At 52.0% G+C, this 57,671-nt stretch carries 57 protein-coding genes and 1 other RNA gene (2 of these 58 running past the window's edge); 45 read left to right on the top strand and 13 right to left on the bottom strand.

The window, feature by feature from the left end; all coding sequences use genetic code 11:
* Together QP938_02540 and QP938_02545 are read right to left on the bottom strand one after the other, a co-directional pair.
* On the bottom strand, positions 1-447 hold the 5' portion of the coding sequence (locus QP938_02540; protein WIO74803.1) for an AsmA family protein. The gene continues 1,653 nt to the left of window position 1, outside the view; the window shows 447 of its 2,100 coding nt (coding positions 1-447); it begins with the start codon at positions 445-447; its stop codon lies beyond the left edge, outside the window.
* 357 nt (positions 448-804) lie between these two features.
* Entirely contained in the window at positions 805-2,841 is a 2,037-nt protein-coding gene (locus tag QP938_02545; protein ID WIO74804.1) for a TonB-dependent receptor, read from the bottom strand.
* A gap of 380 nt (positions 2,842-3,221) precedes the next feature.
* Here QP938_02545 and QP938_02550 point away from each other — a divergent pair, with 380 nt between their 5' ends.
* Positions 3,222-3,440, top strand: a complete 219-nt coding sequence (locus QP938_02550) for a hypothetical protein (GenBank protein WIO74805.1) — start codon at positions 3,222-3,224, stop codon at positions 3,438-3,440.
* 65 nt (positions 3,441-3,505) lie between these two features.
* Here the strand turns inward: QP938_02550 and QP938_02555 are convergent, their stop codons facing one another.
* Genes QP938_02555 through QP938_02565 form a run of 3 tightly spaced genes read right to left on the bottom strand, consistent with a single transcriptional unit; the run spans position 3,506 to position 7,169 of the window.
* Positions 3,506-4,615, bottom strand: a complete 1,110-nt coding sequence (locus tag QP938_02555; protein ID WIO74806.1) for a GNAT family N-acetyltransferase/peptidase C39 family protein — start codon at positions 4,613-4,615, stop codon at positions 3,506-3,508.
* The gene (locus tag QP938_02560; protein WIO74807.1) at positions 4,605-5,711 is read right to left on the bottom strand and encodes a DUF2817 domain-containing protein; all 1,107 of its coding nucleotides are present in this window, start codon (positions 5,709-5,711) and stop codon (positions 4,605-4,607) included. Before QP938_02560 ends, QP938_02555 begins: the two co-directional genes overlap by 11 nt.
* Positions 5,712-7,169: a RimK family protein gene (locus QP938_02565; protein WIO74808.1), complete on the bottom strand. Its 1,458-nt coding sequence runs from the start codon at positions 7,167-7,169 to the stop codon at positions 5,712-5,714.
* Between the two features lie 308 nt (positions 7,170-7,477).
* Here QP938_02565 and hisB point away from each other — a divergent pair, with 308 nt between their 5' ends.
* From hisB to hisA, 3 genes are read left to right on the top strand one after another with little or no spacing between them, the layout of a single operon-like run.
* On the top strand, positions 7,478-8,071 hold the full coding sequence (hisB, locus tag QP938_02570) for an imidazoleglycerol-phosphate dehydratase HisB (GenBank protein WIO75603.1): 594 nt from the start codon (positions 7,478-7,480) through the stop codon (positions 8,069-8,071).
* The gene (hisH, locus tag QP938_02575; GenBank protein WIO74809.1) at positions 8,072-8,722 is read left to right on the top strand and encodes an imidazole glycerol phosphate synthase subunit HisH; all 651 of its coding nucleotides are present in this window, start codon (positions 8,072-8,074) and stop codon (positions 8,720-8,722) included.
* Between the two features lie 51 nt (positions 8,723-8,773).
* Positions 8,774-9,508, top strand: coding sequence for a 1-(5-phosphoribosyl)-5-[(5-phosphoribosylamino)methylideneamino]imidazole-4-carboxamide isomerase (gene hisA / locus QP938_02580; protein ID WIO74810.1), 735 nt, complete (start codon positions 8,774-8,776; stop codon positions 9,506-9,508).
* Between the two features lie 172 nt (positions 9,509-9,680).
* Here the strand turns inward: hisA and QP938_02585 are convergent, their stop codons facing one another.
* Positions 9,681-10,562, bottom strand: a complete 882-nt coding sequence (locus QP938_02585) for a hypothetical protein (protein WIO74811.1) — start codon at positions 10,560-10,562, stop codon at positions 9,681-9,683.
* Between the two features lie 81 nt (positions 10,563-10,643).
* Between QP938_02585 and QP938_02590 the strand changes: the two genes are divergently transcribed.
* The 26 genes from QP938_02590 to QP938_02715 all read left to right on the top strand — a co-directional run bounded on the left by QP938_02590 (position 10,644) and on the right by QP938_02715 (position 35,403).
* Positions 10,644-11,090, top strand: coding sequence for a GNAT family N-acetyltransferase (locus tag QP938_02590; protein WIO74812.1), 447 nt, complete (start codon positions 10,644-10,646; stop codon positions 11,088-11,090).
* Positions 11,087-11,674 (top strand): LON peptidase substrate-binding domain-containing protein, encoded by a 588-nt coding sequence (locus QP938_02595; GenBank protein WIO74813.1) that lies wholly within the window; start codon positions 11,087-11,089, stop codon positions 11,672-11,674. Before QP938_02590 ends, QP938_02595 begins: the two co-directional genes overlap by 4 nt.
* Positions 11,675-11,735: 61 nt before the next feature.
* Positions 11,736-12,995 carry a glutamate-5-semialdehyde dehydrogenase gene (locus QP938_02600; GenBank protein ID WIO74814.1) on the top strand — a complete coding sequence of 420 codons (1,260 nt, stop codon included), beginning with the start codon at positions 11,736-11,738 and terminating at the stop codon, positions 12,993-12,995.
* Complete coding sequence (gene nadD, locus QP938_02605) at positions 12,982-13,662, top strand: nicotinate-nucleotide adenylyltransferase (GenBank protein ID WIO74815.1); 681 nt, start codon at positions 12,982-12,984, stop codon at positions 13,660-13,662. The genes QP938_02600 and nadD overlap by 14 nt, the downstream gene beginning before the upstream one ends.
* A gap of 68 nt (positions 13,663-13,730) precedes the next feature.
* Positions 13,731-14,087, top strand: a complete 357-nt coding sequence (gene rsfS, locus QP938_02610) for a ribosome silencing factor (protein WIO74816.1) — start codon at positions 13,731-13,733, stop codon at positions 14,085-14,087.
* Between the two features lie 14 nt (positions 14,088-14,101).
* The gene (gene rlmH / locus QP938_02615; GenBank protein ID WIO74817.1) at positions 14,102-14,572 is read left to right on the top strand and encodes a 23S rRNA (pseudouridine(1915)-N(3))-methyltransferase RlmH; all 471 of its coding nucleotides are present in this window, start codon (positions 14,102-14,104) and stop codon (positions 14,570-14,572) included.
* A gap of 170 nt (positions 14,573-14,742) precedes the next feature.
* Complete coding sequence (gene mrdA / locus QP938_02620; GenBank protein WIO74818.1) at positions 14,743-16,614, top strand: penicillin-binding protein 2; 1,872 nt, start codon at positions 14,743-14,745, stop codon at positions 16,612-16,614.
* Positions 16,614-17,741: a rod shape-determining protein RodA gene (rodA, locus tag QP938_02625; protein WIO74819.1), complete on the top strand. Its 1,128-nt coding sequence runs from the start codon at positions 16,614-16,616 to the stop codon at positions 17,739-17,741. The genes mrdA and rodA overlap by 1 nt, the downstream gene beginning before the upstream one ends.
* A 72-nt stretch (positions 17,742-17,813) precedes the next feature.
* Entirely contained in the window at positions 17,814-18,812 is a 999-nt protein-coding gene (gene mltB, locus QP938_02630; GenBank protein ID WIO74820.1) for a lytic murein transglycosylase B, read from the top strand.
* Entirely contained in the window at positions 18,793-19,626 is an 834-nt protein-coding gene (locus QP938_02635; GenBank protein WIO74821.1) for a septal ring lytic transglycosylase RlpA family protein, read from the top strand. The genes mltB and QP938_02635 overlap by 20 nt, the downstream gene beginning before the upstream one ends.
* Positions 19,627-19,710: 84 nt before the next feature.
* Positions 19,711-20,865 carry a D-alanyl-D-alanine carboxypeptidase family protein gene (locus QP938_02640; GenBank protein ID WIO74822.1) on the top strand — a complete coding sequence of 385 codons (1,155 nt, stop codon included), beginning with the start codon at positions 19,711-19,713 and terminating at the stop codon, positions 20,863-20,865.
* A gap of 41 nt (positions 20,866-20,906) precedes the next feature.
* The gene (locus QP938_02645; protein WIO74823.1) at positions 20,907-21,176 is read left to right on the top strand and encodes a DUF493 domain-containing protein; all 270 of its coding nucleotides are present in this window, start codon (positions 20,907-20,909) and stop codon (positions 21,174-21,176) included.
* A 147-nt stretch (positions 21,177-21,323) separates the two neighbouring features.
* Positions 21,324-22,016: a lipoyl(octanoyl) transferase LipB gene (gene lipB, locus QP938_02650; protein WIO74824.1), complete on the top strand. Its 693-nt coding sequence runs from the start codon at positions 21,324-21,326 to the stop codon at positions 22,014-22,016.
* Between the two features lie 8 nt (positions 22,017-22,024).
* A complete protein-coding gene (gene lipA, locus QP938_02655) occupies positions 22,025-23,041 on the top strand; it encodes a lipoyl synthase (protein ID WIO74825.1) in 1,017 nt (338 codons plus the stop codon).
* 196 nt (positions 23,042-23,237) lie between these two features.
* Positions 23,238-23,933, top strand: a complete 696-nt coding sequence (locus QP938_02660; GenBank protein ID WIO74826.1) for a hypothetical protein — start codon at positions 23,238-23,240, stop codon at positions 23,931-23,933.
* Positions 23,934-23,966: 33 nt separating this feature from the next.
* Positions 23,967-25,379 (top strand): deoxyribodipyrimidine photo-lyase, encoded by a 1,413-nt coding sequence (gene phrB / locus QP938_02665; GenBank protein ID WIO74827.1) that lies wholly within the window; start codon positions 23,967-23,969, stop codon positions 25,377-25,379.
* Positions 25,380-25,527: 148 nt separating this feature from the next.
* Entirely contained in the window at positions 25,528-27,000 is a 1,473-nt protein-coding gene (locus QP938_02670; GenBank protein ID WIO74828.1) for a GGDEF domain-containing protein, read from the top strand.
* 194 nt (positions 27,001-27,194) lie between these two features.
* On the top strand, positions 27,195-28,103 hold the full coding sequence (locus QP938_02675) for a MerR family transcriptional regulator (protein WIO74829.1): 909 nt from the start codon (positions 27,195-27,197) through the stop codon (positions 28,101-28,103).
* 9 nt (positions 28,104-28,112) lie between these two features.
* A complete protein-coding gene (locus tag QP938_02680; GenBank protein ID WIO74830.1) occupies positions 28,113-29,162 on the top strand; it encodes a cyclopropane-fatty-acyl-phospholipid synthase family protein in 1,050 nt (349 codons plus the stop codon).
* A gap of 5 nt (positions 29,163-29,167) precedes the next feature.
* Positions 29,168-29,713 carry a DUF2878 domain-containing protein gene (locus tag QP938_02685; GenBank protein ID WIO74831.1) on the top strand — a complete coding sequence of 182 codons (546 nt, stop codon included), beginning with the start codon at positions 29,168-29,170 and terminating at the stop codon, positions 29,711-29,713.
* A gap of 8 nt (positions 29,714-29,721) precedes the next feature.
* Positions 29,722-30,477 carry a DUF1295 domain-containing protein gene (locus QP938_02690; protein WIO74832.1) on the top strand — a complete coding sequence of 252 codons (756 nt, stop codon included), beginning with the start codon at positions 29,722-29,724 and terminating at the stop codon, positions 30,475-30,477.
* A 38-nt stretch (positions 30,478-30,515) separates the two neighbouring features.
* Complete coding sequence (locus tag QP938_02695; GenBank protein WIO74833.1) at positions 30,516-31,475, top strand: acyl-CoA desaturase; 960 nt, start codon at positions 30,516-30,518, stop codon at positions 31,473-31,475.
* Positions 31,472-32,746 (top strand): FAD-dependent oxidoreductase, encoded by a 1,275-nt coding sequence (locus QP938_02700; GenBank protein WIO74834.1) that lies wholly within the window; start codon positions 31,472-31,474, stop codon positions 32,744-32,746. Before QP938_02695 ends, QP938_02700 begins: the two co-directional genes overlap by 4 nt.
* On the top strand, positions 32,715-33,506 hold the full coding sequence (locus tag QP938_02705) for a DUF1365 domain-containing protein (protein WIO74835.1): 792 nt from the start codon (positions 32,715-32,717) through the stop codon (positions 33,504-33,506). The genes QP938_02700 and QP938_02705 overlap by 32 nt, the downstream gene beginning before the upstream one ends.
* A complete protein-coding gene (locus QP938_02710; GenBank protein WIO74836.1) occupies positions 33,503-34,774 on the top strand; it encodes a cyclopropane-fatty-acyl-phospholipid synthase family protein in 1,272 nt (423 codons plus the stop codon). The genes QP938_02705 and QP938_02710 overlap by 4 nt, the downstream gene beginning before the upstream one ends.
* 437 nt (positions 34,775-35,211) lie before the next feature.
* Positions 35,212-35,403 carry a hypothetical protein gene (locus tag QP938_02715; GenBank protein WIO74837.1) on the top strand — a complete coding sequence of 64 codons (192 nt, stop codon included), beginning with the start codon at positions 35,212-35,214 and terminating at the stop codon, positions 35,401-35,403.
* A gap of 84 nt (positions 35,404-35,487) precedes the next feature.
* Here QP938_02715 and QP938_02720 read toward each other — a convergent pair whose 3' ends face one another.
* Positions 35,488-35,973, bottom strand: coding sequence for a flavin reductase family protein (locus QP938_02720; GenBank protein ID WIO74838.1), 486 nt, complete (start codon positions 35,971-35,973; stop codon positions 35,488-35,490).
* A gap of 90 nt (positions 35,974-36,063) precedes the next feature.
* Positions 36,064-36,561, bottom strand: a complete 498-nt coding sequence (locus QP938_02725; GenBank protein WIO74839.1) for an Lrp/AsnC ligand binding domain-containing protein — start codon at positions 36,559-36,561, stop codon at positions 36,064-36,066.
* A gap of 279 nt (positions 36,562-36,840) precedes the next feature.
* Here QP938_02725 and pepQ point away from each other — a divergent pair, with 279 nt between their 5' ends.
* Positions 36,841-38,163, top strand: a complete 1,323-nt coding sequence (gene pepQ, locus QP938_02730; protein WIO74840.1) for a Xaa-Pro dipeptidase — start codon at positions 36,841-36,843, stop codon at positions 38,161-38,163.
* A gap of 48 nt (positions 38,164-38,211) precedes the next feature.
* On the opposite strand, the gene QP938_02735 is transcribed toward pepQ, so the two are convergent.
* From QP938_02735 to QP938_02750, 4 genes are read right to left on the bottom strand one after another with little or no spacing between them, the layout of a single operon-like run.
* A complete protein-coding gene (locus QP938_02735) occupies positions 38,212-38,787 on the bottom strand; it encodes a BON domain-containing protein (GenBank protein ID WIO74841.1) in 576 nt (191 codons plus the stop codon).
* Positions 38,787-39,374 carry an SIS domain-containing protein gene (locus QP938_02740; protein WIO74842.1) on the bottom strand — a complete coding sequence of 196 codons (588 nt, stop codon included), beginning with the start codon at positions 39,372-39,374 and terminating at the stop codon, positions 38,787-38,789. The genes QP938_02735 and QP938_02740 overlap by 1 nt, the downstream gene beginning before the upstream one ends.
* A gap of 26 nt (positions 39,375-39,400) precedes the next feature.
* Positions 39,401-39,799 (bottom strand): YraN family protein, encoded by a 399-nt coding sequence (locus tag QP938_02745; GenBank protein ID WIO74843.1) that lies wholly within the window; start codon positions 39,797-39,799, stop codon positions 39,401-39,403.
* Between the two features lie 9 nt (positions 39,800-39,808).
* Positions 39,809-41,707, bottom strand: coding sequence for a penicillin-binding protein activator (locus tag QP938_02750; protein ID WIO74844.1), 1,899 nt, complete (start codon positions 41,705-41,707; stop codon positions 39,809-39,811).
* An 11-nt stretch (positions 41,708-41,718) separates the two neighbouring features.
* Here QP938_02750 and rsmI point away from each other — a divergent pair, with 11 nt between their 5' ends.
* Positions 41,719-42,555, top strand: a complete 837-nt coding sequence (gene rsmI, locus QP938_02755) for a 16S rRNA (cytidine(1402)-2'-O)-methyltransferase (GenBank protein ID WIO74845.1) — start codon at positions 41,719-41,721, stop codon at positions 42,553-42,555.
* Here the strand turns inward: rsmI and QP938_02760 are convergent.
* Entirely contained in the window at positions 42,552-43,661 is a 1,110-nt protein-coding gene (locus QP938_02760) for an ATP-NAD kinase family protein (GenBank protein WIO74846.1), read from the bottom strand. The two genes, rsmI and QP938_02760, sit on opposite strands and share 4 nt — an antisense overlap.
* Positions 43,662-44,152: 491 nt before the next feature.
* On the opposite strand from QP938_02760, the gene rnpB reads away from it, so the two are divergent.
* From rnpB to QP938_02825, 13 genes are all read left to right on the top strand, one after another.
* Positions 44,153-44,536: RNase P RNA component class A (gene rnpB / locus QP938_02765), an RNA gene on the top strand.
* A 327-nt stretch (positions 44,537-44,863) separates the two neighbouring features.
* Positions 44,864-45,319, top strand: coding sequence for a division/cell wall cluster transcriptional repressor MraZ (gene mraZ / locus QP938_02770; protein WIO74847.1), 456 nt, complete (start codon positions 44,864-44,866; stop codon positions 45,317-45,319).
* Between the two features lie 17 nt (positions 45,320-45,336).
* Entirely contained in the window at positions 45,337-46,272 is a 936-nt protein-coding gene (rsmH, locus tag QP938_02775) for a 16S rRNA (cytosine(1402)-N(4))-methyltransferase RsmH (GenBank protein WIO74848.1), read from the top strand.
* 10 nt (positions 46,273-46,282) lie between these two features.
* Positions 46,283-46,558, top strand: coding sequence for a cell division protein FtsL (gene ftsL, locus QP938_02780; protein WIO74849.1), 276 nt, complete (start codon positions 46,283-46,285; stop codon positions 46,556-46,558).
* Positions 46,555-48,321, top strand: coding sequence for a penicillin-binding transpeptidase domain-containing protein (locus QP938_02785; protein WIO74850.1), 1,767 nt, complete (start codon positions 46,555-46,557; stop codon positions 48,319-48,321). Before ftsL ends, QP938_02785 begins: the two co-directional genes overlap by 4 nt.
* Positions 48,318-49,880, top strand: a complete 1,563-nt coding sequence (locus tag QP938_02790) for a UDP-N-acetylmuramoyl-L-alanyl-D-glutamate--2,6-diaminopimelate ligase (protein WIO74851.1) — start codon at positions 48,318-48,320, stop codon at positions 49,878-49,880. Before QP938_02785 ends, QP938_02790 begins: the two co-directional genes overlap by 4 nt.
* Positions 49,873-51,249 carry a UDP-N-acetylmuramoyl-tripeptide--D-alanyl-D-alanine ligase gene (gene murF / locus QP938_02795; protein ID WIO74852.1) on the top strand — a complete coding sequence of 459 codons (1,377 nt, stop codon included), beginning with the start codon at positions 49,873-49,875 and terminating at the stop codon, positions 51,247-51,249. Before QP938_02790 ends, murF begins: the two co-directional genes overlap by 8 nt.
* Positions 51,250-51,252: 3 nt before the next feature.
* Entirely contained in the window at positions 51,253-52,347 is a 1,095-nt protein-coding gene (mraY, locus tag QP938_02800; protein ID WIO74853.1) for a phospho-N-acetylmuramoyl-pentapeptide-transferase, read from the top strand.
* An 18-nt stretch (positions 52,348-52,365) separates the two neighbouring features.
* Positions 52,366-53,715 (top strand): UDP-N-acetylmuramoyl-L-alanine--D-glutamate ligase, encoded by a 1,350-nt coding sequence (gene murD / locus QP938_02805; protein WIO74854.1) that lies wholly within the window; start codon positions 52,366-52,368, stop codon positions 53,713-53,715.
* The gene (ftsW, locus tag QP938_02810; protein WIO74855.1) at positions 53,712-54,896 is read left to right on the top strand and encodes a putative lipid II flippase FtsW; all 1,185 of its coding nucleotides are present in this window, start codon (positions 53,712-53,714) and stop codon (positions 54,894-54,896) included. The genes murD and ftsW overlap by 4 nt, the downstream gene beginning before the upstream one ends.
* A complete protein-coding gene (gene murG, locus QP938_02815; GenBank protein ID WIO74856.1) occupies positions 54,893-55,969 on the top strand; it encodes an undecaprenyldiphospho-muramoylpentapeptide beta-N-acetylglucosaminyltransferase in 1,077 nt (358 codons plus the stop codon). The genes ftsW and murG overlap by 4 nt, the downstream gene beginning before the upstream one ends.
* 32 nt (positions 55,970-56,001) lie before the next feature.
* Entirely contained in the window at positions 56,002-57,405 is a 1,404-nt protein-coding gene (murC, locus tag QP938_02820) for a UDP-N-acetylmuramate--L-alanine ligase (protein WIO75604.1), read from the top strand.
* Positions 57,406-57,610: 205 nt separating this feature from the next.
* On the top strand, positions 57,611-57,671 hold the 5' end (the start) of the coding sequence (locus QP938_02825; protein ID WIO74857.1) for a D-alanine--D-alanine ligase. 860 nt of this gene lie beyond the right edge of the window; 61 of the gene's 921 nt are visible here — the first part of the coding sequence; it begins with the start codon at positions 57,611-57,613; its stop codon lies off the right edge, out of view.

Consider the following 57,671-nt stretch of genomic DNA (forward strand, 5'->3'; position numbering starts at 1 on the left):
GGCGATCGCTCTATCACCGTTGTTTTGTTGTGATGCACCTCCGGCTGCAACAGGAGCTGCGGCAATAGCTGCCGCCTGTTCACCGGCATTGCTGTCGGTGAGTTCCAGTCGAATGTGGGGGCGCTGCAGTGAAATGGTTTGTACGGCAATATTTCCGTTAATCAGCTCGCGCAGCCCCAGTGCCAATTCGGTTTGTTGCACGCTGATGTCGGGCAGGCCTTCTCCGGAAACTTCTGTTTCGCCCACGGTGATGGCAATTGAGGGGAAAAATTTCCAGCCAAGATCACCGTTGATTTTGAGGTCGATATTTTGTTCGGCGGCAAGGGATTCGATTTCTGGTTTGTAGTTGTTAGGATCAACGACAAAAAGTAACAGTGCGATGCCGATGGCAATCAGCAGAACCAGCCCGGCGGCGGAGATGGCGATCCATTTCAGTAGTGATTTCACAGTGCGCTCCTGACAGTGTGTGGACGGGGCACAGTGTAGCGAAATGGGGTGTAGAAAAAACAGTTGCTGGTAGTTGTTTTTGAATTTGGTGCCTGGAAAGTGCAGCCATTCACTCTCGAAACACGCCGTAAATACATCCATGTAGGCTCGCGTGCGACTTCCCTGTCGCACACGGTTTCGAGAGTGAATGGCTGAACTTTCTTTGATATTTGGGTTGTGAATTCAGACTTTTGAGTAAGTGAGGTGCCCGCATTCAAAACCGTAGCCGGCATGGATGCCGGCTCCGAGCGTACAGGGATGTATTAACAGCGTGTTTTGAATGCGGGTACCTCGCTTACGGCGCAACGGAGTACCTGGCTAGAATTGAACCCGCACTCCAATCTCAATATTGCGGCCAGCTTGTGGAGCCACTTCCCTGAGGAATGAGGTAGCGTTGCGAATTTCTTCGTTAAGCAGATTGTCGCCGCGCAAAAATAATACGTAATCCGCTGCTTGAGTGCCGATATGGTAATTAAAACTGGCATCCAGCTTTGAGTAACCGGCTGTAGCTTCTTCGTTCTCGCCGGGACGATCCTGTTTCGAGGCATCTGTCCAGCGCAGTGATGCTGACCAGATGTCCATGTCATAGCTAATCTCGGCACCAATGCGCAGCGGTGGAATGCGTGGTACATCGCTGCCGTTTTTGAATTCGGCGCGAACGTAATCTCCAAACAGTTCGACGTTAATATTTTCATTGAGTGGAATCTGCCATTCGGCTTCCAAACCTTTGAATACAGCATCCTGTTGCTGATAGTAATAGACTGGCATTTCCTCCAGTTCTTCGCCGTTGGCCTGCTGGTAGATGTAATCCGCGATATCGTTGTAGTAGGCAAATACCTGCAGGCGGGTTTCGCCATGGAAGTGATAGCCCAGTTCGTAGTTATTGCTGCGCTCCACATCCAGATTGTCGTTGCCAATGATGTACTGACTGGTGGCGATATGAACGCCTTCGGCAAACAATTCTTCCGCTGACGGGGCGCGTTCGGCGCGTGTCAGGCTGAGGCTTAAATGCTGGTTTTCAGTAAATAGCCACTGCGCCGCTGCTGAGGCAGTAACTGTGGAGTGGGAAATGCTGCCGCTTTTTTGGAGGTCGCTCTCCTGACGTTCACCTCGCAATCCCAGTTCGACATGCCAGTTATTAACTTCAAGGTCTTCCAACCAGAAGAGGCCGGTATTGGTGGTTTTGTAAGGAGCAATAAATGCCTCTTCGCCAATTGCAGAAAAATCCACCTCACGGGCTTGAAGGCCTATCGCACCTTTCCAGTTACCCCAATTGGCATGTATGGCTTCAAGGCGGGCTTCCCAGCCATCACTTTCGTAGCGGGTGCCAATTTCATTACCTTCCAGTTCCCTGTGCTGGTAGTCGTTGTAGGCCACGCTGAGGTTGAGGGTCTCAATGCCTGCAAAAGGATTCAGGCGCTCTCCGCTCAGCTCATAGCGAGTCTGTTCCAGGTCGATTCGAACGCCGCCTTCCTCTTCTTCATGCTCTTCTTCGTGGAGCTCGTCATCATGGTGAATGTGAGCGCCAGCAGGAATGCCATAGAGATTTTGCAGCTGACTGATGCTGAGACCGAGGTGGCCTTGCTCGCTGATCCAGGATAAGCCCCCCGCAACACTGTGGGCTCGCGCTGAGGTGTTATCGATAAAGCCGAAGGTGGTTTCTTCTTCGTCGTGTTCCTCATGATCTTCTTCATGAAGGTGGCGCGCTGGGCCGGGAATTTCGATGTTGTTGCTACTGCGGTATAAGCCATCCAGGTGCCAGGCAAGCTGGTCACTGCTTCCGTTCAGTTTGAATACGGCATTGCTGCCCTGGTTTACACTGCTTTGGCGCAACTCCAGACCGCCACTGATTTGGTCGCTGAGTTCACTGGGTATGCGGTTATCGATCACGTTAACAACGCCACCGATGGCACCGTTGCCGTAGCGTAGTGTGGATGGCCCGCGCAGTACCTCGATGCGTTCGGCGAGCAATGCCTCGGCGCTGTTAGCGTGGTCCGGGCTGGTACTGGATGCATCAAGCGCATCGAGACTGTTTTGCATGACTTTAACGCGGTTGGCACTCTGGCCGCGAATTACTGGCAGGCCAACACCTGGGCCAAAAGAGGCAGAACTGATGCCGGGCTCTGCTGAGAGGGTTTCGCCCAATGTCGCGGCGCTTTTTTCACGCAGTTTGTCGCCACTTAGTACGGTTACCCCCTGGATCACTTTGTCTTCATCATTGTGAATGGGAGAGGCGGTGGTGACGAGCTCTTCAATCTGTGGTTTGTCTTTATCGTGGTGTTTTGTGGTTGCCAGTGCCGTTGGTGCCAAGGTGATCAGCACAGCTGCAGTGTATAAAACAGTCGGTGTTTTCATGGGATAACTCTAGTTCACTATTTAGCGCACATAATTTAATAGGGCCTATTAAAACTAAGTGAATATTTACTGCTGCGGGTCACTTGTTTTGGAAACAAAAGTTTGGCCAGCAAGGCAGAAGGATCACAGTGTTGTCACAACAGTCAGTATTCAATTTGTGTTAACAGGTACTAAGCCGCATTAGGGCGGCTACATCAAAAAAAGAACAGTGATATAGGCGGTGCGCGAGCAAGGTGTTGGCGAGTAAGCGGGACTGTAATGGATAAGTATTCAGATGTGTCTGGAGCCTGGATGTTGCTTGACCAAGCCCAAGAGGCAAGGCAGGTGTTAAACAGCTGATTGAGCTTGATCAGCTTGCAAAGTGAGCAGTCGGTGTCCGAGTGATCCTGATGATCATGATTGGCGGTGCAATGAACAGCGTGTTGGCAATGTTCGGCAGTTTCATGATTCAAATGAAAATGGCCGGCGGTCGTGGTGGTGCTAACCAAAAGCAGGAACACAAACAGCCAGCTCAGCAGTTGGCGCTGCTGACGGCTGAATCGCTGTGTTGTGAAAGCTCTGTTCATGGGGGCTGCTTGAGTAATGCCGGAAACCTGTAGCGAGCTATTCTATTGCAAATGTTACATTATAACAATTGCTTGTGGTGACTCTGTTGCGGACGGAGTTACTCCCTGGATATGACTACTGCAGTCCGCAGTCGCTCACTCCCAAACACCGACATGCGATCAAAGTCGGCACGGGCGATGGGCAAATGCTGGCAATCGATGGCGCGTTGGTTTCGATCCTCCAAATCAGGATCATGCACATACAGGCAGTGCTGATCCATAGCCGTCAAAGTTACCCAGTGCGGGGCTTTCTTGCCGTCCAGCTGATAGGTACTGATCAGAATCACCACTGCGCAGCCCTGCTGCAACCACTCCTGTAATTGATCCTGGTTAATATCGCCGTAATTGACCTCGACTCCCAGTTCCTCGGCATTGGTAACAAATTGTTGGTGAACCAGGGACAGGATGCTCTTTTTGTTTGCGGAGCGAACACCGGACAGAAACAGGGGAGATTCACTGTTGATGAAAGCGCGGGCTTTAAACCCCCGTCGCTGTGCGGCATTGGCGAGACCTATTGGGTGGCAGCCACCGTGACCAGAAGTCATGAAAATAGTAGTGGCTTCACGCCACAGCTCCATTTCCAGCGCCTGGTTAATCACCATATCCGGATCAAGGCTGCTCATCGCCATCATTAAAGAGGCCGGACCACAGGTGAATTCGGTGGTCTGCTGGTACCAGGGAGTAGGGCGAATGTTTTTCAGGGCCGACACCGATTGAATGGTTTTCTGCATCCGCAGGGCGTCGTCATGGTCCTGATAGTAATCGGTGTATTGGCCAAACACTCGGTAGCCATTGTTCTCGTAAAGGCGAATGGCGGCAGTGTTGTTGGATGCCACTTCCAAGCGCATGAACAGGCGCCCAAGTTCAGCGGCTTCTTGCTCAAGAGAGTTGAGCAGGCGGTGGGCGAGCCCCAGGCCCCTGGCATCGGGGGAAACGGCCAGAGAGTAGAGTCGCGCGAGGCGGGTACCTTTCAGGCACCAGACCAGCCCATAGCCGAGAATCTTTTCCGACTGCTCGGCGACCAGCAGTAAACCCTGCTCTGACTGCAGCCAATGCCGAAAGCTGCGCCGGCTCAAACGGTCGACCGGAAAGCAGAGTTGCTCAATTTCCAGCAGGCGATCGAGATCCTTCCGTTCGGCACTACGAATTACAATATCGTCACTTTTCATTGAAGTAATCCAGAGCGCGCTGTACTGCCTGCCAGCCCTTAAAGAGTGCAGTTTGACGCCATAGCGGGTCAGCCGGGCAGAAGTGGTTGATCATGGCCAGCCGAAGATGTTTGTACTGACTATCGTTAATGCTTTTCGGCTGCTGGTCTCGCCAATAAAGACTTTCGGAAAACAGCACATCAAACAATGCCTGTGTGCCCAGAGTGCCGAACTCAAGTGTCAGGTAACAGCCTTTTTGAGCCATCAACTGGTGCCACCGGTAATCCATCAGGCCCGCTTTCGGTACTGAAAATGAGTCGCCCAATTCGGTATTGGCAATGGCATCGCCATAGATGCAACGAGAATAGTGATCACTGGGACTATTGGCCGGGTGATCGGAAATTAACTCGCCATGACCAAACGGCCCAAGTCCGGTGTGCAGATCCAGCACAATCAATTCCCGTGAGGCCAGTGACCAGCGCTGGATAATTTGCTCAATGACTCGATTGGCACTCGCCGGTTGAGTGCCGCCGTAAAATGGCGCCCATGGCTGGTGGTATTGTCCACCACTCAATACTTCGTCGTAGCGTGTTTGCCCCCACAGGTTACGCAGCTTCGAAAGCTGACTATTGCGCTTGCTGGCATCTACTTCGGACAGTGCCGCCAATAACTCGGGGTAGTCAGTATCGGGATCGGGGCGTGCAGAGAAGTCGATAAAATTACGGTTCAGGTCAATCCCGTCCTGGTCGCAACGACGGGCCCAGTACATGCCCCAGGGGTTGAGCGCGTGAATAAACAACAGCGCGGTGTTATCGCCTATTGGAAGCTGTTGCTGTTGTAACTGATCAAGTAGCAAGCGCTGAATTGCACTGCCGCAATAACCCTCAACACCATGAGTGCCACTGATAATAACCAGAACCTTTTTGGCATCTTCGGGGCCGAGCCATATCGCTTCTGTCAGTAACTTGGTCGTGTTAATTTCGCCTTGCAAAAAACTCTCGCACTGGGGGTGCAGTGCGGAGAGTGTTTTTACTTTGGACATAAAGTCGCGATGACAGGCTTCGTACTCGGTAAAAAAATACCGTTCGGGCGACAGGGTATGCAGCAGATTTTTCATTTAACGTCCACGATCCTCCAAGCGGCGCAAAAACTCACTCATGATGTGCATATAGAGTTCATTGCCGAGATAGGCGTCTTCCACTTTGCTCTCGATGCTCGGGTTGTCATTTACCTCAAGTACGTACGCTTTGCCGCCGCTTTCCTTGACGTCTACTCCGTAGAGACCATTGCCGATAATTCGGGCGGCGCGAAGAGCGGCATCAAGAACTGGGCGCGGCACTTCAAACGTGGGCAGGGTTTCAAACCCCCCGGATGAAAAACGCTTGTTGCCGTGGTTGTAAATCTGCCAATGATTACGCGCCATTTCGTAGCGGCAAGCATAAATGGCCTGCCCATTAAGCACGCCAATACGCCAATCGAAATCGGTGTAGAGGTACTCCTGTACCAACGCCAGTGCACTGTCTTGCAGCAGAGTATTCAGTTTTTCCTTCAAGGCAGGCCGGTCTGTTACTTTAAACACACCCATGGAAAAAGATCCTTCCGGCATTTTCAAAACCATGGGGTAACTGAACTGCTGTTCAAGAGTGTCGAGCGTGGCTTCACTGTTGTCGCTGACAACTCGTGTATTCAGGCTGGGCACATTTTTGTAATTGAAAGCATCGTGCAGAAATACTTTGTTACAGCAGCGCAAAATTGACACCGGATCATCAATTACTACGAGGCCTTTCTGCTCCGCTTTAACCGCCAGCCGATAAGTGTGGTGGTCGATGGCAGTGGTTTCGCGAATAAACAGTGCGTCGTAGAGGGCAATGTCCTGCAATTCTGTTGCGGTAACCGCCGTAGCACGAATGCCCTGTTTGCCCGCTGCCTTGATGAAGTTAGCAATAGCGGATTTGTCGCTGGGCGGTACTTTTTCTTCCGGATTGACCAGAATTGCCATGTCCCAACGATGAGATTTGCGGGCCGACTTTAGTCGCCAGGCTGAACCCAGATGGTTTTTTAATTCACCCAGAAATTCGCTACGCTCGGTTTCACTGAGATCGGAAAACGAGTACCTGTTAACCGATATGTCCAGACGGCCGTCGTCTTTCTTTTTCAGGCAGAGCTGAAAAAGAGTAGTTGGATAGAGGGTAAAAATACGTCGCGCCAGCCTTTGTAGGGAGGGCTGGTTGGATTTTCCAAAATAAACAAGGCAAGAGGTGTCTTGCGTTACCTCTTTAAGTTCCAGTCGGTCGGCTTTACTTAGGGCGAAATCATCAAACTCGTCCGAGAAATTCCGCAGGCCATTGATAACTTTTACCGATGGCATCACCTCATGTTGGCGTGCTTCAGCCAGCAGTGAGCAGTAGTAACCCTGGCTGAGGTAGCGTTCACTGTTGCAGAGATTAATGATTCGCAGTTTGGGTTCGTCCAGTTTTGGGTAGTCGTGCAGGTACTCTTCAAAACTGATGACATTGGGAAGCTCTTTGGAGAGCACGCTGGTATCACTGTCGACGACAATGAGCGTTTTTTGCATGGGTTGATCCCTGTGAAGAGGCATCGTTTAGCGGGTCGAAATGACCAATTTCGAGTGCCTGATTTGGCGCCGTTTTACAGCAACTTTTGTTTCCGTACAACAAAAATATAGAGCGACTTGCGGGACAGGTAAACTATGTTTTTAAAAGGAGTTTGAAGGCGCTTTTTGATTGAGTTGTATAGTCAGGTATATTCATATAACTCATTGTTTTTATGGCAAATATTTTTACAGTGCAAGGCTGTGCCCCTATAATTGACGCCTCTTTGAACAAAGCACTGGCAGACAGTGCCTGGAAAACGGGTAAATACATGAGCGACCGCAAGGCGACCGTAAGTCGCGATACTCTGGAAACCCAGATCACCATTTCAATAAATCTGGATGGTACTGGTGAAGCAAATCTCAACAGTGGTGTTCCGTTTCTGGATCACATGCTGGACCAGATTGCTCGTCACGGTCTGATTGATCTGGATATTCAGGCAACTGGAGATACTCATATTGATGATCACCACACTGTGGAGGATGTCGGTATTACTCTGGGCCAGGCGTTTGCTAAAGCGGTGGGAGACAAAAAAGGTATTACCCGCTACGGACACAGCTATGTGCCGCTGGACGAAGCACTGTCACGAGTCACCATAGACTTTTCAGGTCGTCCGGGGCTGTTTGCCGATGTGGAGTTCACCCGCGCGCGAGTAGGTAGTTTTGATCTCGACCTGACCTGGGAGTTCTTCTACGGCTTTGTGAATCACGCCGCGGTGACCCTGCATGTCGATAACCTGAAAGGCAAGAATGCCCACCACCAGGTGGAAACCATCTTCAAGGCATTTGGTCGCGCTCTGCGTATGGCGTTGACCCGCGATGAGCGTATGGCGGGCGTGATGCCGTCAACCAAAGGTGCGCTGTAAATGAGTGCAGTTGCTACAAAAATCGCAGTGCTCGATTACGGTATGGGTAACCTGCATTCGGTGGGCAAAGCGCTTGAGCATGTAGCCCCTAATGCCGAAGTGGTGATTACCGAATCGGCCGCTGATGTAGAAAATGCAGACCGCGTGGTGTTTCCCGGTGTCGGAGCCATGCGTGATTGTATGCAGGGTATTCTGCAGCACGGTTTTGATGCGGTGATTAAAAAAGCCATTGCTGAAAAACCAGTGCTGGGCGTGTGCGTCGGCATGCAGGCGTTATTTGATTCCAGTGATGAAAATGGCCTGACGCCGGCTCTCGGTATTCTGCCTGGGACCATCAACTTTTTTGGCGATGACCTTAAGGATTCTGAAAACCAGCGTCTCAAAGTTCCGCATATGGGCTGGAACCAGGTGAACCAGACCGTTGATCACCCGCTGTGGCACAACATCCAATCCGGCGAGCGATTTTATTTCGTGCACAGCTACTATCTGGATGGTGCGCATCCGGCAACCATTGGTGTTTGTGATTACGGTGTAAAACTTGGCGCTGCGGTTGCTGGGGGCAATCTTGTGGCGGTTCAGTTTCACCCGGAAAAAAGTCATACCGCTGGTCTCAGGCTGCTGGAAAATTTCGTCAACTGGAATCCGGCCTGACAAGTATTCATATCCAGGTGCGGATGCCGCACCCTACAGTGAGAAGTTATCGTGTTAATTATTCCTGCAATTGATTTGAAAGATGGTGCCTGTGTTCGTTTGCGTCAGGGGCGCATGGAAGACTCCACCGTTTTTTCCTCCAGTCCTGTTGATACTGCCGCCCGTTGGGTGGAGGCCGGTTGCCGCAGGCTTCACCTGGTAGACCTTAATGGCGCGTTTGCCGGTGAACCTGTGAATGGTGAGGCAGTAAAAGCAATTGCCAAGGCATTCCCTAAATTGCCTATTCAAATCGGTGGTGGCATTCGAACCCCGGAAATCATTCAGGCGTATGTCGATGCAGGTGTTGAGTCAGTAATTATCGGTACCAAGGCGGTAAAAGAACCTGAATTTGTTACCGAGATGTGCAAACTCTTTCCCGGCCGAATTATTGTTGGTATTGATGCAAAGAATGGCCTGGTTGCCACTGATGGTTGGGCAGAGGTGACCGATGTAAAAGCCACTGATTTGGCCAGGCAATTTGCCGCAGATGGCGTGTCCGCCATTGTCTACACCGACATTGATCGGGATGGCATGATGCAGGGTGTGAACGTAGAGGCTACCGTGGCAATGGCGCAAGCGGGCTCCATTCCGGTGATTGCTTCCGGTGGTATTACCAATATGGATGACATTCGCAACCTGAAAGCGGTAGCAGACAAGGGAATTATGGGGGCTATTACCGGTAGGGCGATTTATGAGGGAACATTGGATGTTGCCGAGGCGCAGGCCTATTGTGACCAGAGTGAATAACGAATAGAGAATGATTCTTTTGAGAAAAGCCGCTTTTAGGGCCTGTTAACACTAATTAAGCGGTTTTTCATCCCCTTTTCCTCAAAGTCTGGGAATAAAAAAATCACATCCATGTGAAAAAGTCTCGTTCCCTGATGCTGACTTGATGCAGCGTTACTGCATCATTTGAGGTTCAAACTGAGCGGCGAAAACGGGTGGTGTCGAGAGCAGGCAGGCCGGTGCGATTCAACTTCAGTTTCTCGCAGGTCATCCAGAAACGCTGATCAACCATGTCGGCAAATTCTCGTGCATAGCTGCTGCGGTTAATCTGGGTAAGGTTGAAAATGCGCTCAGCCAGATCGGGGAAGTGACGCTCCAGCCAGTATCTGTAAGTGTGTTCAATGTCGTTGGTCATCTTCAGGTATTCATAATCTGCCGCGATGGCACCTGCGTCACAAACCTCACTCAGAATCCCTTCGATTTCACTGTCGTTAATAAGCGGTATTACCGGGGCGACCAGGGCGCCAACAGCGATACCGGCATCGCTCAAAAGAGAGATGACTTTCAGTCGGGCGTTGGGTGATGAGGTTCGGGTTTCCAGAGTGGTTTTTAATTTTTCATTCAATGTGTTGAGGTTGATCACCACGGTGCAGAGGCGCAGTTCGGCGAGTTTGCTCAACAGGTCGAGATCTTTCACTACCAGATGGCTGTTTGTCAGCACTCTTACCGGGTGGCGGTACTGATACATCAGTTTGAGGATATCTCGAGTAATTGAGAGTGCTCGGCTGTCCGGGTGATAAGGGTCGCTAAAATGACCCAGGGTAATTGGTGCCGGATGATAGCCGGGCTTGGTAATTATCTTCTCCAGCAGTTTGAGCGGATCGCTACTGCGCTCCAGCTGGCGTTCCAGGTCGGTAGCTGCTGGTAGCAGTGGGCGATGGTACTTGCTGGCTGTTGTTGGTTGTTGGCGGTGTGCGCGCCACAATCCTTTATCAGCCGCTACACTAGTATTGATAGAGGCTACAGCAGGCAACGGTTTGGCGCTTATTCTTGTGGTTGGTCTTTGGCGTAACATGATGTTCTCCTGTATGCACTTACAGTAATACTGTATACGGATACAGTATTTTGGTAAAGGGAAATTTCAGGGAATTTTTCAGTGAATGACTGGCGATGCTATAGAGCTGTGCTGGGCAGTAATGCTTACAGGGCGTCCGTTAGGCTGCGCGAGCGCATTTTGCGTGAACCGCAAGGGCTGACGTTCATGCCGGGTGAGTTGCAGTCGGAAGTCGATTCCATGCACCTTGTGTGTGAAAAAGATGGCCGGGTTGTGGCTTGTGCACTGCTGAAGCCGTTAAATGAAAGCAGTGTGCGACTGCGTCAGATGGCGGTAGAAGAGTCTTCACAGGGGCTGGGAGTGGGTCGAGAGCTTATCTCTTTTGCTGAGAAGTTGGCTCGTGATGCGGGCTTTGCTGAAATAGTGATGCACGCTCGCACTCGCGCCCAGGGATTTTATGAGCGCCTCGGATATCACGCCGAGGGTGATGAGTTTGAAACGGTAGGGCTGCCACACCGAATCATGCGTAAACAGTTAGGGAACCTATGACATTACCTCTGTTTCCATTGCAGGACATTTTATTTCCCGGCATCTCGATGCCGCTGCAGATTTTTGAGCCCAGATACCTGCAGTTGGTCAGTGACTCGCTTCGTGAGGGAACGGGTTTCGGTATTGTTGCCATCAAAGAGGGCAAGGAAGTAGCCACCGGACAGTTGAAGCCTCCGCAGATTCATCCGTTCGGTGTTGAGGTCAGCATTATTGATTGGTACCAGCAGTCAAATAACCTGCTTGGAATTCGCGTCCTTGCAGAGCGCAAGTTTCAAGTGTTGGAGGCGCGTGTTCAGGACAATAGATTGATGGTTGCCGAGGTGGAGTACTTGCCGGTTGAACCTTCTGAGCCGCTAGATGATTTTGGCCATGAGCTGGCCAAGATGGTTGAGGAGCTTTCCGAGCACCCGGTGCTGTCACTTTACAATTTGCCAACTATCAAGGACATGAGAATGTTGGGTTGGCAGCTGGCTCAATTGCTGCCGATTGATCAGGCCACCAAAGTGGAGCTGCTGGCTATTTCCGAGCCCAAAAAGCGGGTGTTTGAAATTGCCCGCTGGTTGGAACGTACTGCCAATGAATGATTGCGGGCAAGATATCCTTGGAAAGGATATAATTACCGGTTTTTCAATTCGGTAACTTTTCATGCTGAGCGATCTCACAGAGTACATGCAAACCTTGGGGCAGCGTGCCCGCAATGCCGCAAGAGTCGTAGCAAGTGCATCGACAGCCCAGAAGAACGCTGCGCTGTTGGCTATGGCCAGTGCCATGGACCAACATCGCACTGAGCTTCTGGCTGCCAATGCCAAAGATATGGCGGCCGGACGTGAGCAAGGTTTGGACGCGGCCCTGCTGGATCGCCTTGAGCTGAATAACGCGCGAATTGACGCCATGCTGGATGGTCTTCAGCAGGTCGCTGCATTAACTGACCCGGTGGGGGCGATTTCAGATCTGCAATATCGTCCCAGCGGAATTCAGCTGGGTAAAATGCGGGTATCACTCGGTGTGGTTGGGATTATTTATGAATCCCGACCTAATGTGACGGTGGATGCGGCCAGCCTCTGTCTTAAATCTGGTAATGCCACTATTCTTCGTGGCGGCAGTGAGGCAATCAACTCTAATCGGGCAATTGCTCAGTATATCGCCCAGGGCTTGAAAGATGCCGGGCTGCCGGAAGAAGCTGTACAGGTGATCGATACTACTGACCGTGAGGCGGTAGGGCAGTTAATCAGTATGCCTGAGTGGGTGGACGTTATTGTCCCTCGCGGTGGGCGTGGCCTCATCGAGCGAATCAGTCGAGAAGCGCGCGTACCTGTGATCAAGCATCTTGATGGCATTTGTCATGTCTATATCGATGACAAAGCCGACCCTGAAAAAGCCCAGGCTATTGCCATCAATGCCAAAACCCATCGCTATGGGGTTTGTAATGCTATGGAAACGCTGCTGGTCGCGGAAGCAGTGGCAGAGTCACTGCTGCCAAAACTGGCTGATCAATATCGTGAGAAAGGCGTTGAGCTGCGTGGTTGTGAGCGCTGTCAGTCAATAATTGATTGCTTGCCTGCAACAGAACAGGATTGGTCCACAGAATACCTGGCGCCGGTTTTATCCATTCGAGTGGTTTCCGGTCTGGAAGGTGCTATGGATCACATCGCCAAATACAGCTCTGGGCATACTGAATCTATCGTGACGGAAGATTATGGTCGTGCGCGTCGCTTCCTGCGTGAAGTGGATTCAAGTTCCGTAATGGTCAATGCATCAACCCGTTTTGCCGATGGCTTTGAGTATGGACTGGGGGCGGAGATCGGTATTTCCACCGACAAATTTCATGCTCGTGGTCCGGTTGGACTGGAGGGGCTGACATCGCAGAAATGGATCGTACTCGGGGATGGCCATGTCCGCGAGTGATCGCCGACGCGCTGTTGGTGTGTTTGGGGGAACCTTTAACCCTGTACACATTGGTCATTTGCGTACTGCTGTGGAGTTGCGACAGCTCCTTAAGCTGGATGAGATGCGATTGATCCCCTGTGCACTGCCTCCTCACCGCCAAGATCCGGAAATTCAATCGCCAGGGGTGAACTCTGGGCATCGAATGGGTATGCTGCGCGCCGCTGTATTTGGTGAGGCGGGCCTGGTGGTTGACGATCGGGAGTTACGCCGAGCCGAATTTGATGGCCAACCTTCTTACACGGTGGATACCCTCAGGGAGCTTCGTGCTGAACTGGGGCCTGAGGTGGCTATTTGCCTTTGTATAGGCATGGATTCACTTCTTACCCTGTCCACCTGGCATCGCTGGGAAGAGCTGCTTGATTATGTACATGTAGTGGTGGCGGCTCGACCGGGGTGGCACGCCCCTGATGGCTGTGAAGTTGATCTTTGGGTAAAGCGTCATCAGGCTGAATCCCTGGGTGACCTTAATCAGTTGCCAAGCGGGCGGGTATGGTTGGCGCAAATGACATTGCTGCCAATTTCGTCGACTGAAATTCGCAAGTCATTGATGGAGGGTGAGTCGGTTCGATATTTGTTGCCAGACTCCGTCATTGACTACATTAATAGAAATGGCCTGTACCAATAACAGGGTCGTTTTTGAGCAGAATAAAACCGATTTTTCGTTACATAAAGAGAGTAAAACCGAGAGAATTTATGAGTCTGAGTTTGCAGGAAATTGTGATTGACGCGCTGGATGACTTGAAGGCAAAGGATGTGGTTTCCCTGGATGTATCCGGTATGAGTGATGTCATGGACACCATGATTGTCGCCAGTGGTACTTCCAACCGCCAGGTAAAAGCACTGGCCGACCATGTTGCCTTCAAGGCCAAGGAAGCTGGCCATCCGGCGATTGGGGTTGAAGGTCTGGATGTTGCAGAGTGGGTGCTGGTAGACCTGGGAGATGTCGTAGTTCATGTGATGCTGCCCGCGACTCGAGCGTTCTACGATCTGGAAAAGCTGTGGTCGCTGCGCCCCGACGACCTGAAGTCCAGGGAGCTTGATAAGAGCTAGCTGGACCGGATTACATGAAACTGAAAATCATTGCCGTGGGCACCAAAATGCCCGCTTGGGTAGAGGCTGGCTTTACCGAATACAGCCGACGCATGCCGCCCGAACTGAAAATCGAATTGATCGAGCTACCACTGGGGCAGCGAGGCAAGGGCGCGGATATCAAACGCGCCATGGCCAAAGAGGGTGAGGCGATGATGAAGGCTATTGCACCCAGTGATAAAGTGATCGCTCTGGATGTGCTCGGTAAGTCGTGGAGTACGGAAAAGCTCGCCAGCCAATTAGCCGATTGGCAATTTGAGGGCTGTGATTTCTGCTTTTTAATTGGTGGTCCGGATGGGCTGGCACCGGAATGTCTGGCTCGCGCCGATGCCAAGTGGTCGCTGTCAGCGTTGACCATGCCCCATCCATTGGTGCGAATTATGCTGGCAGAGCAGCTCTATCGGGCCTGGACGATTAATGTTGGGCACCCCTATCACAAGGCCTGATTTAGGGCTTGTTGGTTGCAAATTTTCAATTAGTGTTAACAGGCCCATTTGGTGGTTAATCGCGTCATATTCTAACGGGCGTGAAATTCTCCACATTTTTTTCATAGCTTGCGGTACATCTGGAGAGCCAGTTCCAATACACTGTGCTCTTCCTCTTATGGCTTCGAAACATGCCCGTCGAACGACATCTTAAAGACCCTGTCCGCGAGCAGCGCCTCTACATTACCAGAGCGCTGGTAGCGGCTGTTGTTGTTTTGATGATCATCGGTTTACTGGTCTGGCGCTATTACCATTTGCAGGTGACGCGCCATCAGGATTTTGTTGCCGCATCCGACAAAAACCGCATTCACGTTCGTGCGGTGCCCCCCACTCGAGGCTTAATCTACGATCGCAATGGTATGTTGCTTGCTGATAATCGTCCCAGCTTTACCTTGCGGGTGATTAAAGAGCAGGCTGGCGATATGGATGCGTTGCTGACAAAGCTACGCGAATTGGTGCCGATATCTGACGATGAGGTAGACGATTACCAAAAACGCCTTCGCTTCAGGCTGCCCTACGAGGCGATTCCACTGCGCTACAACCTTAGTGAAAAGGAACAGGGCATGCTGGCAGTGAATTCTCACTTCCTGCCGGGCGTCGAGGTGGCGGCAGAATTGGTGCGCCATTATCCGGCGGGTGATGCCATGACTCACGTTGTTGGTTATGTGGGGCGGATCAGTGAAAGTGACTTGCAGAAGTTCAGTGAAGAGGATGACAGTGCTTACAAAGGCACCCATGTGATCGGCAAGCGCGGGCTTGAGTCCTCTTACGAAGATCTGATGCTGGGAACTGTTGGCAGTGAAAATGTCGAGACCAATTCTATCGGTCGGGTAATGCGTGTACTGGAACGCAACGATCCGGTGCAGGGCAGTAATCTCTCGTTGTATTTGGATGCGCGACTTCAACAATTGGCCTTTGATGCACTGGAAGGAGAGCGTGGTTCGGTGGTGGCTATTGATACTCGCACCGGCGGTGTGTTGGCAATGGTCAGTGCGCCCAGTTACGACGCCAATCTGTTTGTTACCGGAATGACCCAGAGTGATGTTGATGCATTGAACGATCCGTTTGGTCGTCCCCAGCTGAATCGCAGCGTGCAAAGCGTGTTTCCACCGGCATCGACCGTAAAGCCGATGTATGGTTTGGCATTTTTGGAAAGCGGCAAGGTGACGGAAAATACCAAGGTCTACGACCCCGGCTTTTTTTTGCTGCCCAACTCCGAGCGTCGCAATCATTGCTGGGAGCGCCGTGGTCATGGCCCCATGGATTTAAAAGGGGCGATTCAGCAATCCTGTGATACCTATTATTACAAGCTCTCCTACGATATCGGCATTGATCATATGTCCCGTTACGGAGAGATGTTTGGTTTGGGGCAGGCCACCGGAATTGATTTAAAAGGAGAAAAGACCGGTATTTTGCCTTCTCGAGAGTGGAAGCAAATCTATAAGGGGAGGGATTGGTATCCCGGCGATACGATCAATGTGTCGATTGGCCAGGGGGCTACAGAGATGACGCCGCTGCAGATGGCGGTGATGACCATGCGGTTAGCCAATCGCGGCAAAGCCTATCAACCCAAACTGGTCAAGGCCATCAATGGTGTGGAGTTGCCATTGGGGGAGCCAAAAACTTACGTAGAAGCTACCCCACGCCACTGGGATGCGGTACAGGATGCGATGGTGTCTGTGGTTCACAGTTTGCGCGGAACTGCGCACTCCATCAGTAAGGGGTTGACCTATAAAATGGCCGGTAAAACCGGTACAGCTCAGGTGGTTGGTATTCCCGAAGGATCCGAGTACGACCCTGAGTTAATTGCAAAAAGTCACCGGGACCACGCAATGTTTATTGGCTATGCACCAGCGGATGATCCGCAGATTGCGGTAGCGGTGGTGATCCAAAATGGTGAAAAAAGTAGCCGCAGTGCCAAAGTGGCGCGCAAAGTGATGGATGCCTGGATTAACGGGTTTCCTGAACCTGAGTCGGAAAATGACGCGGTGGAGGCAAACTGATGCAGCGGGATTTTGTGCGCCACCTGAAAGATTCCAGCAGCGGTATTTATCGTAAGACCCGCTGGGATCGACTGCACCTGGATCTGCCACTGATTTTGTTACTGTTTGCACTGTGCGGTGTTGGTATTGCCGTTTTGTACAGCGCCAGTGGCCAGAGTCAGCACTACGTAAGTCGTCAGCTGGTGTTTTACGGTATCGGCTTTGTGGTGATGTTGGTAGCGGCGCAATTTCCACCGCGATTTTTGGCACGCTGGGCATTTATTCCCTACACATTTGGTCTTTGTATGTTGGCAGGGGTGCTGTTTTTCGGTGTGGGTGCGAAAGGCGCACAACGCTGGCTGGAACTGGGTGGGTTTCGTTTTCAGCCATCTGAAATTATGAAAGTGGCCGTTCCCTTGATGGTGGCCAGTTATCTGAGTCAGCGCTATCTACCGCCGAGCTTCAAGCATGTGGTTATTGCCCTGGCCTTGATGATCGCTCCGGCTTTGCTGGTTGGCTTGCAGCCGGACCTTGGTACTGCGTTACTGGTAGTTGCAGCAGGGTTCTTTGCCCTGTTTCTGGCGGGTCTTGGCAAGCGCTACATCTTCGGTGGCATTTTGGCCGTACTGGCGGCAATCCCGGTTTTCTGGTTTTTCCTGATGCGCGATTACCAGCGTCAGCGGGTACTGACACTGTTGGATCCCCATGCTGATCGCCTCGGTTCAGGCTGGAATATTATTCAATCGACCACGGCCATTGGTTCCGGGGGGTGGGATGGGAAAGGCTGGATGCAGGGAACCCAGTCACAGCTGGATTTTTTGCCGGAGAGCCATACGGATTTTATTATTGCTGTATTAGCTGAAGATTTTGGCCTGGTTGGTGTACTGGCCCTATTGACACTTTACTTGTTGATTGTAGGGCGCTGCCTTTACATCAGCATGCGTGCAGCAAGTATGTTTGGCCGTTTGCTGGCGGGAAGTATTACCCTTACCTTTGTGGTCTATATCGTGGTGAATATGGGGATGGTTTCTGGCGTTTTGCCAGTGGTGGGTGTGCCGTTGCCGCTGGTAAGCTATGGTGGTACTGCTATTGTGACCCTGATGTTGGGGTTTGGTATGCTGATGTCTGTTGTCACAGACAGAAAGTAGTATTCGGGGGATATGCCGATGTTGAGGATTTCGGAAATTTATCGTACCGGTTTTTTTGATTTGGAGGGAACAGTGATAAAAAAGATGTGTTTGTTTGGGGCTGTGTTATTGACCTTGTCCGCCGGAGCCTGCGCCAAGGGATACCTGGGTAATCCGAAGGCTGAGACCTTTATTACACGAATGGCCTCTGAGCACAAATTTAATAAAACTGAACTGCGACGCTTGTTTGCTGAAGCCGAACATAAGCAGAGCATCATTGACGCGATGAATCGCCCGGCCGAGAAGGTCAAACCCTGGCGCGATTACCGCAAGATTTTTATCACCGAAAAGCGCATCAACGAAGGTACCAGGTTTTGGCGTGAAAATGCTGAAGCTTTGGCCCGAGCGGAAAAGCAGTACGGTGTAGACCCGGCCATTATCGTAGCGATTATCGGAGTCGAGACCTTCTACGGCCAAAACAAGGGAAGCTTCCGGGTAATTGACGCGCTCTCTACCCTTGCGTTTGACTACCCCAAACGCAGTGAGTTTTTCACCGAACAGCTGGAGCATTTTCTGTTATTGGCTCGTGAGCAAAAGCAAGAGCCACTGGACTTGATCGGCTCTTATGCCGGCGCGATGGGCTACGGCCAATTTATTCCTAGCAGCTATCGCAATTTTGCCGTGGATTACGACAAGGATGGCTTCGCCGACATCTGGAACAATACAACGGATGCTATCGGCTCCGTAGCCAACTATTTTGCCGAACACGGCTGGCAAAAAGATGCCAAGGTCACTTCGCGCGCCAAGGTGAAGCAGGGCTACTCGCCAGAGATGGTTACCGAGGGGCTGAAGCCGGATCGCACCGTAATGGAGGTCAGCGAGTTTGGTTATCTGCCTATTGAGTACGTGCCAGCCAGCGACAAGGTAAGCGTAATCAAGCTGGATGGTGAGAAGGGGGCCGAGTTTTGGTTTGGCCTGCACAACTTTTATGTGATTACCCGTTACAACCATAGCAATATGTATGCGATGGCTGTGTTTCAACTGAGTGAGGCGATTCGCGAACGGGTAGGGCATGCTCAGGCGGCCAAATAAACCTTTGGCAAATATATACAAGGCGCTGCCAGCGGCAGCGCTTTTGTCATTGCTTGGCTGCTCTACAGCTCCTTCCGAGCGCAACCCTTACTATGCCGACGATCGGCCGCCTGCCCAGCGGCACCTAGATTTGGGGGCCATATCCGATGCGGTCCCAAAAGTGGAGCCCGTTACCCGGGCGGGCAACAAGAATCCGTACACGGTTCTCAATAAAACCTACCATCTGCTTGATGACAATGCAGGATACAAGGAGCGCGGTGTAGCCTCTTGGTACGGCACCAAGTTTCACGGTAAAAAGACTGCTAACGGCGAAACTTACGATATGTTTGCCATGACCGCGGCTCACAAGACACTGCGTATACCTGCCTATGTGAAAGTGACCAATCTGGATAATGGTCGTCAGGTGATAGTTCGGGTTAATGATCGCGGCCCGTTCCTGCATGACCGCATTATTGACCTCTCTTACGCTGCGGCTAAAAAGCTGGATATCGCCGATCGCGGTACCGGCAGGGTTGAGGTTGAGGCAATAGATCCGGTAGCCTTTCATCAGCCAGCCAAAGAGCCGGCACAGGCCGCTCTGGCAGGAGACTACTTGCAGGTAGGCGCATTTGCCTCTGTCGATTCTGCCCGTGCCATGAAGTTGAGGGTGCAGCAGCACACTCAATACCCGGTGGTAGTGCAAAACCTTTCCGATACCCAGGTTTCTCTCTACAAGGTGCTAATCGGGCCAGTCAGTACTCCTGCAGATCAGCAGTGGTTGCGTCGCCTTCTCAACGAACGCGAGAAGCTTTCTCCATTTTTGGTTCAGTATTAATTCACCGGTTTCCCTGAACCGCTGCCAGCGACGTGTTAAAATTCGCGCACTTTTCTGTTTGCTGTGTACGGGGCTTGTTTCATCATGCTGAAAAAACTGCTGATTTCGGTTTCTCTTCTGTTTGCTTCGCTAGCGGCATCCGCTGCTACTACCCTTATTCCAGAGCCACCTGAGCTGTCCGCGAAAGGCTGGATACTGGTGGATGCGGATACCGGTGAGGTGCTGGTGGAGCGCAATGCCAATGAGCAGCTGGAGCCAGCCAGTCTCACCAAGATGATGACCAGCTACCTGGTGTCAAAGGAGATCCACGAGGGCAAGATCTCCGAAGAGGATATGGTGCCAATCAGCGTCAAGGCCTGGCGTATGCGCGGATCCAAGATGTTTATTCGCGAAGGCACCGAGGTCAAACTGATTGATTTGCTGCGCGGAGTAATCATCCAGTCAGGAAACGATGCATCAGTAGCTCTGGCCGAATTTCTGGCGGGTAGTGAAGATGCATTTGCCGACCTGATGAACCAGCAGGCGCAGATGCTCGGCATGACCAATACTCACTTTGTCAATGCCACAGGCTGGCCTGCAGAAGGGCACCTGACCACTGCACACGACCTGTCACTGCTGGCTCGTGCGCTGGTTAACGATCACCCGGAGCACTACTCGATCTACTCTGAAAAAGAGTTCAAGTACAACATCGACAAACCCCAGTTGAATCGCAATCGCCTGTTGTGGCGAGACAAATCTGTGGATGGCATCAAAACAGGCCATACCGATGCAGCGGGTTATTGCCTGGTGGCTTCGGCCAAACGCGATGGTATGCGCCTGATCTCGGTGGTGATGGGTACAGACAGTGATAATGCTCGCGCCACGGAATCGCAAAAGCTGCTCTCTTACGGATTTCGTTTCTACGAAACCAAAAAAATGTTTGATGCCAATCAGGCACTGAAAGAGAATGCCCGTGTCTGGTACGGCGTCAATGACTATGTAAACCTGGTGGTTGCCGACGAAACCCGGCTGACAATGCCGCGTGGTGCCGGTGATGCCCTTGAACTCGACCTGGAGTTGCCGGAACAACTGGAAGCCCCAATTGCCAAAGGCCAGGAGCTGGGATCTGTAACAGTTCGTCATGGCGATGAAGTCATTAAAAAGCTGCCCCTGGTCGCGGATCGCGAAGTTGAACAGGCTGGCTTCTTTGCGCGCCTCTGGGACAGCATCAAGCTGTTTTTTATCGGTATTTTCAGTTAATGACCACCGGCGCTGCTATTACTGGGCCTGCGAGATGCACTATGACCGAACAAGAACCACCCAAAATTGAGTTTCCCTGTGAATACCCCATCAAGGTGATGGGTAAGGCGCATCCTGATTTCCATGCCTATGTGCTGGAGGTGATGCATCGCCATGCCCCCGGTTTTGATGAATCTGCGATTACCATTCGCGACAGCAGCAAGGGCACTTTTCAGGCAATTACCGTAGTGATTACATGCACTGGCAAGCCTCAATTGGAAGCCATTCATAACGACCTGAAGGAGCACCGAATGGTGCATATGGTGATTTAACAGGTTGTTAGGTGGCACCTGCCCAAGGCTGGTCACCAGTGGGTTCGGTGAATTTGTCAGTTTCTGGTAAAATCCCCGCCCCATTACCCTGGCGCAGCCTCTACAGTTGTGCCAGTCATCTGTTTTAACGGCGAATTGAGTAACCCTATGACTGAGAAAGTCATCTACGTGCGTCAAATGAAGCGCCAGCCTTATGCGCCTGTGTTTGATGCCATGAAGTCCTACACTGATACTCGCGGCGAGACTACCCGCGATGAAATCTGGTTGGTAGAGCATGACCCGGTGTTTACCCAGGGGCAGGCAGGAAAGGCCGAGCACGTGCTGATGCCCGGTGATATCCCGGTGGTACAAGTGGATCGCGGTGGCCAGGTGACCTATCACGGCCCGGGCCAGATTGTCGCTTATCCGATGGTGGACCTTCGTCGCCAGGGCCTTGGTGTACGCCAGCTGGTCAGTGCCATTGAGCAGAGTATTGTCGAAACCCTGGCACCCTATGGCATCGAAGCGGCTCCAAAGGCCGATGCTCCAGGGGTCTACGTCAATGACGACAAAATCGCTTCACTGGGTTTGAGGGTTCGTAAAGGCAAGAGCTATCACGGCCTGGCCTTCAATATAGATATGGATCTGTCGCCATTTTTGCGTATTAACCCATGTGGCTATGCGGGCCTGAAAATGGTGCAGATGAAAGATCTGGTGCAGGGTGAGATGCCCAGCTACCAGACTGTAGAAGAATTGTTGCTGGATCGCATGGCCGCCAACCTCGGCTACGATCGCTGGGAATATGTAGACCAGGCGAACAGCATTTTGAATACAGAATCATTGGCCGTAGGCCAAGAGTAGAGAGTGATATGACCGATCTGACCAGAGACACTGACGAGCTGGCGGTAGATGCCACCTTGCTGGAGCCGGTGCGCAAAACCCGCCGCCGCGTGCAGGGCGAGAAGTTGCGAGATGCCGACAAAGTGGAGCTGATTCCGGTAAAAGTGCTTCCCACCGATACCTACCAGCGCAAGCCGGACTGGATTCGTATTCGCATGAGCAACTCGCCGAAAGTGGCTGAGATCAAGGACACCTTGCGCAAGCACAAACTGTCCACCGTCTGTGAAGAGGCCAACTGCCCGAACCTGAGCGAGTGCTTTGGCGGTGGTACTGCCACCTTTATGATCATGGGTGATATCTGTACCCGTCGCTGCCCGTTCTGCGATGTTGGCCACGGCAAGCCAAATCCGCTGGATGAGAAAGAACCTGTCAACCTGGCCCGCGCCATTGCTGATATGAAGCTCAAATACGTGGTGATCACCTCGGTGGATCGCGACGATCTGCGCGATGGTGGTGCCCAGCACTACGCAGACTGCATTCGCGAAGCTCGCGTTCTTTCGCCTAATCTGGAAGTGGAGATTCTGGTGCCTGATTTCCGTGGCCGTATGGAACCGGCGCTGGATATTCTCAGCGAAACGCCGCCCGATGTGTTTAACCACAACCTGGAAACAGTTCCGCGTCTTTACCGTGAAGCTCGCCCCGGCGCCAACTACAAGTGGTCTTTGAAACTGCTTCAGGAATACGGCAAGCGCAATCCCAACGTGCCCACCAAGTCCGGTTTGATGGTTGGTTTGGGTGAAACCAAGGAAGAGTTGTTTGAGGTGTTCCGTGAAATGCGTGAACACGATATCGATATGCTCACCGTTGGCCAATATCTGCAGCCGTCCAAGGATCACTTGCCGGTAGACCGGTTTGTGCACCCGGATGAGTTCCAGGAGTACGCTGATTACGCTTATTCCATTGGCTTCAAGCATGTGGCCAGTGGCCCGCTGGTGCGTTCTTCATACCATGCCGACAAACAGGCCCATGGAGAAGAAGTGAAATAACACATCTTGCAGTGTTGTCTTATAAAAAGCCCGATCAAATTGATCGGGCTTTTTTTTGATCTAAAAATGTATAGTACTTATTTATAGGTTTTTCTGGGCGAAGCTTTTTAATCGACTATCCAATTCGCATCAACTTCTCCAGAGTAGTCTTCTATTATCAGTAGTGCTTTAAAAACTTTTTAGAGCCGGGATTTCTGTGCACAAATGTGAGTCATTAAAAATTTCCAGACTACCGCTGACCTGTGGCCTGTTGACGCTGCTTTCCTATCATCTGGCCTATCTGCTGGCCGCAGCATCGGGTCACGTTGAATGGTGTGTGCCCTATTTTCAGGGGTGTTCATCCATTAGCGCGGTCGGCCGCCAGCCGCCTGAGGAGTTGGTATTTAAGGGACTGATAATTTGCGGGCTGAGCCTTATGGTGCTGGTCTGGGTGGTGAATCACCAGTGGCTAAAGTTACTTGGTGAAACTGGTCACTATCGAATGGCTGTAATTACCGCGCTCGGTATCAGTGGTGCCCTGATGCTGTTGATTTACGTACTGGCGTTGGGGGAGTATGGCAATACTTATGCATCGATGCGTCGAATCGGGGTTAACCTGGGTGCCGGGTTCAGTTATTTGGCACAGCTGTTGATGTACGGTGTGCTCAGGCAGATTCGTCCTCAGGTGTCAGTTCGGTTATATCGATACTGGAGTATTCAGGTATGGCTGGTTCTGGTGATAGGTATAGGCAATGTAATCTGCAAATTGATAATTCCTGAGCCAGTTTACGATGCCTACCTCGAAGACAGTTTTGAATGGATATTGATTACACTTCTGGGTATTTACTATCTGATGCTGGCACAGGCATGGCGAATTAATTACTCGGGGAAAAGCCAGAAAATCGAGCGTTAATCTGCCGTAAATCTCAGCAATAAGGAACAATGAATGGCCACCACATTGGTTTGGTTTCGCAATGACCTGCGTGTCGAGGATAACTCGGCACTTTGGAATGCCGCCCAGAAGGGTTCGGTGGTGGGCTGTTTTTTGTTGTCTCCCAGGCAGTGGCGAGCTCACGATATGGCTGGTTGTCGTGTCGACTTTATTCTCCGCACCTTGCGCGAGTTGAAAAAATCGCTGAACCAGCTGGGGATTCCTCTGGCGGTACAGGCGGCGGACTCGTTTGATGAGGCGCCAAATGCTGTGGTCGAGTTGGCCAATCAGTGGCAGTGCAGCCAGGTGTTCTGGAACGATGAATATCCTCTGGATGAGCGGCGACGTGACGATGCCTGTGAGTCGTTGTTGGAGAGTGCCGGATTATCAGTGCGGCGTTTTCAGGATGCACTGATTGCTCCGCCTGGCACGGTAACGCGCAACGACGGCGGGCCATTCAAAGTATTTACGCCATTTAAAAAAGTATGGCTTCAACTGCTTTTTGACAGTGAAGTGGAAGAGTTACCTGCTCCGTCAAAACAGCCACCTGTAAAAGGTGAGCAGGGGACTGTTCCCGATAAGCTGGACGGGTTTGAATCGTCAGTCCCGGCAAAATTGTGGCCGGCTGGGGAAAAAGAAGCTTACAAACGCCTTCAGAAATTTGTAGAGCGGTCGATAGAAGAGTATGACACCGCTCGGGATATTCCGGCGGAGCCCGGAACCTCCATGCTTTCCCCCTATCTTGCTGTTGGTGCTATCTCTGCCAGGCAGTGCTTACGAGCCTGTCTGGAGGCCAACAGAGGCGAGCTGTATTCAGGAAATCGAGGTATTCAAACCTGGTTGTCAGAACTGGTCTGGCGCGAGTTCTACCAGCATGTGGTGGTGGCTTTTCCGCATGTATGTCGGAATCAGCCATTCAAGCTGGAGACTGACAGCCTGCCCTGGCGCAGCAACGAAGTGGATTTTCAGCGTTGGTGCGAAGGTAAAACCGGGGTGCCGCTAGTGGATGCGGGAATGCGGCAACTCAGGGAAACGGGCTGGATGCATAATCGGGTGCGGATGGTTGTGGCGATGTTTCTCAGCAAGAACCTGTTGCTGGACTGGCGTTTGGGTGAGCGTTTTTTTATGCAGCATTTAATTGATGGAGACTTTGCTGCAAACAATGGGGGGTGGCAGTGGAGCGCATCTACCGGAACGGATGCGGTACCGTATTTTCGAATTTTTAACCCTTTTACCCAGGGAGCCCGATTTGATCCGGAGGGGGAATATATTCATCGATATGTTCCGGAATTGCGGGGAGTAGAGCCAAGGGTTCTTCACAACCCGGACAAACTGCAAAAAAGCAGGCCAGAGCAATATCCAGCGATCATGGTGGATATTGGAGCGTCAAGGGAAAGAGCGCTCGCAGCCTTCAAGGGAGGGAAGTAGTTGCTTTGTTTTCTGTAATTGCAGGTTTTTGCCTGGTCAAAAGTTGACCACCTCGAATGCACTGAGTACCCTCGGCAACCTCGCACATCAAGGCTGACAGCTGAGTTCTCGGACCTTATAACTAAAACGTTTAATAGAGCTTGGTTTCATGGGTACTTCGATACACTCAAGTAATAATCGCAGTTTGTATCTCGAAGGGTTACTGTGGCTTTTCGTCATGGTGGCTGCCTGCCTGTTGTTTCCTTACCCGGAAGACCTGCCGGCCTCCTGGTTGATGTCAGGATTTGGTGTTATGACATTGCTGCGTCTTAAAAAGCGCGGTCTTATCTATGTGCTTATTGCCGCCACCGTTGTTGCCGGCGATTTTTGTCTGCGAAACTCCCATTCTGCCACCAACGCCTTGTGGGTAGGGCCGTTAGTCGCTTTTCTTGTAATTATGGAAATAGGCGTGGCCCGACAGGCAATTTTGTGGCTGGAGAAACGACGCCATACACAACTTTTGTCCCAGGCCGTGGATGTAATGCCTTTTTGTATGCTGGTCTGCCTGGTTCCCAGGCTGTTAGGTGGAATGCTTTTATTTGCCCTGTTGTGTCTTGTTGAGGGTACGACCAATGGTATCCAGGATCAGCTGTCACTTGCGGTGTTGGCGGTCGCACGAAACAGCATGGGATTGATGATTGTCTTACCTTTTTACTGGTGCTGGCGAGCGGTGTTGAGTACCCGTAAGGTGATCCTGCTATATGGATGGGCGCTGTTTACTTTGCCGCTAATGCTCAATGAGTCAGTCTACTTTGGCGTTGGAGTCCTGGCGTTTCCGGCGGCAATACTGGTGGCAAAACTGTTTCGATTTCCCGGTATTGTTATCGCCGTGGCGGTATCTTCATTGATTTCATTGATATACAGCCACAGTGAGATGGCAGCAGTGGAGAGTTATGTTGTTTCCCAGTGGATGCTGGACAGCATTCTTTACTGCACCACTCTGGGAATTGTCAGTTACTACAGTGCCCTTGCTTTTGAGGGGCTGGAATCCCGTGGCAAACGTTTAGAGCACCTGGTTCTGGAGAGAACCAGGGATTTGGAGCAGGCTAACTTGAGGCTTAAAGAGATGGCCTCTGTGGATCCGCTGACCGGACTGGCTAATCGCAGGCAATGGAATACCCGCGCAGAACTGGCAGTTGCCCAAGTGTCCTTTCTGGGTGAACCTATGTCTGTTTTGCTGTTGGACCTGGATCACTTCAAGCGAATTAATGATAAATACGGTCATGATGGTGGGGATCAGGTACTGAAAGAGTTTTCCTTACGCTGCAGGGATTTACTGCGCACCGGGGACACTTTTGCTAGGCTGGGAGGGGAAGAATTCTCAATCCTATTGCCTGGAGCTGACCTGGAGAGCGCTCATATTATCGCGCAAAAGATCATTAGTGCGGTTCGTGACGAGCGTTTTGTTATTGGCGAAGGTCAGTTATTATCGGTAACTACCAGTATCGGTGTCGCCGAATGGCGCCAGGAAGAAGAAAGTATCGCCAAGGCTATGAAGCGTGCCGACCGCTCCCTCTATCAGGCCAAGAACAATGGCCGTGACCAAGTAGTGCTGGAGCCATATCTACGAGTTGGCTCCTAAGCGTTGTCTAACTTTATCCCATCGTTTGGCTTCTCATTCCATATTTCTATCTTTCTGATAAATAAAGAAAAATAGTCACACTCTGCGGCTTATTATTCAAAACTTGCAAAAACTTATACGTGTACTATTTTTATTTGTACAAGTTTTGTACAGCTGTGTCCGAGGTCTTTGGTTAACCCTGACAGGGAGGGTGTATGGCCGAGCCGGCCGAGAAAGAATCTGCCAAGCCGCTTTATCCGATCCGCCAGGTGTCGGAACAAACAGGCGTTAATAGCGTCACCTTGCGGGCCTGGGAGCGTCGTTATGGGTTGGTCAAACCCCAGCGAACTCCAAAGGGGCACCGACTCTACTCTCAGGAAGATATTGAATCCATCAAACGCATAGTGGAGCTGTTAGAGCAGGGGAGTTCACTCTCCGCGATTCGTACAACCCTGACCTCCGATGCTTCCGGGGATTTCACGAGTAATGTCTGGGAGGGTTACCTGGACCAAATGCAGCGAGCCATTAGTCAGTTTGATGAAGGGCGACTGGATGCCCAATACAGCGAGGCTATGTCACTTTACCCGGTGGCAGTGGTGATGAATCAAGTATTACTCCCGCTGTTAAAACAGCTCGGTGACCGTTGGAAGCGTGGAGAAGGCAGTGTTGCCGAAGAGCATTTTTTTGGTGTGTATGTGCGCAACAAGCTGGGGGCGCGTCTGCACCACAGCAGTAATCCGCCGAGGGGCCCGAAGCTGATCAGCGCCTGCCTGCCCAACGAATACCACGATTTCGGGTTGCTGATGTTTGCGCTTATCGGGCGTGAGCACGGTCTGCGGCAGATCATTCTCGGCACCAGTACACCGCTTGAAGAGTTGCCGGACGTGGTTAGCCGATGTAATGCCGACGGTATTGTGTTATCGGCCACCGCACACCCTGAAGCTTCAGTGTTAAAGCAACTGGCCACCCTTGCTGAGTCTGTTGGTGTACCGGTTTTTCTCGGTGGGGCAGGCAGTTTGAATATCAAGGCTGAGTTGGCGGAAGTCTCAATCATCCTGGTGGGCAGTGATGTTTTGGCGGCAGTTCGGGAGATTCGCCAACAATTGTTAACCGCAAACGGGTGAGGTGCTGGAATGTCTGGAGCTGTTGCGACCTTAATACAGTGGATGGAACGTGGACTGGTTCCCGATGGAGTAGTTCGCTTCGGTATTCGCAATCTCATTCGGCAGCGCGCCAGATCTTTGTCACCATCAGATTGTGAAGCTGCCGGGCAGATGCGCCGCCGTTTTATTGAAAGTATGTACGGCGCAGAAGTGGCGCCGGTACCGGAATTGGCTAACGAGCAGCATTATGAGGTCCCGGCGGCATTTTATGAGTTGGTGTTGGGCCGGCATCGCAAGTACAGCTGCTGTTACTGGCGCGGCTCCCCGGGTGAAACCCTGGATACGGCTGAGATAAATTCATTGCGGGAAACCTGTGATCACGCCGATCTGCGTGACGGTCAACGAGTCATGGAACTGGGGTGTGGTTGGGGTTCGCTGAGCCTCTGGATGGCAGAACACTATCCCAATAGTTATTTCACAGTGGTCTCTAATTCCGCTTCGCAAAAAGAGTTTATTGATCATCAGGCCCGAGAGCGATTACTGACAAACCTTACGGTGCTTACTGCCGATATGAATCATTTTGATATTGAACAGAAGTTTGATCGCGTAGTGTCGGTAGAAATGTTCGAGCATATGCGCAATTGGCCCGCCTTGTTTGAGCGTATTCACCGCTGGCTGAATGATGATGGGAAATTTTTCATGCATGTATTTTGTCATCGCGCAGTGCCTTATAAGTTTGAAGTGCAGAACGACTCAGACTGGATGAGCCGGTATTTTTTCAGCGGCGGGATGATGCCATCCGATGATCTGGCATTACATTTTCAATCGTCACTTCAGTGCGAACAGCAGTGGCGATGGGGTGGTTGTCACTACCAGAAAACTGCGCTGGCCTGGGTGGCAAATATGGATCGCCATCGCGATGAGATTCTATCGCTGTTTTCCCGGGTTTACGGCGCAGGCAAAGAGGTTCAATGGTTTAATCGCTGGCGAATTTTCTTCTGGGCCTGCGCCGAATTGTTTGGTTATGACAATGGCCAGCAGTGGTGGGTGAGTCACTACCGGTTTAATAGGCACAGGTGATTGGAATGAAAAATCTAGTCAATTTGCTGATTTTTCAAACGGGCTGGCTCGCTTCAGTAGTGGGTGCCGCCAATGGCTATCCATGGCTATCCCTATTGGCTGTTGCCTTATTGGTTCCACTCCATTGTGCGGTTGTAGGTCGAGCCTGCAAAATAGATTTTCAATTGATGGCTGCTCTTTTGATTGTCGGGCTGTGCTGGGATTCTTTCTTGCAAGCTTCGGGATTGGTCAGATTTCATCAGGGCTTTTGGCTGGGAAATGCGGCACCTTGCTGGATTCTCGCACTCTGGATACTCTTTTCGTTAACACTGAATCACTCACTTGGTTGGCTTCGTAAACGACTGTGGCTGGGACTGCTGTTTGGTGCGGTGGGTGGTCCGCTTTCCTATTTTGCCGGTGAAAAACTCGGTGCACTTTCATTGAATGAAAATTATTCGTTGCTGGTGATAGCGCTGGGCTGGGCACTGATAACCCCTCTGTGTTGCTGGTTGGCGAGAATATTTCATCGCCGATTGCAATTCAGCGAGCTGGCTGAGGGTAACGGAGTGTAGGGGCGAATATGAATATTTGGGTGCCACTGTTAATCAATATGCTCGCCGGATTTCTGTGCTGGCTACTTAGTCTGAGATTAAAGGATGTCAGCATTGTCGATTCCCTGTGGAGCCTTATGTTCTGGTTGGCCGCCCTTTTTTGGTTGTGGCCGCTGGGAGGAGTGTCCGCCCGGGACCTGGTATTGCTGATTCTGGTCTCCATTTGGGCATGGAGGCTCAGTATTTATTTGACTGTGCGCAACTGGGGGAAGGCTGAGGATCATCGCTACCAGGTTATTCGAAATAATAATTCTCCGGGATTTGAATGGAAAAGCCTGTTTATTGTTTTTTGTCTTCAGGCGCTGCTTGCCTGGATCGCTTCGCTGGTAATTTTGGGGGCTTCCGGAGAAAAACCTCTTGGTTGGCTCGATTATCTAGGCATCGCCTTATGGCTGCTTGGTTTTCTGTTTGAAACGGTGGGGGATGCTCAGTTAGCTGCCTTTAAAAAGCAAGCGGGCAGCGGTGCAGTGCTGAATAAAGGGTTATGGCGATACAGTCGCCACCCCAACTATTTTGGCGAATGCTGTCTGTGGTGGGGGCTCTATCTGCTGGCGATATCTGCAGGCAATTACTGGGTGGTAGTGTCACCGATATTAATGACCCTGTTGTTACTCAAGGTGTCTGGAGTCAGCCTTCTTGAATCCACTATTACGGAACGCCGACCTGAGTACGCTGAATATATTCGTCGAACCAATGCTTTTATACCCTGGCTTCCCAAACCCTGAATACTTTGACAACTCCTTGCTCGACAAGGAAGGTGTGAATGATGGAAAAGTTGCGAAACACCCTGATGCTGTGGATAGACAGTGGTCGCCGTGTCGACAGCAATGAGGATGATACGGACAATGAAATTGATTGGCTTAGGATTGTTCCATTCATTTTAATGCATCTGGCCTGTTTTTCTGTAATTTGGGTGGGCTGGAGTCCGGTAGCAGTTGTTGTTGCTCTGTTCCTCTATGGCATACGCATGTTTGCCATTACTGCGTTTTATCACCGCTATTTTTCCCATAAATCCTTTCAGACTTCTCGAGCAGTGCAGTTTATTTTTGCGGTTATTGGCGCAGCCTCTGTACAGCGAGGGCCACTTTGGTGGGCGGCTCACCACCGTAATCATCACGCCAATTCCGACGAGCCGAACGATGCCCATTCGCCGGTTCAGGATAGCTTCTGGTGGAGTCATATGGGCTGGTTTTTAAGTCGCAAACATTTTGAAACGCGCTGGCAATATGTCAAAGACTGGAGCCGTTACCCAGAGCTGGTTTTCCTGGATCGGTTCGATCTGTTGGTGCCAGCCGTGTTGGCAGTGTCGATGTATATTCTTGGGGCGCTCCTGCAAACATTGGCGCCAGCCCTGGAAACCAGCGGATTGCAGATGTTGGTTTGGGGCTTTTTTATTTCAACGGTAGTGTTGTATCACGCCACGTTTACTATTAATTCATTGGCGCACCGGTTTGGCAAAAAACGTTACCCGACAAGCGATGACAGCCGCAATAATTTCTGGTTGGCACTGCTGACTTTCGGGGAAGGATGGCACAACAATCATCATTTTTACCCTCGCTCAGTTCGACAGGGGCACCGTTGGTGGGAGCTGGATTTCACTTATGCAATATTAAAGCTGATGGCTGCATTTGGGCTGGTTTGGAGAATGACGCCGGTACCAGAACGAATTCGAAGGCAACGAAATAATCCGGTTTCATCAAGGGCGGTGGGGGATAAGCAATGAAAGTAGCCATTATCGGTACTGGCATTAGTGGCAATGTAATGGCCTATCACCTTTGTGCCGAACATCAGGTAACTGTTTTTGAAGCCAATGATTATGTTGGCGGCCATACCCATACCCATGAAATTGAAGTGGGTAACCAGACTCTGGCAGTAGACTCCGGCTTTATTGTATTTAATCGTAAAACCTATCCCAATTTTGTGCACTTGTTACGCCAGCTCGGTGTTGAGTGGCAAGAGAGCTGCATGAGCTTCAGTGTTCGTTGCGAGCGCTCGGGGCTGGAGTATAACGGCACAAATATGAATGGGCTTTTTGCACAACGGCGCAATTTGTTGAACCCCGCGTTTTATCGTTTTTTATCAGAAATTATTCGCTTTAACCGTGAGTCAATAGCCTTGTTGAATTTGCCAAATGAGTCGCTGACTTTTGGCGAGTTCTTGCGTGATGGCGGTTACAGTCAGCGCTTTATCGACAGCTACATAATTCCAATGGGCGCTGCTATCTGGTCCACCAGTGCAGAGCTGATGCTGAAGTTTCCGGCGCAATTCTTTATTCGTTTTTTTGATAATCACGGGATGCTGAGTATTGATGAGCGACCGCAATGGTATGTAATCAAGGGCGGTTCGAAAGAGTATGTCAAAAAGCTATGTGGCCCATTTGCCGATCGTATTCGCCTTAATTGCCCGGTTACATCGGTCAGGCGTTTTTCTGATCGTGTCGAGATTACCAGTCGCGATGGGGTTGAAGCTTTTGATGTGGTGATTTTTGCCTGTCACAGTGATCAGGCGTTGATATTGTTGAGTGATCCGGATGAAACCGAGCTCAAGATTCTGTCGGCTTTTCCGTATCAGAAAAATACTGCATTGCTGCACAGTGATGTATCAGTTATGCCAACCCGGCGTCGTGCATGGGCGTCATGGAATTATCGGGTGCGGGGCGATGGGGTGGCTAAGCCGATAGTCAGTTATCACATGAACAGGCTCCAGAGTTTGCCTGTAAAACAGAACTTTTTTGTCACACTAAACGACAATGAACGAATCAATCCTAAGTTGGTTTTGCGTGAGTTGACCTATCACCATCCACTTTTTACTGTCCCGGGAATCGCGGCACAAAAACGCCACAGGGAAATTAATGGTGTGAATCGCACATTTTTTGCTGGCGCTTACTGGCGATATGGGTTTCATGAAGATGGGGTGGTAAGCGCGTTGGATACTCTTGAGCACTTTCGACAATGGCGAGCCAATGAACAGTTGTCTTTACGAAGGATGGGTTAGGCACCGGCGGTTTAAGCCGCGTAATCATCAGTTCCACTATCGGCTGTTTATGCTGTATGTGGATCTGGACGAGTTGCCTTTGTTATTTAAAAAGCGCTGGTTGTGGTCGGCATCCGGGCCGGCATTGGCACATTTTCGACGCAGTGACCATCTTGGTAAAGCATCAGAGCCGCTTGCTGACTCTGTGTGTAATCTGATTTTGAAGCGCACTGGGAAAAAGTTCGAGGGGTCTATACGGTTGCTCACCCACTTAGGGTACTGGGGGCATCGATTTAACCCGGTTAGCTTCTTTTACTGTTACTCAAAAGGTGAAGAAGAGCTTCAATTTATTGTCGCGGAGATCAATAACACCCCTTGGCGGGAACAGCATTGCTATGTGCTGGACTGTGAGAAACGGCAAGGTCACAAGTTTAACTTTGATAAACAGTTTCATGTCTCGCCATTTATGCCAATGAGCATGGCATATCAGTGGCGATTTAATCGACCCGGAGAGTCTCTCGCAGTACAGATGGAGAATTTTCACAACGAAGAGCGGATTTTTGATGCCACTCTTTCCATGCAAAGCAAGGCATTAACCGGGAAAAACCTGGCGTCAGCACTGGTGCGATTTCCCTTCATGACTCTGCAGGTGGTGGTGGGAATTTATTGGCAGGCTTTCCGGTTGTGGTGCAAGAAAGTGCCATTTTATTCCCACCCCAAACATTCGGATTCTCATAATCCAAAAAGGCAAACGGATTTTTCCAAGGAGGAGCAATCATGAAAAGTTCTCAATTGGTACAACGAATGGTGGATGAAAATCGCGGTCACTGGTTGGCCAGGCTTGCAAAACGGTTACTGCATAGCAAGTTTTCCCGATTGCAGGTGGGAGCGGTGCAAATCGTAGAGGGTCAGCAGAGCTATCGGTTTGGTTGTCTCGATAAGGACTTTCCTGAATTGATACGAATTGAAGTGCTGGATCAGGCGTTTTATCCGGAAGTGGTTTTTGGCGGCAGTATCGGCGCCGGTGAATCCTATATGCGCGGTGCCTGGAAGTGTTCGCAGCTGACCGAATTGGTGCGGCTGATGTTGCGAAATCGCAATGTGCTGGATGCGGTAGATAGCGGAGCCGGTCAACTGCTAAAACCATTAAATAAATTATTTCATTGCATGCAGCGCAATACCTTGTCCGGCAGTCGCCGTAATATAGCCGCGCATTATGATCTGGGTAACGATATGTTTGCGGCATTCCTCGACGAAACTATGACCTACTCCTGTGGCATTTTTGAGGATGAAAATGCCACCATGTATGACGCTTCTGTGGCCAAGCTGGATCGGGTTTGCCGGAAGCTGAAGTTGTCCAGCGAAGATCACCTCCTGGAGATAGGCACCGGTTGGGGAAGTATGGCAATACATGCCGCAAGTCACTACGGGTGCCGGGTGACCACAACCACCATATCCGGGAAGCAGCACCAACTTGCAGTCCAGCGCATTGAGGCGGCGGGGCTGTCTGACCGAATTACCGTGTTGTTGAAGGATTATCGCGAGCTGGAAGGCGAGTACGACAAACTGGTCTCGATAGAGATGATTGAGGCTATCGGATACCGTAATTATCCCCAGTACTTTCGAAAATGTGCGCGGCTGTTAAAGCCCGAGGGAGCAATGTTGCTTCAGACCATTACTATCGCAGATCAGCGATTTGACCAAGCGGCCAAGTCCGTGGACTTTATTCAGCGTTACATCTTTCCTGGCAGTTGTATACCGTCAGTTGCTGCGATGACGGATGCTATAGCAAAGCACAGCGACCTCCGACTCTATAATCTGGAAGACATTGGCCCCCATTACGCAACTACCCTGGCACACTGGCGCGACCAATTTTTTGCCAATATTGATCAGATTAGAGCTCAGGGATATCCATGCGAATTTGAACTGATGTGGGAGTTCTATCTCTGCTACTGCGAGGGCGGGTTCCTCGAACGCGCGTTAGGGGATGTGCAAATGTTACTGGTTAAGCCTCTAAACAGACAATCCCCTTTGATAACCGCAAATTAACCGGGTTGCAAAGACAATGCTCCAGACTGTTTACCCGTTTGCTACATCATTTCTCCATCTTTGTCTGCTAATTTGCTAACTGGTAGTCACTGGACCTGTGTATCAGTGATGAGAAAGTTGCCATTGGCGGAGCTACAGTTGAACCCTGCAAATCAGTTTTGTACTTGGGGGGTATGAAATGAAGCTTTGCTTTCGGTGTGTAACAGCTTTTGTGATCGCCGCGGCGTTTGCGGGATTGATGGTAGTTTATACATACAGCTGCCATATGCCATCCATTTTGGTGGCAGGTGTTGGTATTTGTGCCTCGATATTGCTCGGTGAGAGGTCCTTGGGTAAGGACGATCATCCTGTAGAGCGTCGAGAAGGAGCAAACCAATCGTCAAGAAGAAGTGTTTAGGGCCGGAAGGCTAATGTTGTTGTTTGATAGGAGTTGGATCATGAGGATGTGTACTTGGCGTAGTGCTTTGGGGTTGGTGGCAGGTGCTGCTGTTGGCTACCTGATAGATCTGGTAACAGGTCAGCTTGGTGTTTGGATCAGTCTTGGTGCTGGTCTGGGGGCTGGGTGTGGAGCCACTTTCCAGATGCTGGCTGATAACGAATTTGACGACTCTGCAGCTAATTACTGCTGAGCCGTAACAATAGCTCGTTCACAAGAGCGGCTACTTAACCTTTTCTATGCCACTGCCCATCGGGCGGTGGTTTTTTTTTGCCAGTTAATCCTCGGCGACGCTTTTGTAGCGGCCACAGTGGAATAGCAGGGGGGAGCCACCGTGATAATCAAAGTCACGGACTTTGCCTACGATGATGATGTGATCCCCGCCCTCATAGCAATGTTCGGTTGTGCATACGAAACGGGTTTCGTAGTCAGGCAGTAAAGGTGTGCCATTACTATCCGGTTGCCATTGGAGATTGGTGAATTTGTCATTCTCGCTGCTGGCAAACAGGTTGGATAGCGCTTCCTGTTCACGCTTGAGAATGTGAATTGCAAAATGGTCGGTTTTGGTGAAGGTTTCCAGATAGCGCGAGCGCTTGTCGATACTCCAAAGTACCAGTGGCGGATCCAGGGAGACCGAGGCAAAGCTGTTAACGGTCATCCCGATTGGCTCACCCGTATCACTTGCACTGGTAACCACAGTGACACCGGTAGCAAAGGTGCCAAGTGCATTGCGAAACTCCCGCTTGTGGTCAATAACTTTCATATCGATCTGTCAGGTTACTCTTTGTGGGGCGCGCATTGTGCCGTACTGTAGTGTCGAAAACCACCTTCTGTTGGGGCCTGTTAACAGGCTCTACAGCTGGTCATGGTCGTAAAACTGAAGTGGCAAGGCCGTATCAGACTTCACTTCCTGCATTGCCACATAAGTATGTGTTTCCCGGACATTGGGGATGTTGGCCAGCTCTTCACCAAGGAAGCGTCGATAAGTTTGCATGTCTGAAGTGCGTACTTTTAGCAGGTAGTCAAAGCCCCCGGAAACCATGTGGCACTCCTGTACTTCTTCGAGCTGGCTGATGGCGCGATTGAATTCATCCAGCTCCCTTGAGGCGGTGCTACGCAGGGAGACCTGGATAAATGCCAGCAGGCCAGTACGCAATTTATAAGGGTCGAGAATGCAGGTGTAACGTTGTATGTAACCATCACGCTCGAGCCTTTTGACCCGCTCCAGGCAAGGAGGAGGTGTCAAATGAACTCTTTCAGCCAGTTCGACATTGGATATTTTGCTGTTCTTTTGCAGTATGGCCAGGATCTGTAAGTCCACTCGATCTAACGGCTTATTCTTTTTGCTCATGACTTTGTTAGGTATTGTCGATGATGATCATTATTCTATTCCAAATTTTAGGGTTTTGCCTGCTCCGGGTTCTGAACCACTTTCGATCTGCGCCGAAAACAAGTAAATTGGCGCGTTTTGTCGAATCGTTACAGCGTACACAATTTACACACGAATGCTGGCATTGATCGCCAGGCATAAGAGCAGAGAGGCTCAAACTGGGTTATATACCCATCGAAAAGGAGTTTCGGTGTCAGGAAAGGCAGTGTCAGCCGTCACGGGTATCAAACTGAGGGCACCATGCACGCAGAGCTGTTCAGTCGTCATATAGAATCAAAATTCGCACAATTCCTCACTATTATGGAGGAAAGCGGATGGGAGCATTTGTTGATATCGTCGGGCTCGGAGTTGATACAATTCCGTGACGATATGGGCTACCCATTCAAAGTCAATCCTTACTTTAAGGAGTGGCTGCCGCTGACCCAGCGCCCAAATTGTTTCCTGTTGATCTCTGAACTGGAAAAGCGCCCCAAGTTGTTTCTGAAAGAGGCCACAGATATCTGGCATACCACACCGGAGTCGCTTCCGGCAGGATTTGAGCAAGCGGTAGAGGTGTGCCACTTTCACGAGACCAAGGAGCTGTTTGCCAAGCTGCCCAAGGATACCCGTCATATGGCCTATATTGGCCCGAAAATGACGGCGATGTCAGGTGTTTCTGATGAGCAGCGTAATCCTCAGTCGCTTATGAATCGTATTGATTGGCTGCGTGCGGTGAAATCACCTTACGAGCAGGCCTGTATTCGCGAGGCTAACCTGATTGCCGCCAGGGGGCATAAAGCGGCTGAAATGGCATTTCGCGCTGGCAAGTCAGAAAACGAAATTCTGCTGGACTTCCTGGTGGCAGTGAAGTGCTCGGATCGAGCACTGCCTTATGAGCCGATTATGGCTCTCAATGAGAACTCTGCCGTTCTGCACCACAATCGCCTGGCGAGTATTGCGCCTGATGAGTCGCGCTCCTTCCTGATTGACGCCGGTGTGGATGTGAATGGTTACGCCTCTGACATATCTCGCACTTACGCGGCCAATGAAAGTACCCTGTTTGCTGCGATTATCCAGGCTTTGGATAGCGCCCAACAGCAGTTGATTGCCAGTATTGCTCCGGGAGTCAGTTATGTGGCCCTGCATCAGTTGGCCCATCAAAAGATTGCGGAAATTCTTAAAGAGTTTGAGGTATTCAATTGCTCGGTTGAGCAGGCGCAGGAGCGTGGTCTGACTTCAGTCTTCTTTCCTCATGGCCTCGGTCACTTCCTCGGGGTGCAGGTGCACGACAAGGGTGGCCACCAGGCTGCACCACAGGGCGGTGATAACCCGCCTCCACTTGAGCATCCTCATCTGCGTCTGACACGCACGATAGAAGTTGGGCAGGTATTTACTATCGAGCCGGGTATCTACTTTATTCCTTCATTGCTGAAAAAGGCTCGAGAGGGTGAGTTTGCCGATTCAATTGACTGGGACAAAGTTGATGAACTGCTGCCCTACGGTGGTATTCGTATAGAGGATAATGTACTGGTGACTGAGACAGGGGCTGAAAACCTGACTCGCCAGGCGTTTTCTGAGCTATAAGCGAACAGAAATAAAAAAGCCGCGCAGTGCGCGGCTTTTTTATTCTCATCAATTTGTGTATTCAAACACTTTGACCACCCGTTGCACGCCACCAGTAGTGCTGGCAATCAGCGCGGCCTTCTTGGCTTGCTGCTGGTCGACGATACCCATCAGGTAGACCACGCCGCTTTCAACAACAATTTTGATGTCTGAGCTGTCGAAATTCTTCTCGGCAACCATTTTGGTGCGTAACTTGGTACCCAGCCAACCGTCGTTGGTTCGAGCCAGCATAGAGGACGGGCCTTTGACCTGAAGCTCATTGTGCACCTGCCGAACACCGCGAAAATCGCGAGCGGTTGTACCTGCCAGAGTGCGCATCTCCGCACTGGGCACCTCTCCGGTCAGCAGTACTACGCCGTTGTACGCGTGAATACTGATGTGGGCCTGCTCTAACAGCGGGCTGGCTTTTTTGATGTTGACGCCAACATAGGTTTCGATCTGCCAGTCATTCAAGTCAGTGCCGATCGTAGTTTCACCGGGATCTGGCTTAACAGGCTCGTCAGTAAGTGAGTGAATAATGTTCGTGCAGCTGGCCGAAAGTAAAACGGAAACCGATAACAGGCCTGTGCTTAACAGACGCAACATTAATTAATCCCTCCAAACAGTTGTTGATCAATCAGGTCGCACATCGCAAACAGGCACAACAGTTGTACTTCTTGAATGCGATGAGAGTCACTATGGTGAGTGCAAAGTTCCAGATCATTTTCGCTGAGCAGGCTGCGCAAATTGTTGTCGCCATCGGCGGTAAAGGCGATTACCTGCATGCCTCTGTCGTGGGCAGTGTGAATGGCCTGGGCCAAATTGGCTGGATCGTCACCGGTGCTGAATGCAATCAGTAAATCACCCTCTTCACCGAGGGTGCGCACCTGGCGACTGAATATCTCACTCACACTGTGGTGATTGGCGATGCCGGTAAGCAGACCACTGTCTGCCTGTAAATTGATGGCAGGAAATCCCGGACGTTCCAGTTTGTACTGATGCAGGAGATTGTGACAGAGTATGGCTGCCATATTCCCGCTTACGCCGTTGCCACAGCAGAGCAGCTTTTTCCCTTCGAGGAGGCTACCGACAGTAATTTCACTGGCTGCAACCAGCAAGGGGGCCAGTATCTCGCCACTGTTCATTTTGGCTTCGATGCTTTGGTGAAAGAGTTCTATGACTCGCTGTTCCATCACAATTCTCTGGTTGGCCGCTTTAATTAGGCGCTGAACGCATTAGTTAACCATTCTACGCGATATGCCGGTGTTTTGTGGGGCAAAGATGTGTCAACTTCGATACAGATTACATCGAACCGGCAGCTCATTTGAGCCATCGCCGGGTACTTTTGTAAATAGTGCTCAGCGGCGTAAATCAGGCGTTTTTGTTTGTGGTAATTAACGCTTTCTGCCGCGCTGCCAAAATCGGTTCGGGATCGACAGCGCACTTCGATAAATACCAGGGAGTTTATATCCCGACAGATGATATCAATTTCACCACGTCTACATCGATAATTGTTGGTGATAATCTGCAGCCCCTGGCTCTTCAGGTGGCGACGTGCCAGTAGCTCGGCTTCAATGCCAGTGAGTTTTTTTCGGGCGTCCTTGCCTCGTTTCCACATATTGCTTTCCTATAGGTTATCGGTCTCTTCAACAATTTTTGCCGCACGAACCCGCCCCTGACGAAATTCAGCCCAGGGGTGTTCGCGAATAATTTCCTGGCTTTTCGGGTCCAGTAATAGCGTGCCGGTGATGCCCGGCAGGCGGGTGCTGGGCAGGGTTTGCATGTGCAGCACACCCTGGTGAATTCGATAGGCATCAACGCCCAGCGCAAACAGCAGTTTCAATGGTTGGTGCAGAGCGTTGTCCGGCTTTATGTTGCCGGTAATGTTTCCGGGCAGCGCCCATGGCATGGCGGTAAAGCGAATGCCATTCAGGTCGTTATCGCGCGCTGGATCTGGTTTGCCTGTATATACCCAGGAGGTTGCGTAAACCGGCAGGTTAGAGGCCGAGTAGTAATCCAGGGTAGGTTTGATCAGTCGCGCATCATTGGGGCTGGCATGAAGAAAGATCATGTCCACGTCCTGGCGGCGACGGAGCGGTTCGTTAACCAGCTTTTTGCCAAGCAGGCGAGCCAGCTCGTTGGTGCGTTGTTGGTTTTGATCAATCAACAGGGCCTGTTTTGTGATGTTTTTGTAGTCTGTTATCCCCTCCGGATAGCGGGACTTGGTCAATACTGTGCCACCAAGCTGCTCCCAGGCATGGGTAAAGGCGGTAAGTACTTTGTCACCCAGGTCACTGGTCGGGGTGAAGGTGACTACCGTACGGTGACCTTCCAGCCAGGCGCGCTGTGCTACTTCTTTGGCCTCATCCGCGGGAGTCACTCCAAACTGATAAAGGTTTTGAGCGGGCAGATCGAAGTCATCAGGCAAGTAGTTAAGGGTTACCGTTGGAACACTCAGGACAGTAGTGTTGTTCAGCTCTTTAACCAGGTTTGGATCCAGGGGGCCAATCACCAGCTGCGCACCTTCAGTGACGGCCTGTTGGTAAGTTGCTGTAATACTCTGTCCATTGCTGGTGTCATACACCTTGATGGAAGGCGGGGTGCCGCCGTTAGCAAGTACGTCGTAATAGGAGGCCATAAAACCATCCAGCAGAGTCTTGCTGGGGGCGCCAAATTTGTCGTGAGACAGTGGCAGCAGCAGCGCCAGGTGCTTGGGCAGGTTGGCGGCGATGCGATTGATAGCATCGAGTCCTTCCGGCGGATAGATGGCTGCAGGGTGCCATGCCCAATTCTGACGCCAGTTGGCCAAGCTTTTTTGCAGTTGGGTGATATCGCCAGGGTTGTTGCGACTCACGCTGGTTAATGTGTACCAGCCCATTGTTACCCGATCATTCTCTGCTTGCAGCGCCTGATCCAGGTCGTTTTGTGGCAAGCGACTCAGTACCTGCCAGAGTTGATCGTGAACCTGGTGAATGCTTACGGGATCCGCGAGTGATGTGGATAACGCTATGTACTCAGCGATACTGCGCTGTTCTTCGCCGAGCAGACTGAACAGATCGGCGCGTAATTGATGCCATTTCTGTTGAAGTTCCAACGGCATTTGCTGGTAGTGTTGCTCCAGTGCCGGGTGAATGAGGAGGCTGCGGGCGGTAAAGAAGTTGTCTTCAGACATCGCCATTTCTGCCCCCAGCACCGAATACTCGGCCAGCATCTGCAGGTTCAGCCGTGACTTGTCGATCTCGGCAAACACTTGGTGGGCGCGCTCCAGACTGTTGCTTCGATAAAGCATGTCCGCAGCTTCGATCAAAAGATGTTCGCGCTGGGGTGAGCCGGATTGTCTCGCTCTATTGATTAAATTTTCGGCGCGTTCTGACACAACCTGTTCAGTTGTGTATCCTTCTCCGCCTGGCTTGACTCCTGAAGGCTGGCAGGCGCCAAGCATAAGACCGAGAGAGAGCAGGCTAATCAGGCTCAGTGTACGAGTGCCGGAGTGATTACCGGTATGACGTAATAAAGACAGTTTCATGGAATCCATCAATGGCTGGTGAATTATTTGTAGTAGCAACGCCAATCGGCAATTTGGGCGATATGGTACCCCGTGCAGTGGAAGTTCTACAAACGACGGATTTGGTAGCGGCAGAGGACACACGTCACAGTCGTAAACTATTGGACCACTTTGGCATCGATAAACCGCTGGTTTCCTATCACGACCACAGTGGTGGGGCAAAAGTGGATGGCCTGTTGCAAGCACTGCGAGATGGAAAAAATATCGCTCTGGTGTCCGATGCCGGCACGCCGCTGATTTCCGATCCGGGCTATCGACTGGTAAAAGAAGCGCGCGACGAAGGCTTTAAAGTAACCCCGATACCAGGTGCTTGTGCTGCGGTTACGGCACTGTGTGTGGCTGGTCTGCCCACCAACCGGTTTTCCTTTGAAGGCTTTTTGCCTGCCAAGTCGACCGCGCGACGCAAGCAACTCGAACTGTTGGCGTCAGAAAGTCGCACCATGGTTTTTTATGAGGCGCCCCACCGGGTACTGGAAACCTTGCAGGATATGAGTGACCTGTTTGGTGTGGAGCGAACAGCGGTGTTGGCTCGTGAACTTACCAAAGCATTCGAGACGGTGATAGCTAAACCACTCAGCGAGCTTGTTGAAACCGTTTCTGCCGACAGCAACCAGCAGCGCGGTGAAATTGTACTGGTGGTAGCGGGAGCCGAAGAAAAAGAGCAGAGTGCGGATGACATTGAGCAACAGCGGGTATTGAAAGTGTTGCTGGAAGAGCTGCCAGTCAAGCAGGCCTCCTCGCTGGCGGCAAAACTCACCGGTGGCAACAAGAAGGCACTGTATAAACTTGCGGTCGAATTAAAGAATTAATCGGTGACCCGGTACAGGATCGCATCGTAGTAGCCGGTATGCACTGGCATCAATCCGGCCAGCATTCTGTTGGCCTCATCATTGCCACTGTCGACAATTAAGGGGCGGCCATTCAGTTCCTTGATCTTGGTTTTTGTGGCGACAATATAAATATTCTTGCGGCCCAATCTAAGCAGCAGTTCAGGGCTGAGCTGCTGGTTGCCGCGACCAATAATATGCCCCTGCCCGCCAATTACCGTGATCACCAGGCAGCTCTCGTAATCATTGGTCAACTCCAATAGCTGTGGGGCGGTGCAGTCACTGGCGATCAACTGACCGTTTTCAATCATGTCCACGCCGAGAAGAGTGTTCGGCAGTCCAAGTTGATCCATAATTGCCTGCACAGTGCTGCCGGAACCCATGATATAGCGAACATCGTTTTCCATCTGTTCGATAAAGTCAGCTGCGATGTCATCCAGCACCAGCTCTTCCACTTCCTTGCCGCCGTTTTTTACACTCTGGATGTATTCGTGCTGCTGTGGAACGGTTAACTCTCCGTAATAGCGAGCGCGGACTTTACCCTCCCGAAAGGCCGCTTCATCAATGTCGCGCACTTCCTGCTCACCCAGAGTCACCAGTTCGCCTTTAATCAGCATGGCAACTACTTCGCCGGCTGCTTTGGGGGTGATGGCGTAAACGCCAGAATGAATTTTGACGCCAGCGGGAACGCCCAGTACAGGTACCTGGCCGTCGAGCACGTTCACCAGATTGCGAGCTGTGCCATCGCCGCCAGCGAACAGAATCAGGTCGACACCTGCTTCGGCCAACTCCAGAGCTGCTCGCTCGGTGTCGGCAGCCGTAGTGGCACCTGATTCGATCTGGCCAATCACATTGGGTTCAAACCCTGCTTCACGGGCAGTGTCGGCACCCATTTCGGCGGGATAGGTAATGATTTCGACCGGCAGTTCTTTCAGGGGCTGCAGAGCCTGAAGGGTTCTAATTCCTGCCTTGGGTTCCGCTCCTCGCGCCAGGGCCTCGCGAACGGTTTCGATGCCGTCGCTACCTTTGAGCGCAACACTGCCACCAATACCTGCCAGGGGGTTAATAATCAGACCCAGTCGAAACACAACTCTCTCCGGTTTTCGAAAAGGGGCAATTCTAGTGGATTTGAGCAATAGACTGTAGGGCAATCACACAGAGTAGCTCACTCCATAAGGGCGTAGGTAGCGACGATTTGTGGGTTATATGAGGAGCGGCCTATGCCCTTATGGAGTGAGCGGATTGTGTTGTGAATGAGAAAGTTTAGTAGCTTTAGTGCCTTGAAGGCGCTGACTTGGGGTAAAGAATGCTCCTCATATAACCCACAAATCGTCGCATTCTTTACCCCAAGTCAGCTTGGTTTGTGCCACTTTCAGGGGGTTTTCTTGTTTAAAGTTTCTAATTGCATTGTCCCTCAATACACAAAGTAGCTTTTACCGGCGGGGGTAGGTCACGACGATTTGTGGGTTATATGAGGAGTGGCCTACCCCCGCCGGTAAAAGCGGTCTACCCATGAAATAGAAACATCTGACAGAATCCCACTGTTTCACAGTAATTCCCTATGCTATCCTCGCTGCCGGGAGTCGGCCAGGCAATCGCTGCCCGGTTATCTCGGCAATCATCTTCGGATATTGGCGGGAGTCGGGGGGAGGAAAGTCCGGGCTCCATAGGGTAGAGTGCCAGGTAATTCCTGGGGGGCGCGAGCCTACGGAAAGTGCAGCAGAGAGTAGACCGCCTAAGTCTTCGAAAGGAGACCGGTAAGGGTGAAAGGGTGCGGTAAGAGCGCACCGCGCAACTGGTAACAGTTTGTGGCACGGTAAACCCCACTCGGAGCAAGACCAAATAGGCCTTCATTGGTGTGACCCGCACTGAAGGCGGGTAGGTTGCTAAAGATGCATGGTGACGTGTATCGTAGAGGAATGGTTGCCCACGACAGAACCCGGCTTATCGGCCGACTCCCAATAATTCCTTGTTTTTGTTTGTTTTTTGATCACTTTTGATCTTTTTTCTATATATCTCCTCCCGTATATATCCAGAATTCATATAAATCTTAAAGTGCTTCTTTAAGTTACAATTATATTGTCCTGTTTTTACTAAATATTTGAAAATCCATGCAAACGATCTCTGCACGTTACCCTCTTTTTCGCTGATTTTACCTGCACGTTTTTGACTTTTTACTGGTTTCCCAGCTTGAACTTCCCATTGTCTGGGCATATAGTGTCGAAGTGTGGGGAAAGGTGGGAAATTGTGGTCCACCAACCCAAATTGAATAACAAAGTGGGAAAAAAGGGTGTTTAGGGGTAATAACGAGATCAACATGGATGCCAAAGGGCGCATGGCGATACCTGCAAGGTACCGCGATGAGCTTGCGTCTATGTGTGAAGGTCACCTCGTTGTCACTATCGATACTCAAGAGCGCTGCCTGCTGATCTATCCTCTGCCGAAATGGGAGGAGGTCGAAGAGCAGGTGGCGGCGCTGCCATCTTTGAATCCGGCCTCGCGTCGGTTCCAACGCCTGTTGATTGGTCACGCTCGTGAGTTGGAGCTGGACGGTAGCGGGCGTATTTTGATTCCACCCGAGCTTCGCAAACACGCGCAGATGGATAAGAAGGTAATGCTGGTTGGCCAGCGTCACCGCTTTGAGCTGTGGAGCGGCGAGCTTTGGGAAGCCAAGTGTGAAGATATGTTGGCCGATAGCGCAGATGAGTTAGCGATGTCGGATGAAATGCTGACCCTGTCGCTTTAAACGTTGGTATTTAGGGTATGAGCGAGCAACAAGTACACACCACCGTGCTGCTGAATGAGGCTGTTGATGCACTCATTACAGATCCTGACGGTATCTACATTGACGGAACCTTTGGTCGCGGCGGCCACAGTGCGTTGATTCTCGAGCGTTTGTCTCAAGCTGGAAAACTCCTCGCTTTCGATAAAGATCCGGAAGCCATTGCTCACGGTCGCCAGCGTTTTGCCGGTGACGACCGCTTTGAGCTGGTGCATGCGTCATTTGCGGACCTGGCAAGCGTAGTTGCTGAACGTGGAATGGTCGGCAAGGTAACTGGAATTCTGGTGGATCTTGGGGTTTCCTCCCCACAGCTGGATGATGATCACCGCGGTTTCAGTTTTCTGCGCGATGGCCCGCTGGATATGCGTATGGACTCGTCTTCCGGCGAGAGTGCGGCCGAGTGGCTGGCTTACGAAAAAGAAGAAGAGATCGCTCGCGTACTCAAAGAGTATGGCGAAGAGCGCTACGCCCGTCGCATGGCGCGGGCCATCGTGGAGATTCGCGACGAGCAGCCGATTACCACCACCAAACAGCTGGCCAAAATCGTTGCTGATGCTCACCCGCGTTGGGAAAAGCACAAGCATCCGGCAACACGCGCTTTTCAGGCGATCCGCATTCATATCAATCGCGAACTGGACGATCTGCAGAAACTGCTGGCGGATTCTCTTGATGTATTGGCGATTGGTGGGCGATTGGTGGCGATCAGCTTCCACTCCCTGGAGGACCGAATTGTTAAACGCTTCATTCGCGATCAGGAGCGTGGCCCTCAGTTGCCGCGTGGCGTACCGATTCGCGATGAGCAAGCCCAGCGCCGTATGAAGTCGTTGGGAAAACCGTTAAAGCCTGCCGACGAAGAGGTTGGCGGCAATGTTCGCTCCCGCAGCGCCATTATGCGGGTGGCTGAGAAACTGGCATGAGGTTGGGCAAATGACAGCCAAGTCGATGAACTGGATGACCACAGCGCTTTGGGTCGGGGTGATTGCCTCGGCCCTTGCGGTTGTGCGTGCCAGTCACGATTGTCGAGCGCTGTTTGCCGAATTGGGTCAGCTCGAGAAACGCTCCGACCAGCTTCAGGTTGAGTGGGGGCAGCTGTTGCTGGAGCAGGCGACCCTGGCCTCGTTTGGTAGTGTTGAGCAGGCGGCACGCGATTCACTGAATATGCGCGCCCCGGCATCTGACGATATTGTGGTGGTGCGCCAATGAGTCGCTCAGCGCAGTCCCGCACCGAAACACCAAAACTGACCATTGCCAGATGGCGCTTCGCACTCGTGGTATTGGCTCTATTGGTTATGCCGATCATGTTGATCTGGCATATCGCCGGATTGCAGGTGCTGCCGGATAACGATCGCGGCTTTGAATTTCTGCAAAGCCAGGGCGATGCCCGCACGGTGCGTACCGAAGAAATCGTTGCTAATCGCGGCCTGATTACCGATCGAAATGGTAGCCCGTTAGCGGTTAGCACACCTGTGGCCACCCTGTGGGCAAACCCCCAGGTGCTGACTCGCGAGCCTGCGGACCTCGCTCGGCTGGCAGATAAACTGGGGCTGTCATTGGCTGAGTTGCAACGTCGCCTGGACCGCTACCAGAGCAAAGAGTTTATGTATCTGAGTCGTCAGGTCAGCCCTGCAGAAGCAGATGATGTGTTGGCTCTGAAACTTGATGGAGTGCACGTTCGTCGCGAATACAAACGCTACTACCCGGCCGGGGAAGTGGTTGCGCAAATTGTTGGCGTTACCAATCTCGACGATATGGGCCAGGAAGGTATTGAGCTGGCTTTTGACAGTCACCTTGCGGGTAACCCGGGGGCCAAACGAGTGCTCAAGGATCGCAAAGGTCACGTGATCAAGGAGCTGGGACTGGTTCGCCGCGAGGAGCCTGGTCAGGATGTTGCCCTGAGTATAGATCTGCGTCTGCAGTATATCGCCTACCGTGAATTAAAAGCAGCGGTTAACCGCTTTGGCGCAAAGGCAGGCTCCGTGGTGATCCTGGATGTAGGCAGTGGTGAAGTGCTGGCGATGGCCAACCAGCCTTCCTTTAACCCCAATGCCCGAGAAGATCGCAATCCGTCCGCGATGCGCAATCGCGCGGTAACCGACCGGGTTGAGCCGGGTTCAACCATGAAGCCCCTGACTATGGTGGCGGCGCTGGAGAGTGGCAAGTTCAAACCATCTACCCAAATTGATACTGGCATGGGCTATGTGCGTGTTGGATATAAGGACATCAAGGACCCGCGGGGTTACGGTGTACTTGATCTGGCAGGTGTGTTGGCCAAGTCCAGCCAGGTGGGTACTTCGAAAATTGCCCTTGAGCTGGACCCGTTCCATGTTCGCGATGTGTTTGCCCGCACGGGTCTGGGGCAGGCTACTGGCCTCGAGTTTCCTGGTGAGGTGGATGGTTACCTCCCGGCGCCAATGCGCTGGGACGATGTTACCCGCACCACATTGGCATTTGGTTACGGTCTCAATGCGTCGCCCCTGCAAATCGCCAAATCCTATTTGGTGTTGGCGGCCGATGGCTTCTCCAAGCCGGTTACGTTGCTCAAGACAGGCAAACAAGTTACCGGTGAACAGGTCATCGAGCCGGAAATAGCACACCAGATACTTGAGATGATGCAACAGGTGGTTGAGCCAGGTGGAACCGGAACCAAAGCGGCTTTACCTGCTTACCAAGTTGCCGGGAAAACAGGTACTTCCCGCAAAGTGGCTCAAACCGGTGGGTACGATGATACCCGCCACGTAGCTCTGTTTGCCGGAGCGGTTCCTGCCGACAACCCAAGGTTGGTATGTGTGGTCATGATTGATGAACCCACTGTGGGTGAAAAGCATGGCGGTGGTAAAGAGGCCGCACCAGTATTTGCCAGCGTGATGGATGAGGCATTGCGGTTGCTTCAGGTGCCACCAAATGTACCCAGTGATGAACGGGTGGTTGCTCTCAAGAAAGTACCGCGGCAGGGAGGGTCAACATGATGGCCCTGCAACATACAGACAAGAACAAACACGCGACGCTGACTGAATTACTGGTTGGCGTCGAACTGCTTTCTGGCCAGGAAAGTCTGCAGGTTACTTCGCTGACCGCCGATAGTCGCCAAGTTGTGCCGGGATCGCTATTTCTGGCGTGCCCCGGTCTGACCGTCGACGGTCGCCAGTTTATGAAGGCTGCCGCTGGGCAAGGTGCGGTAGCAATTGCGGCTGAAGCTGAGGGGCTCGATGCATTTGAGGCTCCGGCCGGCGTTGCAGTGATTCCGGTTCAGGGGCTTTCTACCAGGCTCAGTACCATCGCTGGCCGCTTTTATGGCAACCCGTCGGAACACATGAAAGTGACCGGTATTACCGGCACTAATGGTAAAACCACCTGCAGCCAGTTACTGGCACAGCTACTGGCGCTGTTGGGTGAGCCGACCGGTGTGCTTGGCACGCTTGGCTATGGCCTGTTTGATCAGAAAACCGTGAATTTGCTGGGGGAAAGGGCAGCGACTTTCGTCGACGTCGGTATGACCACGCCAGACGCCATAAAAGTACAAGAGGTGCTTGCGAATCTGCTGGACGAAAGCGCTACCCATTTCTGCATGGAAGTCTCTTCCCACAGCCTTGATCAGGGCCGAGTGGCGGATGTTGCATTCCACACCGCGATCTTTACCAACCTCAGTCGGGATCATCTGGACTACCACGGCGATATGGACAGTTACCTGCGCGCCAAAGCGCAGCTGTTCGCCACTGAAGGTTTGCAGTTGGCAATCATCAATGCTGACGACCCCTGCAGTGAGCATCTGGCCGACCAGTTTGACGACAGTATCTGTTGCTTGCGTTTCGGTATCGACAACCGCAAAGCCGATATTGTGGCCAGCGAAGTGGAGTTGACCGATAGCGGTGTCGAAGCGCGCCTGACCACCCCGTGGGGAACAGGGGTGCTAAGCAGTCGCCTCTTGGGTGAATTCAATGTCAGTAACCTGCTTGCGGTGGTGGCGGCAGCCTGTGGTCAGGGGCATGCCCTGCAAGAAGTTCTGGCGCTGATTCCCAAGCTATACCCTGTTGCAGGTCGCATGGAGGTTGTGAGTACTCACTATCGTCCAGTGGTTGTTGTTGATTATGCACACACCCCGGATGCACTGGAAAAAGCTCTGACTTCGCTACGCCCACTGTGTCGTGGCCAGTTGTGGTGTGTTTTTGGCTGTGGCGGTAATAGGGATGCCGGCAAGCGCCCACAAATGGGGGCGTTAGCTGCGCAATTGGCTGATCGCGTTGTGGTCACCAGTGATAATCCGCGCGGAGAGGGCCCGGAACAAATTATTACCGAAATTCGCGCCGGTATGCCGAGCAGTGAATTTATTCATTGCGAGGTAGATCGTCGCGCTGCCATCGAATACGCCATTGCCAACGCAGCAGCGGAAGACTGCGTACTGATCGCTGGCAAGGGCCATGAAACCTATCAGGAAGTAAACGGCGTGCGCCACGAATTTGATGATCGAAATGAAGCGCGGGCTGCGCTTGAACAATGTGGGCAAAGAGGGGGGCAGGCAAATGATTGATCAGCTGACTCTGTCCCGCGCGGCTATCGAATACGGCGGCACTCTGGTCTACCCGGATTGTGCGTTCGACCAAGTGTCTACCGATACTCGCCAAATCGGCGAAGGTCAATTGTTTGTGGCATTGCGTGGTGAGAACTTCGACGCCCATCAGTTTTTGGGTCAGGCTGCTCAATCCGCCTGCGGGTTGGTGGTGGAAAAAGCCGATACCAGTTTGTCGGTACCGCAATGGGTGGTGCCGGATACCACCGTTGCGCTCGGCCAGATTGCCCGCCTCAATCGCACTGCCTTTGACGGCCGTATGGTTGCAGTGACCGGCAGTGCAGGTAAAACAACGGTCAAAGAGATGCTGGCGGCGATTTTTGCCCACCAGGATGGTGCTGATGCGGTGCTTGCTACCCGTGGCAATCTCAATAATCACATCGGCGTACCGCTTACCTTGATGTCCCTGACTGAAAAACATCGCAGTGCAGTGATCGAAATGGGGGCGAGTGGCCCCAACGAAATTGGTTATCTGTGCAACATGGCGAGTCCCGATGTGGCACTGGTCAACAATGTGTTACCTGCTCATGTGGAAGGCTTTGGCAGCGTGGAAGGTATTGCTCGTGCCAAGGGTGAGATCTATCAACAGCTCAAGCGAAACGCTACTGCAGTACTGAATCTGGATGAAGTCTATGAAGAGTTGTGGCGCTCCTATATTGGCGAGCGTCGCTGCCTGACCTTCAGTGTTAGCCGTCGCGACGCCAATGTGCGTGCTGCAGAGGTTACCCAGGATGCTTTGGGTCGCTGTCATTTTCGCCTGGAAACACCAGTTGGTGCTACCGACATTCAACTATCGATTCCCGGTCGTCACAACGTGGCCAATGCGCTGGCCGCAGCTGCCGTTGCGATTGCTGCTGGAGCCGGTCTGGCGGAAGTGGCGAAAGGCTTGAAATCGGCCAAAACCGTTGCTGGCCGTATGGACATTAAAGAGCTGCCAACAGGCGATTACCTGATCGATGACAGTTACAACGCCAATCCGGGATCAGTGAAGGCTGCCATCGACAGTCTGGTAACAATGCCGGGCCGCACCATTCTGGTGCTGGGTGATATGGCGGAGTTGGGTGCGGATGAAGTGGAGATGCACGCTGAGGTCGGGCGTTACGCCGCGAATCATGGCGTTGCTCAGCTCTACACCGCTGGAAAATTAACTGCTTTCACCAGTGATGCGTTTGGTGAAGGTGTTCATTGCGAAAGCAAAAGGCAATTAATCGAGGCGCTGGCGCCCCAGTTGGGTTCGGGGGTGACGATTTTGGTAAAAGGATCGCGCAGTGCCGGTATGGATGATGTGGTTAAAGCCTTGGAGGCTGAAGCTTCCACTACAGGAGAATAAAAAATGTTTTATTGGCTGGCCGACTATTTAACTCAGTATTTCAGCGCCTTTGGGGTGGTGAAATATCTTACTTTTCGCGCAATTTTAGGTGTTTTGACTGCGCTGGGTATGTCGCTGTGGTTGGGACCGATCATGATTCGCCGTCTGAATCTGTTGCAGATCGGCCAGTCAGTGCGCACCGATGGACCGCAGAGTCACTTGAGTAAATCCGGTACCCCCACCATGGGCGGTGCACTGATTCTGATGGCGATTTTTGCCGCCACACTGCTCTGGTCCGACCTCAGCAACCGCTATGTGTGGGTGGTGCTGGGTGTCACTTTCATTTTTGGTGCTGTGGGTTGGGTCGACGATTACCGCAAGGTAGTGGAGAAAAATTCCCGCGGACTGCCGGCGCGCTGGAAATACTTCTGGCAATCGGTTGGCGGTCTGGGGGCTGCTATCTTCCTGTACAAAACTGCGTTAACTCCGGCCGAGACGTCGCTGTATGTACCGTTTTTCAAAGACGTAGTTATTCCGTTGGCTGGACTGGGCGGTATCGGCTATATCGCGCTTACCTACTTTGTAATTGTTGGCGGCAGTAATGCGGTTAACCTCACCGACGGTCTCGACGGCCTGGCCATTATGCCGACCGTACTGGTGGGTGGCGCATTGGGTTTGTTTGCCTACCTGACCGGCCACGTTGAGTTTGCCAACTACCTCCATATTCCCTACATCGCCGGTGCCGGTGAGTTGGTGGTTTTCTGTGCGGCACTGGGTGGTGCCGGCCTTGGATTCCTGTGGTTCAACACCTATCCGGCGCAAGTGTTTATGGGTGATGTCGGCGCGCTGGCGCTGGGTGCGGCACTTGGTGTGATAGCAGTGATTGTTCGCCACGAAATTGTATTTTTCATCATGGGTGGTGTGTTCGTGATGGAGACCCTGTCGGTGATTATTCAGGTTGCCTCCTTCAAATTGACCGGCAAGCGGGTATTTCGCATGGCGCCGATTCACCACCACTTTGAACTGAAAGGCTGGCCGGAGCCGCGAGTGATTGTGCGCTTCTGGATCATCACCGTGGTGTTGGTGCTGATTGGTCTGGCCACCCTGAAGTTGCGTTAACGGAAACAGAAACAACTTATGACAAACCGGACTCAACAAGTGGATCGAAAAGTGACGGCGGTGCTCGGCATCGGCGTTACCGGTCTGTCTGTGGCGCGTTTTTTAGCGGCGCGCGGTGAGTCATTTGTGATGATGGATACCCGTCAGGCTCCTGCAATGCTGGCCAGCTTCAAGTCGGAGTTTCCCCGGGTTCCGGTTTTTCTGGCTGAGTCCTGCTTTGAACAGCTTGGCCCGGTAAAAGAGCTGATTGTCAGTCCAGGCCTGGCGCCCACCGACAAGTTGCTGGTGGCAGCGAAAGAGCAGGGTATCAGGGTCGTTGGTGATATCGAATTGTTTGCTCGCTATGCCAAGGCCCCTGTGGTGGCGATTACCGGCTCTAACGGCAAGAGCACTGTTACCGAACTGCTCGGTGATATGGCACGTCGTGCCGGAGTCCATGTTGGTGTAGGCGGCAACCTCGGAGTGCCAGCGCTAGAGCTGCTGGATGATCGCTGCGAGCTTTATGTATTGGAGCTGTCCAGCTTCCAGCTGGAAATTGTTGACTCACTGCAACCGGCAGTAGCCTGCATTCTGAATGTGTCGGAAGACCATCTGGATCGCTATGCGTCCATGGCTGATTATCTGGCTGCCAAACAGCGCATTTTCACAGGTGCCAGACACATTGTGTTTAACCGCGATGACGCTGTGACCCAGTCGCCGTTGGCTAATGTGGAGACCAGCAGCTTTGGTGTGGATAACGCAGCGGGTGATTTTTCGGTGGCTGAGATCAGTGGCGATCTCTGGCTGTGTGGTCCTGAAGGCGGGCTGCTGGCCGTGAGTGATCTGCGCATCAAAGGCCGTCACAACTGGGCTAATGCCCTGGCTGCGCTGGCGATGGGTGCTGTAGTTGGTCTGCCGGAAAACGCGATGCTCGATTCACTTCGGGAGTTTCCCGGTTTAGCGCACCGCTGCCAGACCGTACGCGAATTTAAAGGTGTTACTTACATCAACGATTCCAAAGCCACCAATGTCGGTGCCACCTTGGCGGCACTGGATGGGTTGGTAGTGGAAGGGCATAAAAATATTGTCTGGATCGCCGGCGGTGACGGAAAAGGCGCTGACTTTGCCGAGCTGAAACCGGCAGTTGCGAAAAGTGTGAAAGAGACCCTGCTGATCGGCAAAGACGGTCCTCAGATTGCCCAACTGGTAGCGGGCGTTTGTGGTGTTGAGACTGTCGATACTATTGCGAAAGCGGTCAACCGCGCACAGCAGATTGCCATGCCGGGTGACCTGGTATTGCTGTCGCCAGCCTGCTCCAGTCTCGATATGTTTCGCAACTTTGAAGAGCGCGGTGATACCTTTGTTGCGGCAGTGGGGGCATTGTCATGATGCGCCTGTCAATGCCTACTGTGAATTTCAGTCAACTCGACAGCAAACTGCTTTTGGCAGTAGCTGCGCTATTAAGCATTGGCGTAATCATTATCTACTCGGCGTCAATCAGTTATGCCGCAGCCAACTACGGCGACAATTTGTTTTTCCTGAAGCGCCATCTGATGTATCTGGCGATGGGGTTTGCAGCGGCAGCGGTGGTGCTCTGTGTTCCTGTGCAGTTCTGGTATCGCAATGGTTTATTGCTGCTGGGTGCGGCTTTCTTCCTGCTGCTGGTGGTGCTTATTCCCGGAGTTGGTCGCCGGGTAAACGGCAGTCAGCGCTGGCTGGCGTTTGGCCCTCTGACCTTGCAGGTCTCGGAGCTGGTGAAAGTGGCGGTGGTGTTATTTATGGCCGGTTACTTGCACCGCCATCAAGTGGCACTGAGGGAAAACTGGAAAGAGATTATCAAGCCGCTGGCCATTTTGGGGGCCTTGGTTGGGCTGCTGTTGGCGGAGCCGGATCTGGGTTCATCGGTGGTGCTGGCAGCTACGGTGCTGGCAATGCTGTTCTTTGCTGGTGTGAAGTTGTGGCAGGTGGCTGCGCTGATGGGTTTGGCCGGTGGACTACTGGGGCTGGCGGCGCTTCTGTCTCCTTATCGTTTGCAGCGTCTTGTGACTTATCTTGATCCTTGGGCCGACCAGTTTGGAAGCGGCTACCAACTTACCCAGTCACTGATCGCTTTTGGTCGTGGTGAGTGGTTTGGTCTGGGTCTTGGTAACAGTATTCAAAAGTTGTTTTACCTGCCCGAAGCGCACACCGACTTTGTGTTTGCCATCTTCGCAGAAGAGTTTGGTCTGCTGGGTGTGGCGGTGGTGATCGGACTGTTTGCCCTGCTGATGTGGCGCGTCTTTGCCATCGTGCGTCTGGCGGTGCAGCAGTTCAACTGGTTTGCCACTTACTCGGTGTTTGGTCTCGGTGTGCTGATGGCGGGGCAGGCATTTATCAATATCGGTGTGGCGTCAGGATTACTGCCTACCAAGGGATTGACTCTTCCGTTTATCAGTTACGGCGGAAGTAGCTTGCTGGTGAGCTGCGTGATGGTGGCGCTGATTTTACGATTTGGAATGGAGTTGCAGCAGCCGGACGCCAAGCCGGTATTGCGTCGCAGCAACAAGGTTAGAGGAACAGTAGAAGTATGAGCGCGAAGCAGAAACGCATCATGGTAATGGCTGGTGGAACCGGGGGGCACGTTTTCCCGGCGCTGGCTGTTGCCCGTGAATTGCGCTCCCGCGGAGTCGAAATCGAGTGGTTTGGCACTCAGCGCGGTATCGAATCGCAACTGGTGCCAGCTAACGATATACCGCTGCACTTTATTGAGGTGGCCGGAGTGCGGGGTAAAGGTGTGATGACCCTGCTGAAAGCACCGTTCCTGCTGCTAAAAGCGGTATCCCAGGCCAAGGCGCTGCTTAAAGAACGCCAGCCCGATGCGGTTTTGGGAATGGGTGGCTTTGCTTCTGGCCCCGGGGGGTTGGCTGCAAAAATGTTGGGCATTCCAGTGGTGATCCACGAACAGAATGCGGTAGCGGGAACCACCAACCGCTATCTGTCCAAACTGGCCAAGCGAGTGATGGAAGCGTTTCCGGGGTCGTTGCCAAAAGGCGAACTGTGCGGTAATCCGGTACGTGATGAGATCAGTCAATTGCCGGAGCCTGCACAGAGATTGCAGCGCAATGGCGACCGTCCGCACCTGCTGGTGCTGGGTGGCAGCCTTGGTGCCCAGGCCATTAACGACACTCTGCCGGAGGCGATCAAACGCCTCCCGGCCAATGAGCGTCCGCTGATCTGGCATCAGGCCGGGCGTGATCGTGCGGTACCGACCTCGGAAAAATACAGTGACGCTGGTGTGGATGCCCAGGTGGTGCCTTTTATCGACGATATGGCGGAAGCCTACGGCTGGGCAGATCTGGTGGTTTGTCGGTCAGGTGCCTTGACCGTGTCTGAGTTGGCGGCAGCAGGTGTTGGCTCTGTGCTGATTCCTTATCCCCACGCCATCGATGATCACCAGACCAAGAATGGTCAGTGGCTGGTGAATAAAGGCGCTGCTCGCATGATGCAGCAGGCGGAAATGAGCCCGGAAAAACTGGCGGTAATGCTTCAGCAGTTGCTGGCAGACCGTGAACAATTGTTGGTGATGGCCAGCAATGCAAGGCAGTTGGCACAACCCCAAGCGACCGAAATGGTGGCCAATGCCTGTCAGGAGGTTATGCAGTGAGTAATAAAGTAGGTGTTTTTGAAGTTCCCGAGATGCGCCGTATAAAGCGTATCCATTTTATTGGTATAGGCGGTGTCGGTATGTGTGGCATTGCCGAGGTATTGTTGAATCAGGGTTACCAGATTTCAGGTTCTGACATTAACGATGGCCCGGTAACCAAGCGGCTGCGTGATATGGGGGCGACCATCTTTATCGGTCACGCCGAGTCCAATGTCGATGGGGCTGATGTGGTGGTCAACTCCACGGCGGTGAGTGACAGCAACCCGGAGATGGTGCGTGCTCGCGAAAATCGCACCCCGATTGTACGTCGCGCCGAAATGCTGGCAGAGCTGATGCGCTATCGCCATGGTATTGCGGTGGCCGGTACTCATGGCAAAACCACGACCACCAGTTTGATTGCCTCGATTTTTGGCGAAGCTGGCAAGGACCCAACCTTTGTGATCGGTGGTCGCTTGACCAGTGCGGGTACCAATGCCCGACTTGGTGAAAGTCGTTACCTGGTTGCAGAAGCGGACGAGAGTGATGCGTCGTTCTTACACCTTCAGCCTATGGTTTCAGTGGTAACCAATATCGACATCGACCATATGGAAACCTACGGGTTTGATGAAGGCAAACTCAAGAAAACCTTTATCGAATTTCTTCACAACCTGCCTTTCTATGGGCTGGCAGTACTCTGCATTGATGATGAGCGGGTCCGTGAAATTCTGCCCAGCGTATCGCGGCCGATTATCACTTATGGCTTTAGCGAGAATGCCGATTACCGCATCACTGATATGAGCACCAGTCGCAATCGCAGCACTTTCAAACTGCATCGTCCGGAAGGCAAGGCGACGCTGCAGATCGAGCTCAATATTCCCGGCTCACACAATGTTCAAAACGCTGCCGCTGCGATAGCCGTGGCCACCGATGAAGGCTTGAGTGATGAAGCGATTTGCGAAGGTTTGAGCAAATTTGGCGGTGTGGGTCGCCGCTTTGAAATCTACGGCGAGTACCCGGTCTCCTCAGGTGCAGATCGTGGTGGTGAAGCAATGCTGGTGGATGACTACGGTCACCACCCCCGCGAAGTGGCGGCCACCATCAAGGCTGTTCGAGACGGCTGGCCGGAAAGGCGTCTGGTGATGGTGTTCCAGCCACACCGTTATACCCGTACCCGCGACCTTTATGAGGATTTTGTACAAATCCTGTCGAGCTGCGATGCACTGGTTCTGACTGAAGTGTACTCCGCAGGTGAAGAGCCGATTCCCGGTGCCGACAGTCGTCACCTCTGCCGCAGTATTCGCCAGCGCGGTCTGGTAGACCCGATCTACGCCGAGAATATCGATGTAGTGCCGGACATTATTCGAGACATCGTCCAGGACGGAGATATCGTGATCACTCAGGGAGCCGGTAGTGTCGGCAAGTTGGTGAAGCTGCTGGCAGAGAGGAAGCTGCAATGAGTGTTGAGTCGCACGTCGCACGTCTGACGTCGCACGCTAACAGCAGCGGTCTTGATGCCCTGATGCAATTGGAAGGTGCTGGTTTGTGCGGCGCTTCGACGTCGACTGTATTACCGCATTATATGCGGACTACATACAAAAGCGTGCGACGTGCGACGTCAGACGTGCGACCGCAACAAAAAAATACAGTCGTAAAGGTGTGGCAATGAGCATGATCAAAGATCAACTCGGACGAGTCGGCGTTATATACGGTGGAAGCTCCGCCG

It is taken from the genome of Porticoccaceae bacterium LTM1 (assembly GCA_030252795.1).
Taxonomy (GTDB): Bacteria; Pseudomonadota; Gammaproteobacteria; order Pseudomonadales; family Porticoccaceae; genus SCSIO-12696.

Bases quoted from the DNA above. Each gene is read 5' to 3' on its own strand.
- hisB (WIO75603.1), top strand. From the start codon at position 7,478: ATGAGCGACCGCAAGGCGACCGTAAGTCGCGATACTCTGGAAACCCAG.
- QP938_02710 (WIO74836.1), top strand. From the start codon at position 33,503: ATGAAAAGTTCTCAATTGGTACAACGAATGGTGGATGAAAATCGCGGT.
- QP938_02675 (WIO74829.1), top strand. From the start codon at position 27,195: ATGGCCGAGCCGGCCGAGAAAGAATCTGCCAAGCCGCTTTATCCGATC.
- QP938_02750 (WIO74844.1), bottom strand. From the start codon at position 41,707: ATGAAACTGTCTTTATTACGTCATACCGGTAATCACTCCGGCACTCGT.
- QP938_02720 (WIO74838.1), bottom strand. From the start codon at position 35,973: ATGAAAGTTATTGACCACAAGCGGGAGTTTCGCAATGCACTTGGCACC.
- rlmH (WIO74817.1), top strand. From the start codon at position 14,102: ATGAAACTGAAAATCATTGCCGTGGGCACCAAAATGCCCGCTTGGGTA.
- mrdA (WIO74818.1), top strand. From the start codon at position 14,743: ATGCCCGTCGAACGACATCTTAAAGACCCTGTCCGCGAGCAGCGCCTC.
- QP938_02700 (WIO74834.1), top strand. From the start codon at position 31,472: ATGAAAGTAGCCATTATCGGTACTGGCATTAGTGGCAATGTAATGGCC.
- QP938_02645 (WIO74823.1), top strand. From the start codon at position 20,907: ATGACCGAACAAGAACCACCCAAAATTGAGTTTCCCTGTGAATACCCC.
- QP938_02680 (WIO74830.1), top strand. From the start codon at position 28,113: ATGTCTGGAGCTGTTGCGACCTTAATACAGTGGATGGAACGTGGACTG.
- phrB (WIO74827.1), top strand. From the start codon at position 23,967: ATGGCCACCACATTGGTTTGGTTTCGCAATGACCTGCGTGTCGAGGAT.
- QP938_02740 (WIO74842.1), bottom strand. From the start codon at position 39,374: ATGGAACAGCGAGTCATAGAACTCTTTCACCAAAGCATCGAAGCCAAA.
- QP938_02670 (WIO74828.1), top strand. From the start codon at position 25,528: ATGGGTACTTCGATACACTCAAGTAATAATCGCAGTTTGTATCTCGAA.
- QP938_02600 (WIO74814.1), top strand. From the start codon at position 11,736: ATGCTGAGCGATCTCACAGAGTACATGCAAACCTTGGGGCAGCGTGCC.
- QP938_02695 (WIO74833.1), top strand. From the start codon at position 30,516: ATGATGGAAAAGTTGCGAAACACCCTGATGCTGTGGATAGACAGTGGT.
- QP938_02735 (WIO74841.1), bottom strand. From the start codon at position 38,787: ATGTTGCGTCTGTTAAGCACAGGCCTGTTATCGGTTTCCGTTTTACTT.
- rsmI (WIO74845.1), top strand. From the start codon at position 41,719: ATGGCTGGTGAATTATTTGTAGTAGCAACGCCAATCGGCAATTTGGGC.
- QP938_02565 (WIO74808.1), bottom strand. From the start codon at position 7,169: ATGCAAAAAACGCTCATTGTCGTCGACAGTGATACCAGCGTGCTCTCC.
- QP938_02635 (WIO74821.1), top strand. From the start codon at position 18,793: ATGCTCAGGCGGCCAAATAAACCTTTGGCAAATATATACAAGGCGCTG.
- QP938_02745 (WIO74843.1), bottom strand. From the start codon at position 39,799: ATGTGGAAACGAGGCAAGGACGCCCGAAAAAAACTCACTGGCATTGAA.
- QP938_02705 (WIO74835.1), top strand. From the start codon at position 32,715: ATGAACAGTTGTCTTTACGAAGGATGGGTTAGGCACCGGCGGTTTAAG.
- QP938_02685 (WIO74831.1), top strand. From the start codon at position 29,168: ATGAAAAATCTAGTCAATTTGCTGATTTTTCAAACGGGCTGGCTCGCT.
- rsfS (WIO74816.1), top strand. From the start codon at position 13,731: ATGAGTCTGAGTTTGCAGGAAATTGTGATTGACGCGCTGGATGACTTG.
- QP938_02560 (WIO74807.1), bottom strand. From the start codon at position 5,711: ATGAAAAATCTGCTGCATACCCTGTCGCCCGAACGGTATTTTTTTACC.
- murF (WIO74852.1), top strand. From the start codon at position 49,873: ATGATTGATCAGCTGACTCTGTCCCGCGCGGCTATCGAATACGGCGGC.
- QP938_02715 (WIO74837.1), top strand. From the start codon at position 35,212: ATGAGGATGTGTACTTGGCGTAGTGCTTTGGGGTTGGTGGCAGGTGCT.
- QP938_02690 (WIO74832.1), top strand. From the start codon at position 29,722: ATGAATATTTGGGTGCCACTGTTAATCAATATGCTCGCCGGATTTCTG.
- murD (WIO74854.1), top strand. From the start codon at position 52,366: ATGACAAACCGGACTCAACAAGTGGATCGAAAAGTGACGGCGGTGCTC.
- nadD (WIO74815.1), top strand. From the start codon at position 12,982: ATGTCCGCGAGTGATCGCCGACGCGCTGTTGGTGTGTTTGGGGGAACC.
- QP938_02595 (WIO74813.1), top strand. From the start codon at position 11,087: ATGACATTACCTCTGTTTCCATTGCAGGACATTTTATTTCCCGGCATC.
- QP938_02545 (WIO74804.1), bottom strand. From the start codon at position 2,841: ATGAAAACACCGACTGTTTTATACACTGCAGCTGTGCTGATCACCTTG.
- QP938_02585 (WIO74811.1), bottom strand. From the start codon at position 10,562: ATGTTACGCCAAAGACCAACCACAAGAATAAGCGCCAAACCGTTGCCT.
- murC (WIO75604.1), top strand. From the start codon at position 56,002: ATGCGCCGTATAAAGCGTATCCATTTTATTGGTATAGGCGGTGTCGGT.
- pepQ (WIO74840.1), top strand. From the start codon at position 36,841: ATGCACGCAGAGCTGTTCAGTCGTCATATAGAATCAAAATTCGCACAA.
- QP938_02785 (WIO74850.1), top strand. From the start codon at position 46,555: ATGAGTCGCTCAGCGCAGTCCCGCACCGAAACACCAAAACTGACCATT.
- rsmH (WIO74848.1), top strand. From the start codon at position 45,337: ATGAGCGAGCAACAAGTACACACCACCGTGCTGCTGAATGAGGCTGTT.
- mraY (WIO74853.1), top strand. From the start codon at position 51,253: ATGTTTTATTGGCTGGCCGACTATTTAACTCAGTATTTCAGCGCCTTT.
- QP938_02790 (WIO74851.1), top strand. From the start codon at position 48,318: ATGATGGCCCTGCAACATACAGACAAGAACAAACACGCGACGCTGACT.
- murG (WIO74856.1), top strand. From the start codon at position 54,893: ATGAGCGCGAAGCAGAAACGCATCATGGTAATGGCTGGTGGAACCGGG.
- QP938_02640 (WIO74822.1), top strand. From the start codon at position 19,711: ATGCTGAAAAAACTGCTGATTTCGGTTTCTCTTCTGTTTGCTTCGCTA.
- ftsW (WIO74855.1), top strand. From the start codon at position 53,712: ATGATGCGCCTGTCAATGCCTACTGTGAATTTCAGTCAACTCGACAGC.
- QP938_02725 (WIO74839.1), bottom strand. From the start codon at position 36,561: ATGAGCAAAAAGAATAAGCCGTTAGATCGAGTGGACTTACAGATCCTG.
- ftsL (WIO74849.1), top strand. From the start codon at position 46,283: ATGACAGCCAAGTCGATGAACTGGATGACCACAGCGCTTTGGGTCGGG.
- rodA (WIO74819.1), top strand. From the start codon at position 16,614: ATGCAGCGGGATTTTGTGCGCCACCTGAAAGATTCCAGCAGCGGTATT.
- hisH (WIO74809.1), top strand. From the start codon at position 8,072: ATGAGTGCAGTTGCTACAAAAATCGCAGTGCTCGATTACGGTATGGGT.
- lipB (WIO74824.1), top strand. From the start codon at position 21,324: ATGACTGAGAAAGTCATCTACGTGCGTCAAATGAAGCGCCAGCCTTAT.
- lipA (WIO74825.1), top strand. From the start codon at position 22,025: ATGACCGATCTGACCAGAGACACTGACGAGCTGGCGGTAGATGCCACC.
- QP938_02555 (WIO74806.1), bottom strand. From the start codon at position 4,615: ATGAAAAGTGACGATATTGTAATTCGTAGTGCCGAACGGAAGGATCTC.